The sequence below is a fragment of the Streptococcus peroris ATCC 700780 genome (genome assembly GCF_000187585.1).
GTDB classification, from domain to species: domain Bacteria; phylum Bacillota; class Bacilli; order Lactobacillales; family Streptococcaceae; genus Streptococcus; species Streptococcus peroris.
Genome location: NZ_GL732463.1, coordinates 756904 through 814574, shown reverse-complemented (window position 1 = coordinate 814574; position 57671 = coordinate 756904). Strand labels below are relative to the sequence as shown.

Annotated in this window: 53 protein-coding genes and 1 pseudogene (1 of these 54 running past the window's edge); 36 read left to right on the top strand and 18 right to left on the bottom strand. The window is 37.6% G+C overall.

Features of this window, described 5'->3' with window-relative positions; translation table 11 throughout:
- The 6 genes from glmU to HMPREF9180_RS05890 all read left to right on the top strand — a co-directional run.
- A protein-coding gene (glmU, locus tag HMPREF9180_RS05915) for a bifunctional UDP-N-acetylglucosamine diphosphorylase/glucosamine-1-phosphate N-acetyltransferase GlmU (protein WP_006145588.1) crosses the window boundary here: on the top strand, positions 1-738 show its 3' portion. 642 nt of this gene lie to the left of the window's left edge; 738 of the gene's 1380 nt are visible here — the last part of the coding sequence; its start codon lies beyond the left edge, outside the window; it ends in the stop codon at positions 736-738.
- A gap of 9 nt (positions 739-747) precedes the next feature.
- Positions 748-1293 (top strand): NUDIX hydrolase, encoded by a 546-nt coding sequence (locus HMPREF9180_RS05910; RefSeq protein WP_006145587.1) that lies wholly within the window; start codon positions 748-750, stop codon positions 1291-1293.
- Between the two features lie 10 nt (positions 1294-1303).
- Positions 1304-1615: a cell wall synthase accessory phosphoprotein MacP gene (macP, locus tag HMPREF9180_RS05905; RefSeq protein ID WP_006145586.1), complete on the top strand. Its 312-nt coding sequence runs from the start codon at positions 1304-1306 to the stop codon at positions 1613-1615.
- A gap of 9 nt (positions 1616-1624) precedes the next feature.
- Positions 1625-2320: a 5'-methylthioadenosine/adenosylhomocysteine nucleosidase gene (locus HMPREF9180_RS05900; RefSeq protein WP_006145585.1), complete on the top strand. Its 696-nt coding sequence runs from the start codon at positions 1625-1627 to the stop codon at positions 2318-2320.
- A 121-nt stretch (positions 2321-2441) separates the two neighbouring features.
- Complete coding sequence (gene pcrA, locus HMPREF9180_RS05895; RefSeq protein WP_006145584.1) at positions 2442-4733, top strand: DNA helicase PcrA; 2292 nt, start codon at positions 2442-2444, stop codon at positions 4731-4733.
- Between the two features lie 46 nt (positions 4734-4779).
- Positions 4780-5040 (top strand): SemiSWEET family transporter, encoded by a 261-nt coding sequence (locus HMPREF9180_RS05890; protein WP_006145583.1) that lies wholly within the window; start codon positions 4780-4782, stop codon positions 5038-5040.
- Positions 5041-5087: 47 nt separating this feature from the next.
- Here the strand turns inward: HMPREF9180_RS05890 and HMPREF9180_RS05885 are convergent, their stop codons facing one another.
- On the bottom strand, positions 5088-5897 hold the full coding sequence (locus HMPREF9180_RS05885) for a Cof-type HAD-IIB family hydrolase (RefSeq protein ID WP_006145582.1): 810 nt from the start codon (positions 5895-5897) through the stop codon (positions 5088-5090).
- A gap of 116 nt (positions 5898-6013) precedes the next feature.
- Here HMPREF9180_RS05885 and rexB point away from each other — a divergent pair, with 116 nt between their 5' ends.
- The 8 genes from rexB (at position 6014) to HMPREF9180_RS05845 (ending at position 20321) form a co-directional block, all read left to right on the top strand.
- Positions 6014-9289 (top strand): ATP-dependent nuclease subunit B, encoded by a 3276-nt coding sequence (rexB, locus tag HMPREF9180_RS05880; protein WP_006145581.1) that lies wholly within the window; start codon positions 6014-6016, stop codon positions 9287-9289.
- Positions 9286-12933 carry a helicase-exonuclease AddAB subunit AddA gene (gene addA / locus HMPREF9180_RS05875; RefSeq protein ID WP_006145580.1) on the top strand — a complete coding sequence of 1216 codons (3648 nt, stop codon included), beginning with the start codon at positions 9286-9288 and terminating at the stop codon, positions 12931-12933. Before rexB ends, addA begins: the two co-directional genes overlap by 4 nt.
- 88 nt (positions 12934-13021) lie before the next feature.
- A complete protein-coding gene (locus HMPREF9180_RS05870) occupies positions 13022-13522 on the top strand; it encodes a YkgJ family cysteine cluster protein (protein ID WP_025168680.1) in 501 nt (166 codons plus the stop codon).
- A 154-nt stretch (positions 13523-13676) separates the two neighbouring features.
- A complete protein-coding gene (locus HMPREF9180_RS05865) occupies positions 13677-15428 on the top strand; it encodes an LPXTG cell wall anchor domain-containing protein (RefSeq protein WP_006145578.1) in 1752 nt (583 codons plus the stop codon).
- Positions 15429-15686: 258 nt separating this feature from the next.
- Positions 15687-16727: a bifunctional glycosyltransferase family 2/GtrA family protein gene (locus HMPREF9180_RS05860; protein ID WP_006145577.1), complete on the top strand. Its 1041-nt coding sequence runs from the start codon at positions 15687-15689 to the stop codon at positions 16725-16727.
- Positions 16727-17638, top strand: a complete 912-nt coding sequence (locus HMPREF9180_RS05855; protein WP_025168679.1) for a phosphodiester glycosidase family protein — start codon at positions 16727-16729, stop codon at positions 17636-17638. Before HMPREF9180_RS05860 ends, HMPREF9180_RS05855 begins: the two co-directional genes overlap by 1 nt.
- Positions 17613-18014 carry a hypothetical protein gene (locus HMPREF9180_RS05850; RefSeq protein ID WP_006145575.1) on the top strand — a complete coding sequence of 134 codons (402 nt, stop codon included), beginning with the start codon at positions 17613-17615 and terminating at the stop codon, positions 18012-18014. The genes HMPREF9180_RS05855 and HMPREF9180_RS05850 overlap by 26 nt, the downstream gene beginning before the upstream one ends.
- 267 nt (positions 18015-18281) lie before the next feature.
- On the top strand, positions 18282-20321 hold the full coding sequence (locus HMPREF9180_RS05845; protein WP_046398790.1) for a glucosaminidase domain-containing protein: 2040 nt from the start codon (positions 18282-18284) through the stop codon (positions 20319-20321).
- Between the two features lie 120 nt (positions 20322-20441).
- Here HMPREF9180_RS05845 and HMPREF9180_RS05840 read toward each other — a convergent pair whose 3' ends face one another.
- Positions 20442-22277 carry an Ig-like domain-containing protein gene (locus HMPREF9180_RS05840; RefSeq protein WP_006145573.1) on the bottom strand — a complete coding sequence of 612 codons (1836 nt, stop codon included), beginning with the start codon at positions 22275-22277 and terminating at the stop codon, positions 20442-20444.
- Positions 22278-22800: 523 nt separating this feature from the next.
- On the opposite strand from HMPREF9180_RS05840, the gene pynA reads away from it, so the two are divergent.
- From pynA to HMPREF9180_RS05775, 13 genes are all read left to right on the top strand, one after another.
- Positions 22801-23493 (top strand): pyrimidine 5'-nucleotidase PynA, encoded by a 693-nt coding sequence (pynA, locus tag HMPREF9180_RS05835; protein WP_006145572.1) that lies wholly within the window; start codon positions 22801-22803, stop codon positions 23491-23493.
- A gap of 23 nt (positions 23494-23516) precedes the next feature.
- Positions 23517-23810 (top strand): hypothetical protein, encoded by a 294-nt coding sequence (locus tag HMPREF9180_RS05830; RefSeq protein WP_025168677.1) that lies wholly within the window; start codon positions 23517-23519, stop codon positions 23808-23810.
- Positions 23811-23943: 133 nt separating this feature from the next.
- On the top strand, positions 23944-24699 hold the full coding sequence (locus HMPREF9180_RS05825) for a DUF4336 domain-containing protein (RefSeq protein WP_006145570.1): 756 nt from the start codon (positions 23944-23946) through the stop codon (positions 24697-24699).
- Between the two features lie 11 nt (positions 24700-24710).
- The gene (locus HMPREF9180_RS05820) at positions 24711-25364 is read left to right on the top strand and encodes a uracil-DNA glycosylase (RefSeq protein ID WP_025168676.1); all 654 of its coding nucleotides are present in this window, start codon (positions 24711-24713) and stop codon (positions 25362-25364) included.
- Positions 25365-25373: 9 nt separating this feature from the next.
- Entirely contained in the window at positions 25374-25838 is a 465-nt protein-coding gene (locus HMPREF9180_RS05815; RefSeq protein ID WP_006145568.1) for an NUDIX hydrolase, read from the top strand.
- Between the two features lie 12 nt (positions 25839-25850).
- Complete coding sequence (locus tag HMPREF9180_RS05810; RefSeq protein WP_006145567.1) at positions 25851-27119, top strand: dihydroorotase; 1269 nt, start codon at positions 25851-25853, stop codon at positions 27117-27119.
- A gap of 43 nt (positions 27120-27162) precedes the next feature.
- Positions 27163-28503 carry an MATE family efflux transporter gene (locus HMPREF9180_RS05805; RefSeq protein WP_006145566.1) on the top strand — a complete coding sequence of 447 codons (1341 nt, stop codon included), beginning with the start codon at positions 27163-27165 and terminating at the stop codon, positions 28501-28503.
- A 168-nt stretch (positions 28504-28671) separates the two neighbouring features.
- Positions 28672-29640: a thiamine pyrophosphate-dependent dehydrogenase E1 component subunit alpha gene (locus HMPREF9180_RS05800; protein WP_006145565.1), complete on the top strand. Its 969-nt coding sequence runs from the start codon at positions 28672-28674 to the stop codon at positions 29638-29640.
- 16 nt (positions 29641-29656) lie between these two features.
- Positions 29657-30649, top strand: coding sequence for an alpha-ketoacid dehydrogenase subunit beta (locus tag HMPREF9180_RS05795; RefSeq protein WP_006145564.1), 993 nt, complete (start codon positions 29657-29659; stop codon positions 30647-30649).
- 325 nt (positions 30650-30974) lie between these two features.
- A complete protein-coding gene (locus tag HMPREF9180_RS05790; RefSeq protein ID WP_006145563.1) occupies positions 30975-32018 on the top strand; it encodes a dihydrolipoamide acetyltransferase in 1044 nt (347 codons plus the stop codon).
- 38 nt (positions 32019-32056) lie between these two features.
- On the top strand, positions 32057-33760 hold the full coding sequence (gene lpdA / locus HMPREF9180_RS05785; protein ID WP_006145562.1) for a dihydrolipoyl dehydrogenase: 1704 nt from the start codon (positions 32057-32059) through the stop codon (positions 33758-33760).
- Positions 33761-33818: 58 nt separating this feature from the next.
- Positions 33819-34808, top strand: a complete 990-nt coding sequence (gene lplA, locus HMPREF9180_RS05780; RefSeq protein WP_006145561.1) for a lipoate--protein ligase — start codon at positions 33819-33821, stop codon at positions 34806-34808.
- Positions 34809-34916: 108 nt separating this feature from the next.
- Positions 34917-35558 (top strand): hypothetical protein, encoded by a 642-nt coding sequence (locus tag HMPREF9180_RS05775; protein WP_006145560.1) that lies wholly within the window; start codon positions 34917-34919, stop codon positions 35556-35558.
- An 86-nt stretch (positions 35559-35644) separates the two neighbouring features.
- Here the strand turns inward: HMPREF9180_RS05775 and xerS are convergent, their stop codons facing one another.
- The 9 genes from xerS to yjbM form a co-directional block, all read right to left on the bottom strand.
- Positions 35645-36715 (bottom strand): tyrosine recombinase XerS, encoded by a 1071-nt coding sequence (xerS, locus tag HMPREF9180_RS05770; RefSeq protein ID WP_006145559.1) that lies wholly within the window; start codon positions 36713-36715, stop codon positions 35645-35647.
- Positions 36716-37048: 333 nt separating this feature from the next.
- Positions 37049-37792, bottom strand: a complete 744-nt coding sequence (locus HMPREF9180_RS05765; protein WP_006145558.1) for a CPBP family intramembrane glutamic endopeptidase — start codon at positions 37790-37792, stop codon at positions 37049-37051.
- A 123-nt stretch (positions 37793-37915) separates the two neighbouring features.
- Entirely contained in the window at positions 37916-39469 is a 1554-nt protein-coding gene (locus HMPREF9180_RS05760; RefSeq protein WP_006145557.1) for a ClC family H(+)/Cl(-) exchange transporter, read from the bottom strand.
- The gene (locus tag HMPREF9180_RS05755; RefSeq protein ID WP_006145556.1) at positions 39466-40254 is read right to left on the bottom strand and encodes a ribonuclease HII; all 789 of its coding nucleotides are present in this window, start codon (positions 40252-40254) and stop codon (positions 39466-39468) included. Before HMPREF9180_RS05755 ends, HMPREF9180_RS05760 begins: the two co-directional genes overlap by 4 nt.
- Positions 40241-41092: a ribosome biogenesis GTPase YlqF gene (gene ylqF, locus HMPREF9180_RS05750; RefSeq protein ID WP_006145555.1), complete on the bottom strand. Its 852-nt coding sequence runs from the start codon at positions 41090-41092 to the stop codon at positions 40241-40243. The genes HMPREF9180_RS05755 and ylqF overlap by 14 nt, the downstream gene beginning before the upstream one ends.
- 148 nt (positions 41093-41240) lie before the next feature.
- Complete coding sequence (gene pta / locus HMPREF9180_RS05745; protein ID WP_006145554.1) at positions 41241-42215, bottom strand: phosphate acetyltransferase; 975 nt, start codon at positions 42213-42215, stop codon at positions 41241-41243.
- A 17-nt stretch (positions 42216-42232) separates the two neighbouring features.
- A complete protein-coding gene (locus HMPREF9180_RS05740; protein ID WP_006145553.1) occupies positions 42233-43132 on the bottom strand; it encodes an RluA family pseudouridine synthase in 900 nt (299 codons plus the stop codon).
- Positions 43129-43947 carry an NAD kinase gene (locus HMPREF9180_RS05735; protein WP_006145552.1) on the bottom strand — a complete coding sequence of 273 codons (819 nt, stop codon included), beginning with the start codon at positions 43945-43947 and terminating at the stop codon, positions 43129-43131. The genes HMPREF9180_RS05740 and HMPREF9180_RS05735 overlap by 4 nt, the downstream gene beginning before the upstream one ends.
- Positions 43931-44602 (bottom strand): GTP diphosphokinase, encoded by a 672-nt coding sequence (gene yjbM / locus HMPREF9180_RS05730; protein WP_006145551.1) that lies wholly within the window; start codon positions 44600-44602, stop codon positions 43931-43933. The genes HMPREF9180_RS05735 and yjbM overlap by 17 nt, the downstream gene beginning before the upstream one ends.
- Before the next feature lie 131 nt (positions 44603-44733).
- Here yjbM and HMPREF9180_RS05725 point away from each other — a divergent pair, with 131 nt between their 5' ends.
- From HMPREF9180_RS05725 to HMPREF9180_RS05695, 7 genes are all read left to right on the top strand, one after another.
- A complete protein-coding gene (locus HMPREF9180_RS05725) occupies positions 44734-45303 on the top strand; it encodes a CYTH domain-containing protein (RefSeq protein ID WP_006145548.1) in 570 nt (189 codons plus the stop codon).
- Between the two features lie 122 nt (positions 45304-45425).
- Positions 45426-46376, top strand: a complete 951-nt coding sequence (locus tag HMPREF9180_RS05720) for a ribose-phosphate diphosphokinase (protein ID WP_006145546.1) — start codon at positions 45426-45428, stop codon at positions 46374-46376.
- A 15-nt stretch (positions 46377-46391) separates the two neighbouring features.
- Positions 46392-47507 (top strand): cysteine desulfurase family protein, encoded by a 1116-nt coding sequence (locus HMPREF9180_RS05715; protein WP_006145545.1) that lies wholly within the window; start codon positions 46392-46394, stop codon positions 47505-47507.
- Between the two features lie 4 nt (positions 47508-47511).
- Positions 47512-47859: a DUF1831 domain-containing protein gene (locus HMPREF9180_RS05710; protein WP_006145543.1), complete on the top strand. Its 348-nt coding sequence runs from the start codon at positions 47512-47514 to the stop codon at positions 47857-47859.
- A 9-nt stretch (positions 47860-47868) separates the two neighbouring features.
- The gene (locus tag HMPREF9180_RS05705) at positions 47869-48078 is read left to right on the top strand and encodes a DUF4649 family protein (RefSeq protein WP_006145542.1); all 210 of its coding nucleotides are present in this window, start codon (positions 47869-47871) and stop codon (positions 48076-48078) included.
- 86 nt (positions 48079-48164) lie between these two features.
- Positions 48165-48806: a redox-sensing transcriptional repressor Rex gene (locus tag HMPREF9180_RS05700; RefSeq protein ID WP_006145541.1), complete on the top strand. Its 642-nt coding sequence runs from the start codon at positions 48165-48167 to the stop codon at positions 48804-48806.
- A 15-nt stretch (positions 48807-48821) separates the two neighbouring features.
- On the top strand, positions 48822-49511 hold the full coding sequence (locus tag HMPREF9180_RS05695; protein ID WP_006145540.1) for a gamma-glutamyl-gamma-aminobutyrate hydrolase family protein: 690 nt from the start codon (positions 48822-48824) through the stop codon (positions 49509-49511).
- A 37-nt stretch (positions 49512-49548) separates the two neighbouring features.
- Here HMPREF9180_RS05695 and radC read toward each other — a convergent pair whose 3' ends face one another.
- Entirely contained in the window at positions 49549-50229 is a 681-nt protein-coding gene (radC, locus tag HMPREF9180_RS05690; RefSeq protein WP_006145539.1) for a RadC family protein, read from the bottom strand.
- Between the two features lie 63 nt (positions 50230-50292).
- Positions 50293-50476, bottom strand: a pseudogene (locus HMPREF9180_RS10450) (PLP-dependent transferase); the annotation flags it as partial.
- Between the two features lie 202 nt (positions 50477-50678).
- Here HMPREF9180_RS10450 and HMPREF9180_RS05685 point away from each other — a divergent pair.
- On the top strand, positions 50679-51374 hold the full coding sequence (locus HMPREF9180_RS05685; RefSeq protein WP_025168674.1) for a VIT1/CCC1 transporter family protein: 696 nt from the start codon (positions 50679-50681) through the stop codon (positions 51372-51374).
- A 37-nt stretch (positions 51375-51411) separates the two neighbouring features.
- On the opposite strand, the gene HMPREF9180_RS05680 is transcribed toward HMPREF9180_RS05685, so the two are convergent.
- The 5 genes from HMPREF9180_RS05680 to HMPREF9180_RS05660 all read right to left on the bottom strand — a co-directional run bounded on the left by HMPREF9180_RS05680 (position 51412) and on the right by HMPREF9180_RS05660 (position 57402).
- Positions 51412-53403: an FtsX-like permease family protein gene (locus HMPREF9180_RS05680; protein WP_006145537.1), complete on the bottom strand. Its 1992-nt coding sequence runs from the start codon at positions 53401-53403 to the stop codon at positions 51412-51414.
- Between the two features lies 1 nt (position 53404).
- A complete protein-coding gene (locus HMPREF9180_RS05675; protein ID WP_006145535.1) occupies positions 53405-54163 on the bottom strand; it encodes an ABC transporter ATP-binding protein in 759 nt (252 codons plus the stop codon).
- 341 nt (positions 54164-54504) lie between these two features.
- Complete coding sequence (locus tag HMPREF9180_RS05670) at positions 54505-54777, bottom strand: PspC domain-containing protein (RefSeq protein WP_025168673.1); 273 nt, start codon at positions 54775-54777, stop codon at positions 54505-54507.
- Between the two features lie 59 nt (positions 54778-54836).
- Positions 54837-55286 carry a SprT family protein gene (locus tag HMPREF9180_RS05665; RefSeq protein ID WP_006145533.1) on the bottom strand — a complete coding sequence of 150 codons (450 nt, stop codon included), beginning with the start codon at positions 55284-55286 and terminating at the stop codon, positions 54837-54839.
- Positions 55273-57402, bottom strand: a complete 2130-nt coding sequence (locus tag HMPREF9180_RS05660; RefSeq protein ID WP_006145532.1) for a Tex family protein — start codon at positions 57400-57402, stop codon at positions 55273-55275. Before HMPREF9180_RS05660 ends, HMPREF9180_RS05665 begins: the two co-directional genes overlap by 14 nt.
- Positions 57403-57557: 155 nt before the next feature.
- On the opposite strand from HMPREF9180_RS05660, the gene HMPREF9180_RS10485 reads away from it, so the two are divergent.
- The coding region (locus tag HMPREF9180_RS10485; RefSeq protein WP_154645154.1) for an SPJ_0845 family protein at positions 57558-57671 on the top strand (114 nt) is incomplete at its 3' end.

The following is a 57671-nucleotide window of genomic DNA, read 5'->3' as shown; positions in this document are numbered from 1 at the left end:
TACACCCTCAAAGACTTTGATGAAAGCTTAGGAGTAAATGATCGTGTAGCTCTGGCTACGGCAGAAGGAATTATGCGTCGCCGTATTAATCGTGCTCATATGGTTAATGGTGTTAGTTTTGTCAATCCAGATGCAACATACATTGATGTTGATGTTGAAATAGCTCCTGAAGTGCAGATAGAAGCCAACGTTACCCTAAAAGGCCACACAAAAATCGGTGCTGAAACCATCTTAACTAATGGTACCTATATTGTGGACAGTGAGATTGGCGCAAGTGCTGTCATCACCAATTCCATGATTGAAGAGAGTACAGTAGCCGATGGCGTGACAGTAGGACCATACGCTCATATTCGTCCAGGTTCAAGCCTCGCTAAAGATGTTCATATTGGAAACTTTGTGGAAGTGAAGGGTTCAACCATTGGTGAAGCAACCAAGGCGGGACATTTGACCTATATCGGAAATTGTGAAGTTGGTAGCAAGGTTAATTTTGGTGCGGGAACCATTACTGTCAATTATGACGGTAAAGACAAGTACAAAACTGTTATTGGAAATAATGTTTTTGTTGGTTCAAATTCTACTATTATTGCGCCACTAGAACTTGGTGATAATTGTCTTGTCGGTGCAGGTTCAACGATTACCAAGGATGTTCCCGCTGATGCGATTGCCATTGGTCGTGGACGTCAGGTAAATAAAGAAGAATACGCACTTAGACTACCTCACCATCCGAATAATCAATAGGAGTTTCTTATGGAATTTGAAGAAAAGACAATCAGTCGTAAAGAAATTTATAAAGGTCCTATTTTTCAATTAGTACAAGACCAAGTTGAGCTTCCTGAAGGTAAAGGAAGGGCTCAACGTGATTTGATTTTTCACAATGGTGCAGTCTGCGTGTTAGCTGTAACTTCAACAAACAAGATTGTCTTAGTCAAACAATATCGTAAGGCAATTGAAAAAGTTTCCTACGAAATTCCAGCTGGAAAACTAGAAATTGGTGAAAATGCTGATCCAGAAGCTGCCGCCCTCCGTGAATTGGAAGAAGAAACAGCCTATACTGGGAAATTGAGACTGCTCTATGATTTTTACTCAGCTATTGGTTTTTGCAATGAACGTTTGAGACTTTATGTAGCTAGTAATCTAGAGAAAGTAGAAAATCCTCGTCCTCAAGATGAAGACGAAACCTTGGAGTTACTTGAAGTAACAATGGAAGAGGCTTTATCTCTCATTCAGTCTGGTGATATTTGCGATGCCAAGACTATTATGGCCATTCAGTATTGGCAATTACAAAAAAGATAAAGGAGAATCTATGGGTAAGCCTTTATTAACAGATGAAATTATTGAACGTGCAAATCGCGGAGAAAAAATTTCAGGTCCTCCCTTGATAGATGATGAGGAGACAAAAATTTTACCGACATCCTCTCAAGATTTTGGCTATTCGCGCGTGCGAGATCATGGCTTTAGTCAAGATACGCTGGCTATTGATGTTGAACCAAGCATTCATAAGAGTCGTCGTATTGAAAATACCAAGAGAAATGTTTTTAACTCTAAATTGAACAAGATTTTATTTACAGTTATCTTTCTCTTGATTTTGCTAGTTTTAGCTATGAGATTTATTTAAGGGGATATCATGAAAATTGGAATCATTGCAGCAATGCCGGAAGAACTTGTTTACTTGCTTCAACATTTGGAGGAAGCCAAGGAGGAAAAAGTTCTAGATAATAGCTATCATACTGGAAAAATTGGTACGGTTGAGCTTGTGCTAGTAGAGAGCGGGATTGGGAAAGTCATGTCAGCTATGAGCGTGGCAGTTCTAGCGGACCATTTTCAAGTGGATGCAGTTATCAATACCGGTTCAGCTGGTGCTCTTGCAGAAGGTATTTCAGTAGGTGATGTGGTTATTGCAGAAAAACTCGCCTATCATGATGTGGATGTTACCGCCTTTGGCTATGAATATGGTCAAATGGCACAACAACCGCTCTACTTTGAATCGGACAAAAAGTTTGTCAAATTGATTCAAGAAAGTTTATCGAAGTTAAATCAGAATTGGCATTTGGGCTTAATCGTAACAGGTGATAGTTTTATCGCTGATGAGGGTAAAATTGCAGAAATTAAAGGTCACTTTCCTCAAGTTCTGGCTGTAGAAATGGAGGGAGCAGCTATCGCTCAAGCAGCCCACGCCTTAAACCTACCATTCTTGGTTGTTCGTGCAATGAGTGATAACGCCAATCACGAAGCTTCTATTTCCTTTGATGAATTTATCATAGAAGCTGGACGTCGCTCAGCGAAAGCACTTTTGACTCTCCTAGAGTCTATTCATGATTAAAATAAGAAGAACACTGCTTGGTGTTCTTTTTTTAGTAAAAAACGAGCTTGTCTCAGTTAAAGTTATTTTTCGTCTTTTTTGATATAATAGAAACATTGACTTCAAGAGTAAGGAAGAGAAGATGAACGCATTATTAAATGGAATGAATGACCGTCAGGCTGAGGCGGTGCAAACAACAGAAGGGCCCTTGTTAATCATGGCAGGAGCCGGTTCTGGGAAGACTCGTGTTTTAACTCACAGAATCGCCTACTTGATTGATGAAAAAATGGTTAATCCTTGGAATATCTTGGCCATTACCTTTACCAATAAGGCTGCGCGTGAGATGAAGGAGCGTGCCTATGGGCTCAATCCAGCTACTCAGGACTGTCTGATTGCGACCTTTCACTCCATGTGTGTTCGTATCCTGCGTCGCGATGCAGATCATATTGGCTACAACCGCAATTTTACCATAGTAGATCCCGGAGAACAGCGAACCCTCATGAAACGCATTCTCAAGCAGTTAAACTTGGATCCTAAAAAATGGAATGAACGGACCATTTTGGGAACCATTTCCAATGCTAAGAATGACCTGATTGATGATGTGGCTTATGCTTCTCAATCAGGAGACTTGTATACAAATATTGTTGCTAAGTGTTATACGGCCTATCAGAAAGAACTTCGTCAGTCAGAATCTGTTGACTTTGATGACTTGATTATGTTGACCTTGCGCCTTTTTGATCAAAATCCTGATGTCTTGACTTATTACCAGCAGAAGTTTCAGTACATTCATGTTGATGAGTATCAAGATACCAACCATGCTCAGTATCAACTGGTCAAACTGTTAGCTTCTCGTTTCAAAAATATCTGTGTAGTTGGGGATGCAGACCAGTCTATCTATGGTTGGCGTGGGGCTGATATGCAGAATATCCTTGATTTTGAAAAGGATTATCCAGATGCTAAGGTTGTATTGCTTGAAGAAAATTACCGTTCAACCAAAACTATTCTTCAAGCGGCCAACGATGTCATCAAAAACAATAAAAATCGCCGTCCTAAGAATCTCTGGACTCAAAATGCGGATGGGGAGCAAATTGTCTATTACCGTGCCAATGATGAACAGGATGAAGCCGTCTTTGTAGCTAAAACCATTGATGAACTTGGTCGCGCTCATAACTTCCTTCACAAGGACTTTGCAGTTCTTTACCGTACTAATGCCCAGTCACGTACTATTGAGGAGGCTCTGCTCAAGTCTAACATTCCTTATACTATGGTCGGTGGAACCAAGTTCTACAGCCGTAAGGAAATTCGTGATATCATTGCTTACCTTAATCTTATCGCAAATTTAAGTGACAACATCAGTCTTGAGCGTATTATCAATGAACCCAAGCGTGGTATTGGACCTGGAACTGTTGAAAAGATTCGTGACTTTGCCAATATGCAAGAAATGTCTATGCTGGATGCTTCTGCCAATATCATGTTATCCGGCATCAAAGGAAAAGTGGCTCAGTCTATTTGGGACTTTGCCAATATGATTCTGGATTTGAGGGAGCAATTAGACCAATTAAAAATTACAGAGTTGGTTGAGGCTGTCCTTGAAAAGACTGGTTACGTTGATATTCTAAATGCACAAGCAACATTGGAGAGTAAGGCACGGGTTGAAAATATCGAGGAATTCTTATCGGTTACCAAAAACTTCGATGACAACCCTGAAAGCCAAGAAGGGGAAACAGGACTAGATAAACTTAGTCGTTTCTTGAATGATCTTGCTTTGATTGCAGATACTGACTCTGGTAGTCAGGAGACGTCAGAAGTAACCTTGATGACCTTACACGCTGCCAAAGGACTTGAGTTCCCAGTTGTCTTTATTATTGGGATGGAAGAAAATGTCTTTCCACTTAGTCGTGCAGCAGAAGACATGGATGAATTGGAAGAGGAACGCCGTCTAGCCTATGTCGGTATCACGCGCGCCGAGAAAATTCTCTATCTAACCAACGCCAACTCTCGCTTGCTTTTCGGGCGTACAAGTTACAATCGTCCGACCCGTTTTATCAACGAGATTAGTTCAGATTTGTTGACCTATCAAGGTTTGGCTCGTCCAGCTAATACAAGTTTTAAAGCTTCTTACACAAGTGGAAACACTACATTTGGGCAAGGAATGAGTCTGGCACAGGCTCTTCAAGAACGAAAACGGAATACTGCGCCTACATCTATCCAATCAAGTGGTTTACCATTTGGACAATTTGCATCTACTAGTAAATCGTCTTCCAGTGAAACCAACTGGTCTATCGGTGATATTGCCCTTCATAAAAAATGGGGTCAAGGGACTGTCCTTGAAGTATCAGGTAGTGGAGCTACCCAGGAATTAAAAATCAACTTCCCAGAAGTCGGTCTCAAAAAACTTTTGGCCAGTGTTGCCCCGATTGAGAAAAAATCTTAAGGCAAAAATGAAGACAAAATATTGTTATACAGATAAAGGAGAATAAATGTCTGAAAAACAAATGAAAATTGTGGGTTGGATTGCAACTTTTATGTCCATTATGATGTATGTTTCTTATATTCCACAAATTTTAGATAATCTAGCAGGTCATAAGGGGAATTTTATCCAACCAGCAGTTGCAGCTCTAAACTGTTGCCTCTGGTGTTACTATGGTTTCTTTAAGGAAAAGAGAGATATTCCTATTGTTGCAGCAAATATCCCTGGGATAATTTTAGGAATTATAACTGCATTGACCTCTATATTCTAAAAATAAAAAGCAATTAGCAGAGTTATCTGTTAGTTGCTTTTTTATATTTACAAAATATATTTCTCAATAGCGCGTGCAACACCATCTTCTTCATTGCTAGCAGTTACGGCATCAGCGAGAGATTTTACGTGGTCGCTGGCATTTCCCATGGCAATCCCAAGCCCTGCAAACTCTAACATCTCAATGTCGTTATTGGCATCACCCATGGCCATGATTTCAGAAGTTTGGATATCCAAAATCTCAGCCAAACGAGAAAGAGCAGAAGCTTTGGTCGTGCCAAGTGGCATTGCCTCATAGATAACAGGTTGAGAACGAACACCGCTAAATCTCTGACAAAGTTCATCAGCAAATCGTTGTTCAAAGTCATCTGTCTGTTCTTTTGTCCCTAAAAACATTCCCTGGAACATACGATATTTACCACTGGTAGCCTCCTCAAGTGAGATTTCAGTCAGGTCAGCAAAGACAAGTGTGGCATCATATTGAACGATAGGATTTGGTTTGCCTCCAAGAACGAAGTAGTGGTCCTCATCAAAGAGAGTCAACTGGACTTCACTCTTTTCAGCAAGTTCATTGAGGTATTCGATATCGGATTTGCTAAGTTCCCGCCAGTCAACAAGGCTCCAGTCGCTTGTTTGATGAGTAGAACAACCATTGTTGACGATGACGTATTCATTTTGCAAATCAAGACTGAGTTTCTTGTAGTAGGGAAGAACTCCAAAGAGAGGGCGGCCAGTACAGAGAACCAGTTTGACGCCTTTGTCGATAGCTTTATGAATAGCATCAATATGAGCTAGAGGGATTTCTTTGACTTCGTTGAGAAGAGTACCATCCATATCTAGGGCAAGTAATTTAATCATAGTATTTCCTTTTCTCGTGTTTTGCCTATATTATAGCATATTTTGAGAATCAGAGACAGAATCTTCTGTTAAATCATGGTATAATAAAAGGGAATGAAAAAACAAACGAGGCAGCGATGAAACTACTTTATACCGATATTCGGACTTCTTTGACAGAAATCCTGACCAAGGAGGCTCAGGGACTGGTTGCCCAAGGTAAACGAGTCTTTTACATAGCCCCTAACTCACTTTCTTTTGAAAAGGAACGTGCCGTGCTGGAATGTTTAAGCCAGCAGGCTTCTTTTGCGATTACAGTCACACGCTTCGCTCAAATGGCACGTTATCTTGTTTTAAATGATATTCCTGAGAGGTCAAATCTTGATGATATCGGACTTGGTATGGCTTTCTATAAGTGTCTGTCCGAGATTAATCCTAAGGATTTACGTGTTTACGGGGCTATTAAACAAGATTCGCAATTCATCCAGCAACTGATTGAGATTTATCATGAAATTTCAACTGCAAAGATGAGTTTTTTGGACTTGGAAAGTTTGACAGATGCTGATAAACGTTCTGATTTGCTCTTGATTTTTGAAAAGATAACAGCGTATTTAAATCAAGGTCAAGTTTCACAGGGGAGTCCATTATCCTATCTGATTGATGCTATCGAAAAAAACAATGTAAGTAGTGATTTTAGTAAGATTGCCCTAGTCATTGATGGTTTTACCCGTTTTTCTGCAGAAGAGGAACATCTAGTGGATTTGCTTCATCGTAAGGGTGTTGAGATTATTATAGGCGTATATGCGACTAAGAAAGCCTATAATAGCTCTTTTAGTGAAGGGAACCTCTATCAAGCCAGTGTTGAGTTTTTGCGTCATTTATCCTCTAAATATCAGACCAAGGCAGGAGATGCATGTCAAGAACATAAAAACCTTGATGCTTTTGCCAAAGCCTCAAAATTACTGGAAAGTGCTTATGATTATTCTGAAATTAGCTTAGAAGTGGATGCTAAGGATAGAGAAGATTTGCAAATCTGGTCTTGTCTGACACATAAAGAAGAGCTGGAGCTAGTTGCTCGCAGCATTCGCCAAAAATTGCACCAAGAGTCAGAACTTAGCTATAAGAATTTTCGTATCTTACTTGGAGACGTAGAGTCTTATAAACTGTCCTTGCAAACCATCTTTAATCAATATCAAATTCCTTTTTATCTAGGTAAGAGTGAGTCCATGGCTCATCATCCTTTGACTCAATTTGTAGAATCCATCGGACGTCTCAAACGGTACTATTTCCGTCAAGAAGATTTGATTAATCTCCTACGAACTGGATTGTATACCGATCTTAGCCAAGAGGAAATCGATAGTTTTGAACAATATCTCCGCTATCTAGGCATTGATGGTCTTTCTAGTTTTAAACAAGAATTTACAAAAAACCATCGTGAAAAATTTGACTTAGTCAAATTAAATGAGCTTCGTGTTCGTGTACTAAGTCCTCTAGAAACTTTATTATCCAGCCGTAAACAAAATGCTGAAAATATCCTTGCAAAATGGAATAACTTTTTGAAGGATTCCTTTGTGACTAAGAAACTGCAAAACTTATCTGAAACGATGGAAGTGGCAGATCAAGAAAGACAAGAAGAGGTCTGGAAAGCCTTTTGCCACGTAATGGAACAATTTGCGACCGTATTTGAGGGGACTCAGGTTGCTTTAGATGATTTCTTAGCTCTCCTTCATTCAGGGATGTCATTGTCAAATTACCGTACAATTCCAGCAACAGTGGATACTGTCCTGGTGCAAAGTTATGATTTGATTGCACCTTTAACATCAGATCTCATCTATGCAATTGGTTTGACTCAAGAACACTTGCCAAAAATCGCTCAAAATACAAGTTTATTGAGTGACGAAGAAAGAGAGGTCTTAAACCAAACGACTCAAGATGGTTCGCAATTACTGATTGCTAGTCATGAAAATCTTAAGAAGAATCGCTATACCATGCTTTCTTTGGTAAATTCTGCCAAGAAGCAATTAGTCTTATCAGCGCCAAGTTTACTCAATGAAAATGAGAGCAAAGAGTCAGTTTATCTGAAAGAATTACAGGATTTTGGTTTTACCAAGATTGAAAAGAGAATCAATCGAAAAAACCTATCAAAGGATGATATTGGTTCTTATCACAGTCTTTTGTCTAGTCTTGTTGCTTATCACCAGCAAGGTGAGTCGGAGACAAGTGAGCAGGACTTGACCTTTATTAAGGTTCTAGCTCGTGTTATGGGGAGAAAATTAGAAGATCAAGGTCTTGATAATCCAGTACTACCAACAAGTCCAAAGAGTAAGACCTTAGCTACTGAAACTTTGGAAGTCTTGTATCCTAAAAATCAAGATTTTTATCTATCAACTTCGGGATTGACAGAGTTTTATCGAAACGAATATAGTTATTTCCTTCGTTATGTCTTAGGATTGCAGGAAGAATTACGTTTGCGACCTGATGCTCGAAGCCATGGGAATTTCTTGCATCGCATCTTTGAACGAGCTATGAAACTTCCTGCTGATACATCTTTTGACCGACGTTTAGAACAAGCCATTTCTGAAACTAGTCAGGAACGAGAGTTTCAAGCTATTTATCAAGAAAGTTTAGAAGCTCAATTCACCAAGGAAGTCCTCTTGGATGTTGCACGCGCTACAGGACACATTTTGCGTCACAATTCTGAAATTGAAACTATTCAGGAAGAAGCAGTATTTGGTGGCAAGGAACAAGCTTTTGTTCAGTTAGATAATGGCAGAAATGTCTATGTCCGTGGTAAAGTGGACCGTATCGATCGCTTAAAGAGCAGTGAAGCTATTGGTGTTGTAGATTACAAATCTTCTGTGACTCAGTTTAACTTCCCTCTCTTTTATAACGGCCTGAACTCGCAATTACCGACCTACCTAGCAGCGCTTAAAAAAGAAGGAAATTCAGACTTCTTCGGTGCTATGTATTTAGAGATGGCTGAGCCAGTCCAGTCCTTACAAAAGTTTAAAACTCTTTCAAAGGCTTTAGCGGAAACTTCTAAGAGTATGAAATACCAAGGCCTATTTCTTGAAAAAGAAATGAAAAACCTTGGTGAATTCTATAATAAAAACAAGACCTATCAGTTGTCTGATCAGGAATTCCAGTTACTGCTGGACTATAACGCCCTTATTTATAAGAAAGCAGCAGAGAAGATTTTATCTGGTAGATTTGCTATCAATCCTTACACAGAAGATGGCAGAAGTATTGCTCCTTATGTCCAACAATATCAAGCCATTACAGGATTTGAAGCCAATTACCATTTAGGGCAAGCTCGTTTCTTAGAAAAGATTGAGTCGGAAGATGGTAAACAACCAAGAGGCGAGAAAGTTAAGCATGCGTGGATGAATAAAATTAGAGAGGAGTTGGAGCGATGAAATTTTTAACCCAAGAAGAGATTGCAGCCTTGCAAATAGCAGAAGCTCAGTCTAATAAGAAAACTAAGAGAACCACTGAACAAATTCAAGCAATCTATAGCTCTGGACAAAATATCCTAGTTTCAGCTTCAGCTGGTTCAGGGAAGACCTTTGTTATGGCTGAACGCATTCTTGACCAGTTAGCGCGTGGTGTAGAAATTCGACAACTCTTTATCTCAACCTTTACTGTTAAGGCAGCAACCGAGTTAAAAGAACGCTTGGAAAAGAAAATCAGTCAACAAATCCAAGAAACTCAAGATCTGGAACTAAAAAAACACCTCGGCAGACAACTAGCTGATTTACCCAATGCTGCGATAGGAACTATGGACTCCTTTACGCAAAAATTCCTGACCAAGCATGGCTATCTCCTTAATCTATCTCCAAACTTTCGGATTCTTGAGAATGAAAGTGAGCAACTCCTCTTAAAAAATGAAGTTTTTCGACAAGTTTTTGAAAGTCATTACCAAGGCCAGGATAAAGATAATTTTAGTCGATTGGTTAAGAACTTTGCAGGTAGAAGCAAAGACGCGCGTGGACTGCGTAAACAGGTCTATATGATTTATGATTTCTTACAATCTACAAGTAATCCTCAGTCTTGGCTAGAAGCATCGTTCTTAAAAGGCTTCGAAAAGGCTAATTTTCCAATTGCTAAAGAAAAACTTGCAGAGGCTATAAAGGAAAATCTCTGGGACATAGAAGATTTTTTCCGTCATCATTTGGATAATGATGCCAAGGAATTTGGTAAAGCAGCTTATTTAGAGTCTGTTCAACAAGTACTTGATGAAATCATCTCTTTAACTCACGAATCTACTTTTGAACAATACCAAGAAGTTCTAGAGCGAGTTGTGAGTATTTCTAAAGATAAGGGTGGCCGTGCTCTCACAAATGCTAGTCGCAAGGCTGAACTCCTAGAACTGAAAGAAGCCTACAACCAAGAGAGAAAAGACAAGTTTGAAAAGCTAATTGCACTAAATGACCAAATTACTTTATTGAAATTCCAGGAAAAATATCATCAAGAGTCTTGGGACTTAGCAAAGACTTTTCAAGTTTTCATGAGTGATTTTGTTGATGCATATCGAAAGCGTAAACGCGAAGAGAATACCTTTGAATTTGCGGATATTAGCCACTATACTATTGAGATTCTGGAAAACTTCCCTCAGGTACGTCAAGAGTATCAGGAACGTTTCCACGAAGTCATGGTCGATGAGTACCAAGATACCAACCATATCCAGGAAAGAATGTTGGAACTCCTCTCGAACGGCAATAACCGTTTTATGGTGGGAGATATTAAGCAGTCTATTTATCGTTTTAGACAGGCAGATCCACAAATTTTCAATGAAAAATTTCATAGATTTGCTAAAAATAGTGAAGAAGGTCAGTTAATACTGCTCAAGGAAAATTTCCGTAGTAGTTCAGAAGTACTAAATGCTACCAATGACGTCTTTAAGCATCTCATGGATGAGGAAGTTGGAGAGATATCTTATGACGGTATGCATCAACTTATTTTTGGAAACACTGATCTTCAAGCAAATCCTGAAAACAAGGCAGAAGTTCTCTTATATGATAAGGATGATGACGGAGACTCTGATGAGGAGGAACTTGCAACCAACAAACTGACTGGTGAAATGCGAATGGTCATTAAGGAGATTTTACACCTTCATAATGATAAGGGTGTACCTTTCAAGGACATTGCTCTCTTGACTGCTGCTAGAAGTCGAAATAATCAAGTTCTGCTTGCTCTATCTGAGTATGGTATTCCGGTTAAGACCGACGATGCAGAAAAAAGTTATTTGCAATCTTTAGAAGTGCAGGTGATGTTGGATACTCTTCGTGTCATCCATAATCCTCTTCAAGATTTCGCTTTAGTTGCTTTAATGAAGTCTCCAATGTTTAGCTTTGATGAGGATGAATTAGCACGTCTAGCTCTCCAAAAATCCGAGGATAAGTCTCAAGAAAACTTTTATGAAAAACTAGTCAATGCTCAAGAAAATACTGGTCTTCAAAAGAATTTAATCACAGATGAATTACAAAAGAAACTAAACTTTTTCATGGAAACAGTCCAGACTTGGCGTTTGTTCTCAAAAACGCATTCGCTTTATGACCTTATTTGGAAAATCTATAGCGAACGTTTCTACTATGATTATGTTGGTGCTTTACCAAATGGTCAGGCAAGACAGGCCAACCTCTATGCCCTAGCACTACGAGCTGACCAGTTTGAAAAGAGTAATTTTAAAGGCTTATCACGTTTCATAACTATGATTGATCAAGTCTTGGAAGTCAAGCACGACCTTGCCAGTGTCACTGTAGCTCCACCTAAGGATGCTGTGGAGCTTATGAGTATTCATAAGAGTAAGGGGCTTGAGTTCCCTTATGTCTTTATTCTCAATATTGATCAACAATTTAACAAGCAAGATTCCATGTCTGAAGTTATCCTAAGTCGTAAAAATGGCCTTGGTCTTAAGTACGTAGCTAGAGTAGCTACAAATGCCAAAGAGGAATACGTTCCATCTACCATTAAGCTTTCCATTCCTAGCTTGACATATACCCAAAACGAAGAAGAGCTCCAATTAGCAAGTTATTCTGAACTCATGCGTTTGCTCTATGTGGCTATGACACGTGCAGAGAAAAAAATATATCTAGTCGGAAAAGGTTCACGTGAGAAATCGGAGGCTAAAGAATATCCGACAAACGGAAAAGGGCTTTTGACTCGAGAAACTAGACTAGATGCTAGTAATTTCCAAGCTTGGATTTGGGCGATTTATCAAGCCTTTTCTAAAGAGGATTTGCACTTTAGTGTACGCTTTGAAGGTGAAGAAGAACTAACCAAGGAAGCAATTGGAAAATTGGAAAATAAAAGTCAGCTCCAAGACCTTTCTCAGGCAGATAACCGTCAATCTGATACCATCAGGGAAGCTTTACAAATGCTGAAAGAGGTGGAAGTCTATAATCAAATTCACCGTGCAGCAATTAATCTTCCGAGTGTTCAGACACCGAGTCAGCTTAAAAAGTTCTATGAACCAGTCATGGATATGGAAGGTGTAGTAGTAGCTGGTCAATCTAAACCAAAAGAAACTATTATTCAGTTTGATCTTCCAGACTTCTCTAAAACAGAAAAAGTTACTGGAGCCGAGATTGGTAGTGCCACCCATGAACTCATGCAACGAATCAATCTCGCTAAGCAACCTACTTTGGAAACCTTGACAGAAGCCTTGGAGCAAGTTCAGGCAACTTCAGCTGTTAAAGATAAAGTTAATCTAGAAAAAATCTTGTCCTTCTTTGATACAGCTCTTGGTCAAGAGATTCTTGCAAATCAAGATAAACTTTATCGAGAACACCCCTTCTCTATGTTAAAAAGAGATTCTAAGAGTCAGGAAGACTTTGTTGTCCGTGGAATTTTAGATGGTTATCTAGTTTATAAGGATAAAATTGTTCTCTTTGACTACAAGACAGATCATTATGAATATCCAAGTCAACTGATTGAACGTTATAGAGGCCAATTATCTCTATATGCAGAAGCCTTATCCCGTTCTTATGAGATAGATAAGATTGAAAAATATCTGATTTTACTTGGTAAAGATGCTGTAGAAGTAGTAGAAGTTACCTAATCTTTTAAAACTATTGCCTTATTGGCAGTAGTTTTTATTTATGTTCAGTTGTGGTATACTAGTTTCAGAAAAGGATGAAACAGAATCTATGTCAAAAGAAATCGATATCGAATATTATCACCAATTAGCATTGCAAAAGCAAAAGGAACACCGTAAGTTCCTAGGAAATTTGAAGAAAAAAGCACCAAAAAATTTAGATAAAATTGCCCTTGAGATTCACCAAGAGGTTTTTGAAGAGATTGATTGTACAGCCTGTGCTAATTGTTGTAAAACCCTTGGTCCTGACTTTAAAGAAGCTGATATCACAAGGATTGCCAAATATTTTAAGATGAAACTTCCTGCCTTTGAAGCTGAATTTTTACAAGTCGATGAAGATGGTGATAAGGTTTTTAAATCTATGCCTTGTCCTTTCTTAGGTGGCGATAACCTCTGCTCTATTTACGAGGTCCGACCCAAAGCTTGTAGAGAATTTCCGCATACCGACCGTAAAAAGATTTATCAAATCAATAATTTGACTATCAAAAATACTTTAACTTGTCCAGCTGCCTATCTATTTGTTGAAAGATTAAGAGAGAAAATTTATAGATAACTATTATTTATTTTCGTATATAGTTTGTAAATAAAAGAGTTATGTAAAAGTTGGTAACAAAATTGATTTTAGTTTATACTAGAATCAAAACTTTAGATAAAATATCTGCTCTAAACCAAACAAATACAGTATTTATTTTAGGAGATTTTATTAAATGAAAAAGTTAACGAAATTAGGTGTTGCATCCTTTTCTATTTTTGTGTTAAATGTTTACTCACAGACTATTGTGAAGGCTGATGAAAATGTAAATACAAGTACTCCTGTAGCACTAGCATCATCAGCAGGTCAAGCAAACTCATCTAGTAGTAGTACCTCGTCAGTGAACGCACAACAGGATGGAAATTCTACAGTTGCTAGTAATGTTACTCCTACTACTGAGGAGGCAACGTCTACTAGCAATACTGCAAATACTTCAGTTTCTGAAAATGGTAGAGAAAGTAATACAAGAGCAGTTACTCCAAAAAATGGAAACATCATTGATGAAGGTGGTTATGTTAATGTGGAAGGACAACCAGCATTCTCAAGTGAAGACGGTAAAAATGTTACTTACTCTTATACAGTTGCTTACCAAGCAATGCATTCGAGCGACCATGGGCAGTCAGTAAGTGATCTTGCAATCCGAATTCCAAATTTACCAAATGCAAAAGTAGATTTTACATTGGTAGGAACGAGGGATGCCAAAGAAAGTCCTATCTCTGTAAATGTTCCAATGAAATTAATCAATTTTGACGATGAGAATAGGCTATATCCAACTGTGATTCCGAGAGCCGAGGAACTGGAAGCAGGGAAAATACCTTTTATCGTAGGATTTAAGGGTTATGGTGCCTATGGTGGAGTTGACGAATCAAAAATCACTTCTTATTCCATTTTTACAGTTTTTTCTAAAAGTCAAGCAGTTCGGGTAAATGTCACTCTCCCTTTAGAAGAAGCAAAGAAAATTAAATACTTACCTATTGACACTCGCATGGATTGGAAATCTAGTCAAGAAGGTGGTGGTTCCTACGAAGAAGGCTCTCAAAACCTTCAAGACTATAAGAATCACCAAGTAGGTGTTTATAATGAAAACGGAGAATTCTCATATGGTGGTTTAGAAAATCCTTCCTTAATCGACGATAGTTATGTACAAAACGGTCATTTGATTAGGTCGGTCTCAAACCCTAGTACTTATATCACACCGAATAATGGTGATTGGACCAGGATTCCACATGATATCAATATCAATCCAGAAACTTTCTTCAATTATGTAAAAACATTTAATTTAAAATATAATCCAGTTGTTTCTTATTATGCTTCAGAGTTTGAAGATATGGCTGACCAAGATGTATCCGCGTTTTATCAAGGAAATGTTCTTGTTGATTATGTTATCAAAGATTCTAGTCAATCGATAAAATCTACTTATACAGATACTCCTCTAACATCTATTTATGGAATGGATGGAGCTCTTAAAACATATGATATTTCAAAAAATAATAAGGAACGTCCAGAGTTTATTATTTTTAATGGTCAAACATATCATCTAGTTGGTGTTTCAACAACATCTGCACCTGAATACGGTTTGATGAAAGAAGGAACAACTCAAGTTGTTTATGAATATGTGAAGGAAGAACTTAGCACAGTAACTCCAGCCCCAACGTTTATCCCACCAGTTATTCCAGCTCAAAAACCAGTTCAATCAAGTCAAAATGAAGATATAAAAGTAAATTCGATTGAAGAACAATCTTCCAATCATAAAGAAATTTCAAAACCTCAACTGGATCAGGATTTAGCGAATCAATCAGAAGTGTCTCCAGAACAAGGACAATTACCTAATACAGGGAATTCAAACACTCCATTCTTTAGTTTCTTAGGATCTTTAGTGGGTATTTTCGGATTTGCTCTTCTTAAAAAAAGAAAAAGTGAAAGATAATTTTTTAATGCTAACGAGTATTGATGTAGTCATCCCAGATGGGATGGCTTTTTTACGAAAAAATAATTTTCTCTATTTCTTTTTTGTATATTTATAATTAATTTTAAAATTTCTTTTGAAATCTTATATCAAAGAAATCAAATAATAAGCTTAAAGTTTCTTAAACTTTCTTAAACTTTTTCTTAAAGAAAACTGATATAAGGTATCTTTAAGCGATGTTCTGTATAGTTATACCATCACTAAGAAAGGAGTGCCGGTATGAACTATATAGTAATTCCAGCTTATCAACCTGATAATAAACTGATCACACTCATCGAAAAAATTCACGAAAAGAGTGATTTTCGTATTCTAGTTATCGACGACGGTAGTTCATCAAAGTGTCAAAATATCTTTGATAAAGCAGAACAATATGCTACGGTACTCCGTCACCAAGTGAACCAAGGTAAAGGCCAAGCACTTAAAACGGCCTTTACTTATATCCAACAACAAAATAGCTATGGAACGGTTGTAACGGCAGACGCTGATGGTCAGCATAAGATTTGGGATATTCTCCGTACGGCTAACAAAGCTTCTGAAAATCCTAATAAGCTAATCCTGGGTGTGCGGGCTTTCACAGGTAAAGTACCCCTTCGTAGCCGTTTCGGAAATAGCTTAACAAAAGAACTTTTTAAGATTCAAACTGGGATAGAAGTAGCAGATACTCAGACAGGACTTCGATCCTTTACAACAAATCTTATTCCTTTTATGCTAGAAATCGAAGGACAACGTTATGAATATGAAATGAATATGCTACTTGAAGCTACTAAAGAATATCAAATTTTAGAAGTTCCCATTGAAACTGTCTATATTAATGATAATGAGGCTTCACACTTCCGTCCTATTCAAGATGGGCTTATGATTTATAAAAATATTTTCAAATTTGCCTTATCATCTCTCAGTAGCTTTGTTGTAGACTATGTCGTTTACGCCCTAGCAATCTTGTTTTTACCAACAGTGCCAACAAATTTCCGGATTTTCCTATCTAACGGACTAGCTCGTGTGACAAGCTCCGTTTTTAACTACTCTACAAATAAGAAACTTGTCTTTAAAAATGAAGATAGTCTTGCTAAGACAGGAATGGAATACTTTGGTCTAGCAGTCGGACTCTTTGTTTTAGATACTCTGCTTATTCGTCTATTCTTTACTGTATTTGGAATTAGTCTCCTAATTTCTAAGATTATCGTAGGAATTCTTCTCTTTGCAGTTTCATGGTTGGTACAGAAGAAATTTATTTTTAAGGAAAGGGCTGAAATCGTATGATGAAATTTCTGAAAAAATACTATGCTTACGCCTCAGTTTTTGGCCTATTACTAACAGGTTCTTTTACTTATTCCATGTTGAAGACTTTTGTTCTTGCTGAGACTATTTCGACAGTAGCAACAACTAGCACTAGTCCAAATACTGCGACGGCAAATCAAGCAGCAAAAACAGCAACAGTAACAGACTCAAGTTATAAGGATGATAATATCTCCATCAATTTGTCTGAATCGACAGTTAATAGTACGCAAGTCTACGTTGCAGATGTTACAGTAAGCTCATCAGATTATCTAAAAACAGCCTTCGCTCAAAATGCGTTTGGGACCAACGTAACTGCAAAAACTTCTGAAACAGCTAAAAACAACAATGCTATTTTAGCGGTTAACGGAGATTACTACGGTGCAAACTCAACTGGTTATGTTATCCGTAATGGTGTCGTCTATCGTGATACTGTACGAGAAGATTCAAGCAATGGTGATTTAGCTATCTATAAAGATGGTAGCTTCAAGATTATCTACGAAGATCAAATTTCAGCTGACCAACTAGTTAAAGATGGTGTTGTCAATCTCTTAGCTTTTGGACCAGCCTTGGTTGAAAATGGTGAGATTGCAGTAGGAACAAATGAAGAAGTTGGCCAAGCTATGGCTTCGAATCCTCGTACTGCTATTGGAATTATTGATGCAAACCACTATATTATCGTAGTTTCTGACGGACGGACATCTGAAAGCAAAGGCCTATCCCTGTACCAAATGGCTGAAGTCATGAAATCATACGGTGTAAAAACCGCCTATAACCTTGATGGTGGTGGATCATCTACGCTTTACTTTAACAGTCAGGTTATCAATAAACCAACGACTGGAGGAAATAAAATTTCAGAAAGGGCGGTGAGTGATATTGTATACATCGGTTATTAATCCTAACAAAAAACGTTTTAAAAAAACTGTCATCTCTTATACACTAATTACGATTTTCTTCTTTGCTTTTTCCAGAATTTATGAAGCATTTAGTTTTGGAGAGACATCAGTTCATATGCATTACTTGTTCGCCGTACCTTTGGTAGGTGGGATAATACTAGCAATCTTGCTCAAAGCCTTTGCGTATTTTTCAAGATTAAGCCTTAATTTATGGAATTCGGCAGTAGCTATTATTACAACAGGGACACTATTCCGAGGAATTGTCAATTTATCCGGCCGTTCTACAACTTTGGATCAGCCTTACTGGTATGTGGGAATAGGATTTACGATACTCGCTATTCTTTCCATTTTCCTAAGACCGTCAACAAGAAGTTAACTTAGTTTAAATTAGCAACATGGTATAAAAAGTAGTCATTCAGTCTCTGTTTGACTACTTTTTTGAACTTTTATTTCTGAAATGTTTTAAAAATATTACATCTTTCTTTCTTCTTGAGATAGTGCTTTTATATTTAAAATTATATTGTATAATATAAAAGATAAATACCTATTTAGACATAATTTAGGGAAAAATTAAATAAAAGTTTAGGATTTGAAAGGAATTGGTCATGAAAAAATATTGCTGGCAAGTACAATTGCTCTCTCTATGGCTGGGATAGCAAAATCACCGGCATTTGCTGAGGAAAACAAGGCTACAAATAGAACTCAAACTTCAGAACAAACTGTATCTAATAGCGTTGGAAAAGAAGAACAAAAGCAATCAAGCAGTCGCGATAAAGATCCTAACCAAAGTGCTAACGAAGGTTTAAATAAAACAGAAAAAGAATCTTCTCAAGACGGATCAAAGAAAGAGTCGTCTGAGAACAAAGAAAAAGCTTCAACTAAAGCAAATGTTGAAGAAGTTAACAAAGAAGGTTGGCAAAAAGAAAACGACCAATGGCGCTATTATGAAAATAACAAGGCAATCACAAATTGGAAAAAAATAGCTGGCCACTGGTACTATTTTAACAAGAACGGTGTGATGCTCAGTGATACTATCTATGATGGCTACCTCTTAAATAAAAGTGGAGCTGTGGTTGAGGATTCATGGTTAAAGATTGGTGAGAAGTGGTATTATGCTTCTGATTCCGGAAAAATGATCCGCAATCAATGGGAAAGAATTAACGGTTCCTGGTATTATTTCGACGATACTGGTGCTATGTTAAGTAAAGCCATTCATAATGATTACCTGCTTCAAAGTAGCGGTGCTATGCATGAAAAAGGATGGGTTAAAATGGATGAGAAGTGGTATTATGCTTCTGATTCTGGGAAAATTATTCGTAATAAATGGGAAAAGATTAACGGTTCCTGGTATCGTTTTGATGAAAATGGGAGCATGTTAAATGAGACTATTTATAATGACTACCTTCTTAAAACTAGCGGGGCCATGGCTGAGAAGGATTGGGCTAAAATAAACGAGAAATGGTATTATGCTTCTGATTCTGGGAAAGTCATCCGTAATAAATGGGAAAAAATCAACGGCTCTTGGTATGTATTTGACAAAGATGGGGTCATGTTGAGTAGTCAATGGAAGGATAAATACTACTTAAAAGATAGTGGCGCCATGGCTCAAAGCGAATGGTTCTTTGATAAAAAGTATAATAGTTGGTTCTATTTGAAATCTGATGGCTCTTATGCTGAAAATCAGTGGCAAGGCTCCTATTATCTTAAATCATATGGATACATGGCTAAGAATGAATGGATTTTCGATCCGCACTATAATGCTTGGTATTACCTCAAAGAAGATGGGGTTTATGTAACAGGTACCTATACCATTAACGGAAAAGAATATTCTTTCCTAAGTAATGGAAAATGGATTTCCGATTCATCAGCCTACTATAAAGTAAAACCAATAACAGCCAATGTATATAATGCTTCTGGTGAAAAACTCAGTTATATTTCTCAAGGAAGTATAGTATCAATTGACGGATCCGAAGAAATCGATGGTCGCCTACCAGTTAAAATTTCAGGTCTTTCAGGTTATATGAACAAAAGTGATTTAGTTGCCGTCAGCTCTGATAGCGACTTTATTCCTCATTATGTGACAGATGGTAAATATCTCTATCACGAGTTGTCACCATCTACAAGTATTCGTGTTGCTCCGTATAATTCATCAATGGAAATCGGTAAAAAATATTATTCAGCTGATGGTATTAACTTTGAAGACTTTACACTTGAAAATCCTTTTCTATTTAGAGACTTAAGAAAACCCACTAATTATTCAGCTGAGGAATTAGATAAAGTATATTCGTTAATGAATATTCAAGGAAGTCGTCTAGCTGGTAAGGGTGCTATTTTTAAAGAAGCAGAAGATCTCTATCAGATAAATGCACTCTACCTAATGGCTCATAGTGCTCTAGAAAGTGCATGGGGACGTAGTCAGATAGCCAAGGATAAAAATAATTTCTTTGGTATTGCTGCCTATGATACAACCCCATATGATTCAGCAAAGAGTTTCGACGATGTCGATAAGGGAATTTTAGGGGCAGCTAAGTGGATTCGAGATAATTATATTGGCTATGGAAGAACCTATCTTGGGAATAAATCATCTGGTATGAACGTTCTTTACGCTTCAGATCCATACTGGGGTGAAAAGATAGCAAGTATTATGATGACTATCAACAGTGAACTTGGTGAAAAAGACTAAAGTACTTTAAAATCGATAACTTTTTATAGTTATCGATTTTTTAATTAGGAATGTTAAAAGAATAGCTTTAAAAAAGGATTTACTCTCTTATGGTAAATCCTTTTTATACATTATTTTGCTTTAATCTTTTTTTGATTTATGTAAAATCACTAATAGTACAATTGAAGCAATTAAAATCACAAAACCAATAATTGTAACCAAAGTTCCTTTACCTTCACCAGTATCTGGAAGTCCTGGTTTATCATCCGTTGTTGTATTTTCAGTTGATGATGGAGGAGTTGTAACTTCAGTTGTAATTGTTGTAGTAGTAGGTGCTTCTGTAGTAGTAGTCGTTGTTGTTGGTGCCTCAGTCGTTGTTGTGGTTGTCGTAGGCGTTTCTGTTGTAGTTGTTGTAGTCGTAGGTGCCTCAGTCGTCGTAGTTGTCGTTGTTGCAGGCGCTTCAGTTGTCGTAGTTGTTGTAGTTGCAGGCGCCTCAGTTGTAGTTGTTGTTGTAGTAGGCGCTTTTGTTGTAGTTGTTGTCGTTGTTGCAGGAGCTTCTGTTGTTGTGGTGGTTGTAGTAGGAGCTTCTGTTGTTGTTGTGGTAGTCGTAGGAGCTTCCGTCGTTGTTGTAGTTGTAGTTGTAGTAGTAGTTGTTGTAGTCGTAGTAGTTGTTGTAGTTGTTTGTTCTTTTGGATTTACAATTGTCTTAGTCACTGAACGATTCGTTCCACTAAAGTCTTCAGCATTTACAACTGTATCTGCAGCAGTAATGGTATAACCTGCAGGTGCTTGTAACTCAGTTAAGATATATTTATCTTTCAAAAGAGCGTTAACTGTAATATTACCATTGGCATCTGTAACATATTCACCAATCACTTGATTGTTTGCTTGACGAACAATTTTGAATTTTGCTCCAGCAAGAGGTTGATTAGCGTCATCTACTTTATGGATATTAATGGTAAAGACATAACCGACACCAGAACCACCTGCAATTTGAACTGCAGCTGCATTCACAGCATCTTTGATAACAATTCCTTTACCTTTTAATGTAGCTTCATTTCTTAAAACTTCTCCATCAACAGGTGAATAATTTAACTGAACATCATAAGTAATACGGTACTGATCCGTTTCAGCAACATCTCCAAGACTAACAGAGAATGATTGTCCATCAGCGCTAACAGTAACCGGATGTTCATTGGTTACATCAGAAGTGTTATTAAATTGCCATTCGCCATCGACAAAAGACATTTCTCCTTTTGTCACACGGAAGCTATCTTTTACATAGGACGCATTCGTGAATTTCAAGTGGTCTTCAATTGTTACTTCTTTGATGTTTTGTTTCTTTTGGTTAATTGAGATTCCATAGGTAATTATTCTAGGATTATCTGAATGAACCCAACTAGTTTTCTTTAATTCATTAGGATTACCATCACCAACCCCTTTAAAATCAACCTTACCACCAATTGTTGTTTTCCCATTAACTGTTATTTCAACAGGAACCTCCCCTTTTTGTGGATGTTTCTTAAAGTCGATACGGGCATAGAAGTAGAATTTTCCGTTTGTATCAGAATGATTTTCCACATAATCCGTATAAGTTAATGAAAGTTTCTTGTTATCTTTATCAACAGTAGCATGTGCTATCACTTGATTGGTATTAATATCTCTAATATCAAAACTATCCGAAGTGATAATCAATGCATCAGGAACAGTGATTTCTGTTGTATCTCCTGCCTTTACATTTTTTCCAGCTAAATCATAGTCTGCATTAATTCGGAATGTTGCCCATTGTCCTAATTCCCAATCGAGGTTTCCGCCCTCATTATTGCTAACTTTGACATTTTTGATTGTATCCACAAATTTACCTGTAACAGATACACCAGGAGTTTCCGCAAAAGTTTTATTTAAACTAAATACGAAAATAGTTGTTAGCACACAAATCAAAAACGAGAAAATACTAAACTTCTTCTTTTTGTTCATAATATACTTCTTTCTAATAGAATTAAAATAATTTCTATGTATATTTTAAATTAGAATCTACCATTATATTAAATGGGAGAAAAATTAGAAATATAGGTTAATTTATAGACAAATCTTACCCAAGCCTCTTTCTAGTCTTAGACTTAAATTACCTATACTGTGAATTGTATCACAAATATTTTTAAATAACAAATAAAAATATATCAAATTACTGTTATAATATAAATTTTTGAAATATTTTAACAGTAGTGTTTTATCAATATATACGAACTAAATAGATGAGATGATTTATGAAAGAAAAACACGATATTTCCTGAAAATTTTCAATATAATTACAAGATATACCCTAGTTGTTTTAATGAAAACAAGTTTTGATTTTAATGGAATATTTATTTATCTTTTATGTATTTTATAAGTTTTTAGCTGAAAATTTTATATTCTTTCAATTAGTCTATTTGGGGATTTTTCTTCTTTATGCTATACTTTTATTGAATAGATTTATCGACAGAAGGATAAAAAGCTAATGAGATATAAATTTTTACTCTTTGACCTAGACCATACATTATTTGATTTCGATACAGCAGAGGATGTAGCCTTGACACAACTTCTGAAAGAAGAAGGAGTTGATAATATTCAGGCTTATAAGGATTACTATGTACCCATGAACATAGCTCTCTGGAAGGACTTAGAGCAGAAGAAAATTACAAAACATGAATTAGTCAATACGCGTTTTTCTAGATTGTTTGAGCACTTTGGTGTTGAAAAAGATGGTTCTTATTTAGCAAATCGCTATCAGTTTTATTTATCGCAACAGGGTCAAATATTTTCAGGTGCTATGGAGCTTTTAGATACTCTAATCGATCGCGGCTATGAAGTTTACGCAGCTACAAATGGAATCATTTCAATTCAGACGGGGCGTTTGACAAAATCTGGCCTAGCTCCTTATTTTAATCATGTTTTTATTTCAGAACAACTTGGAACACAGAAACCTGACGCTCTTTTCTACGAAAGAATTGGTCAACAAATACCTGGATTTTCCAAAGAAAATACCTTTATGATTGGTGATTCACTGACAGCAGATATCCAGGGTGGCAATAATGCAGGGATTGACACAATCTGGTACAATCCACATCATCTAGAAAATAAAACAGGCGCTCAACCGACTTACGAAGTCCATTCTTACCAAGACTTACTAAATTGTTTAGATGCTATGTAGTGATTTTCCTAAGAGGTGATGATATGGAAACTAAAGTGATTGAAGCGATTGACAACTTGCTAATCCTCGTTGAGGAGTATCAGTTAAAAGGTGTGATTGCTCAAGTAAATTCGTTAAAAGAGTTAAAGTACTTCATAAGCAATCATATAGAATTAAGTACTCGAGAGAAGATGAACATCCATCATTCACTCTTTCTTCCTAGGGGTGGCTTGTCTGAACTTTATTATATGGATGTAAATGAGGAGCGGATGAAGTCTGTTAATGAAAAACTTTCGCTTGCGATTGATACAATCGGAAAGTTTTTAATGGCTGACTAATCCTCTATCTTTTATATAAATACTGATGTCCAATATTCGAATAAATAACAGTATATATGTGAACTGTAAAAAGTGGTTTAGATAGCCACTTTTTGCTATAATAGAGGCAGTAAAAACGAAGGAATAGATAACAATGTTAAGGCCAGAACTTTCTCTTTATGAACCATTGTATACACTAAAGGAAGTTGATCAAAATATCTGGATAGTAGATGGTGATTTGATTCAAATGGACATGAAGATCTTCAAACTTCCTTTTCAGACACGTATGACGGTGATTAAGTTAAATGATGGCAAACTTTGGATTCATTCTCCTATTGCGCCAAATGAGGAACTCTTTACTGAACTGGATGCTTTGGGCAGAGTCGCTTACCTGGTTTCACCAAATAAGATTCACTACGCCTATATTGCAGATTGGAAAAAAAGATATCCTCATGCACAAGCATGGTCTAGTCCAGGAGTTGAAGAGAGAGCGAAAAGTCAGAATGTCAAGGTAGTATTTGATATTGACTTAACTGATAAGGCTCCTGATTTATGGTCTGATGAGATTGATCAACTTATTTTTAAGGGAAGTTCTGTCATCGAAGAGGTGGTCTTTTTTCATAAATCAACTAAAACACTCATAGTAACAGACCTTATAGAGAATTTTGAACCGGAAAAGATAGCTAGTCCAATCCGAAGAAGATTCTATCGTTTAGCTCGTGTAACAGCCCCTGATGGTCAAACTCCTATTGATTATCGGATGACTTTTTTAGGAAGACAAGGGGAAGCAAAAATGTCTTTTTTCCGTATGCTAAACTGGAAACCGGATAAGATTATACTTGCACATGGATTATGCTTTTTTAAAAATGGTACGGATGAATTAAGACGTGCTTTTAGATGGATACGATAAAGGGGAGAAAGATGCAACACTCATCTTGGCATGCTTTGATTAAGGAGCAATTACCTGAAGGTTATTTTGGGAAAATCAATCAATTTATGGAGAATGTCTACTCACAAGGAATTGTTTATCCACCTAGAGAAAAGGTTTTTCAGGCTCTTTTGTCAACTCCTCTAGAAGAGGTTAAAGTGGTGATTCTGGGGCAAGATCCTTATCATGGGCCTGGTCAGGCTCAGGGGTTGAGTTTTTCTGTTCCAGATAGTATTCCAGCTCCTCCTTCCTTGCAAAATATATTGAAAGAACTTTCTGATGACATTGGTATTAAAAAGTCCCATGATTTGACTTCATGGGCTCAGCAAGGTGTTTTGCTTCTAAATGCTTGTCTAACAGTTCCAGCTGGTCAAGCAAATGGGCACGCTGGTCAAATTTGGGAACCTTTTACGGATGCTGTTATAAAGGTTGTCAATAATTTGGATAGACCAATAGTCTTTGTACTGTGGGGTTCTTATGCTCGCAGGAAAAAAGCGCTGGTAACCAACCCTCAACATTTAATTTTAGAATCTGCTCACCCTAGTCCTTTATCTGTTTACAGAGGATTTTGGGGTTCAAAACCATTTTCCAAAGCCAATTCATTCTTAGAAAAAACTGGACAAGAGCCAATTGATTGGCTTAGATAAGGAGATATTATGCCTCAGTTAGCGACGATTTGTTACATTGATAATGGAAAAGAATATCTGATGCTTTATCGAAATAAAAAGCCCAATGATGTCCATGAAGGGAAGTGGATAGGAGTAGGAGGTAAACTTGAAAAGGGTGAAACTCCTCAAGAGTGTGCGACCCGTGAGATTTTCGAAGAAACGGGGTTAAAAGCAAAGCCTGTACTCAAAGGTATTATTACTTTCCCTGAATTTACACCAGACTTGGACTGGTATACTTATGTTTTTAAAGTAACTGAGTTTGAGGGTGAATTGATAGAGTGCGATGAGGGAACTCTGGAATGGGTTCCTTATGATGAAGTTCTCAGCAAGCCGACCTGGGAAGGGGACCATACCTTTGTCGAGTGGCTTTTAGAAGATAAGCCCTTCTTTTCAGCAAAGTTTGTTTATGATGGTGATAAGTTATTGGATACCCAAGTGGATTTCTACGAATAAAGGAGAAAGCAGATGTTACTAATTAAAAATGGTCGAGTAATGGATCCTAAGTCTGGTTTGGATCAAGTGTGTGATATCTTGGTTGAAGACAGTAAAATTGTCAAAATTGCACCACAAATTAGTGAAAAAGATGCAGAGGTCATTGATGCAACTGGTCTTGTCGTTGCACCCGGTTTGGTGGATATCCATGTTCATTTCCGTGAACCTGGTCAGACTCATAAAGAAGATATTCATACAGGTGCACTAGCAGCTGCTGCGGGTGGCTTTACGACGGTTGTTATGATGGCGAATACCAATCCAACCATCTCAGATGTTGAGACTTTAGAGGAAGTTCTTCAGTCTGCGGCCAAGGAAAAGATTAACGTTAAATCTGTAGCAACGATTACCAAAAACTTTAATGGACAAGATTTAACTGATTTTAAAGCACTTTTAGAAGCAGGTGCTGTTGGATTTTCTGATGATGGGATTCCTCTCGAAAGTAGCAAAGTTGTCAAGGAAGCCATGGAAGCGGCTAAAAAGTTGAATACCTTTATCAGTCTTCACGAAGAGGATCCTGGATTGAATGGTACGCTAGGTTTTAATGAAAACATTGCTAAAGAGCACTTCCATATTTGCGGAGCTACTGGTGTCGCAGAGTATGCGATGATTGCTCGAGATGTCATGATTGCCTATGCGACTAAGGCTCACGTTCATATCCAGCATTTGTCAAAAGAAGAAAGTGTCAAAGTTGTGGAGTTCGCTCAAGGCTTGGGAGCAAACGTAACTGCAGAAGTAGCACCGCAACATTTCTCTAAGACTGAAGCGCTTCTCTTGACTAAAGGAAGTAACGCTAAGATGAATCCACCTCTTCGTCTGGAGTCTGACCGTCGTGCAGTTATTGAAGGGCTTAAATCTGGAGTCATTTCTGTAATTGCAACTGACCACGCGCCACACCACGCTGATGAAAAGAATGTCGAAGATATTACCAAGGCACCATCAGGTATGACTGGATTGGAAACTTCCTTGTCACTAGGTTTAACTTATTTGGTTGAAACTGGTGAGTTAAGTTTGATGCAATTGCTTGAAAAAATGACAGTAAATCCAGCCAAATTGTATAAACTTGAAGCAGGTTATTTGGCTGAAAATGGTCCAGCTGATATTACCATTTTTGATGATAAGGCGGACCGAATCGTAGACACACATTTCGCATCAAAAGCATCTAATTCACCATTTATCGGTGAGCAATTAAAAGGGCAGGTAAAATTTACTATCTGTAGTGGACAAATTGTTTACAAAAACTAGGTGAAAAGCTACTCTATAAAAACAAAATTTAGAGAGGGTCTGTATGTACCCAACACATCAATCTAAAGATAAGTTTGTCTTGTTTCTCAAGATTTTCTTTCCCATTTTGATTTATCAATTAGCAAATTACTCTGCTTCCTTTGTAGATACGACCATGACCGGCCAGTACAATACTATTGATTTGGCTGGAGTAACAATGGCTACTAGTTTGTGGAATCCATTTTTTACCTTCTTAACTGGTATTGTTTCAGCTCTAGTTCCTATCATTGGACATCATTTGGGTCGAGGAAAACAGAAGAAAGTAGCTTCTGACTTCTATCAATTTCTTTATCTTTCGCTTGGTTTATCCATCTTTCTATTTGTTTTAGTTTTCTTTGTGGCACCACTTATTCTAAACAACATGGGGCTAGAAGCAGCCGTAACAGATATAGCAATTCGTTACCTATGGCTTTTAGCAATTGGAATTATTCCTCTCTTACTCTTTAGCGTTATTCGTTCATTACTGGATGCACTGGGATTAACCAAGCTATCCATGTATTTGATGCTCCTTTTATTACCTTTAAACAGTAGCTTCAACTATCTCTTGATCTACGGGGCTCTTGGCTTTCCTGAGTTAGGAGGAGCTGGAGCTGGACTTGGGACTTCCTTGGCTTATTGGGCTTTGTTACTAATTTCAATACTAGTCCTTCTTAAACAAGAAAAACTAAAAGAATTTCATTTAGAGAATCGTTTACCTTTAGACAAGAATCAGATAAAAGAAGCAATCAGATTAGGATTACCCATTGGCGGAACAGTATTTGCAGAGGTTGCTATTTTTTCAGCAGTTGGATTGATTATGGCAAAATTCTCATCATTGATCATTGCTAGTCATCAATCAGCTATGAATTTTTCGTCACTTATGTATGCTGTTCCTATGAGTATTTCAACGACTATGGCTATAGTTGTTTCTTATGAAGTAGGTGCAAAGCGTTTAGAAGATGCTAAGAAATTTATTAAAATTGGTCGACTATCCGCTATGGTGTTCGCAATGTTAACTCTCAGTTTTTTGTATATTTTTCGAGAAAATGTTGCCAAACTATATGGATACGATTCCGATTTCATTCACTTAACTGCTAGTTTTATGACCTATAGCTTGTTTTTCCAGTTAGCTGATACATTTGCAGCACCCTTACAAGGCATTTTGCGAGGTTACAAGGACACGGTTATACCCTTTTATCTTGGCCTCATTGGATACTGGGGCGTAGCTATTCCTCTTGGATTGCTCTTGGATTATACGACAAGTTTAGGACCTTACTCATATTGGATTGGTCTCATTATAAGTTTAGTAGTCAGTGGTCTCCTCTATCAGTGGCGTTTACAAGTTATTATAAATAAAATGAAATAATACTTAAACGAATTAGTTTGTGAAATATTTATTCTATGTATAGAAAAGTCTTGATTTTATTGACTTTTCTTTTTTTATATTGTGAAAAATATAGACATTTTTTTTGACTCTGATGTACTAATAAAGTAAAATAGAATTACAAGAATTTAAACTTAGAAAGGCAAAATTATGTCAACTCTAGATAAAAATCTTCTACTTGAGATGTTCCGTAAGATGGAAGAAATCCGTCGTATGGATTTGAAGATTGCTCAATTGGTAAAAAAAGGGAAAGTGCCAGGAATGACGCACTTCTCTGTTGGTGAGGAAGCGGCAAACGTTGGGGCTATGTTGGCTCTAAACAAAGATGACTTAATTACCTCGAATCACCGTGGTCACGGTCAAGCCATTGCCAAAGGTATCGACCTCAATGGAATGATGGCTGAAATCCTAGGTAAATACACTGGAACTTGTAAAGGTAAAGGTGGGTCAATGCATATCGCCGACCTTGACGCTGGTAACCTTGGTGCTAATGGTATTGTAGGTGGTGGTATGGGAATTGCAGTAGGTGCTGCCCTCACTCAACAAATGAAAAATACCGGTAAGATTGTCGTCTGCTTATTCGGTGATGGTGCAACAAACGAAGGTGTATTCCACGAAGCGGTGAATATGGCTTCAATCTGGAATCTTCCTGTTATTTTCTACTGCATCAATAACGGATACGGAATTTCAGCAGATATTAAGAAAATGACAAATGTTCAACATATCCATGAACGTAGCGCTGCATACGGTATTCCTGGTATGTTTATCCCTGATGGAAACAATGTTATCGATGTCTACGAAGGATTTAAGAAAGCAGTCGATCATGTCCGCTCTGGTAAAGGTCCTGTCTTGATTGAAAGTGTAACCTACCGCTGGCTTGGTCACTCATCTTCAGACCCAGGTAAATATCGTACACGTGAAGAAGTCGATGAGTGGAAACAAAAAGATCCAATTGAAAATCTTCGTAAGTACCTTGTTGAAAATAATATTGCTAGTGCAGAAGAACTCGAAGAAATTCAAGCGCAAGTTAAGGAAGCAGTGGAAGCATCTGTTAAATTTGCTGAAGAAAGTCCATTCCCTCCGCTTGAATCAGCATTTGAAGATATTTACGCAGACTAAGGAGAAGTAGAGAAATATGGAAACAAAATTAATGTCTTTCCGCGATACCATTATCCTTGCAATGTCTGAGGAAATGCGTCGTGATGAAAATGTGCTTTTGATGGGTGAAGATGTCGGAGTTTTTGGTGGAGACTTCGGAACTTCTGTAGGTATGTTAGAGGAGTTTGGGCCAGAACGTGTACGTGACTGTCCGATTTCCGAAGCTGCAATCTCTGGTGCAGCTGCTGGTGCTGCTATGACTGGACTTCGCCCAATCGTTGATATGACGTTCATGGACTTTTCTGTTATTGCCATGGATAATATCGTCAACCAAGCAGCTAAAACTCGTTACATGTTTGGCGGTAAAGGTCAAGTGCCGATTACAATCCGTTGTGCCGCTGGTAACGGAGTAGGTTCTGCAGCTCAGCACTCACAATCATTGGAATCTTGGTTCACTCATATCCCAGGATTGAAGGTTGTAGCTCCAGGTACACCAGCTGATATGAAGGGACTTCTTAAGTCTTCTATCCGTGACAACAACCCTGTTATCATTCTTGAATACAAATCAGAATTTAACCAAAAAGGTGAAGTTCCTGTTGATCCAGACTATACTATCCCACTTGGTGTCGGGGAAATCAAACGCGAAGGAACTGATGTAACTGTCGTAACATACGGTAAAATGCTTCGTCGTGTTATGCAAGCTGCTGAAGAATTGGCTGAAGAAGGCATCTCAGTAGAAGTAGTAGACCCACGTACTTTGGTTCCACTTGATAAAGACATCATCATTAATTCAGTTAAGAAGACTGGAAAAGTAGTTCTAGTCAATGATGCCCACAAGACAAGCGGATTTATCGGAGAAATCTCAGCTATTATCTCAGAATCAGAAGCATTTGATTACTTGGATGCACCAATCCGTCGCTGTGCAGGTGAGGATGTACCAATGCCTTATGCACAAAATCTTGAAAATGCAATGATTCCGACGGTCGAAAGCATCAAAGATGCAATCCGTAAAACATATAACAAACAATAGAACATAAAATAAATTATGTAAAAAATAATCAGACGAGAAGCTTGTATCTATAGATGCAAAGTTCTCTACGTCCTTGATATCTTAGATTAGAGCTCGGGCTAAAGTCTGTGTGAAAAAGATAAACTTTCCTAGAGACTAAAGTTTCTTCGTCAAGTTTCCTATTTTCACTTTGTCTTTTAACGCCCTTAGTATCATGTAATTGAATTCGGACGGAGGTCTGTGAAAAAAAGATAGATTTCCTTGTGTTCATCGAACACATCGTCAATCTCCTATTTTTTCATTGCCCTCTTCGTCCTTAATATCTTAGTATAGAATAGGAGAGGTCATGGCTGATGATAAGCTAAGAGCGACTCCTGCAGCTAGAAAATTAGCGGATGATTTAGGGATTAATCTCTACGACATTTCTGGCTCAGGCGCAAACGGTCGTGTCCACAAAGAAGACGTGGAAACATATAAAGACACTAACGTGGTTCGCATTTCACCACTCGCAAAACGAATTGCACTAGAGCATAATATTGCTTGGCAGGAAATCCAAGGAACTGGTCACCGTGGTAAAATCATGAAGAAGGACGTTTTGGCCTATCTTCCTGAAAATATCGAAAATGACACCATTAAATCACCTGCTCAAATTGAGAAAGTGGAAGAAGTTCCAGACAACGTAACGCCTTATGGAGAAATCGAACGCATTCCGATGACTCCTATGCGTAAGGTTATTGCTCAACGTATGGTTGAATCATATTTAACTGCACCAACCTTCACGCTTAACTACGATGTAGATATGTCTGAAATGCTTGCGCTTCGTAAGAAAGTTCTTGATCCAATTATGGAAGCAACTGGTAAGAAAATCACTGTGACAGACTTGCTTTCACTCGCAGTTGTTAAGACGCTTATGAAACACCCTTACATCAACGCTTCATTGACAGAAGATGGTAAGACTATTATCACTCACAACTATGTCAACCTTGCGATGGCAGTTGGTATGGATAACGGTCTTATGACACCAGTTGTCTACAATGCTGAAAAGATGACCTTGTCTGAATTGGTTGTTGCATTTAAAGATGTCATTGGACGTACTTTAGATGGTAAACTAGCTCCTAGCGAATTGCAAAATTCAACTTTCACCATCAGTAACTTGGGAATGTTTGGGGTTCAATCATTTGGTCCTATCATTAACCAACCAAACTCAGCAATTCTTGGGGTTAGCTCAACAGTTGAGAAACCAGTTGTAGTAAATGGTGAAATCGTAATTCGTCCAATTATGAGTCTTGGATTGACAATTGACCACCGTGTCGTAGATGGCATGGCTGGTGCTAAGTTTATGAAAGACTTAAAAGCTTTGATTGAAAACCCAATCTCAATGTTGGTTTAAAATATTTGTTTTAGAAATATAGATAGAGGAAGTAAGATATGGCCTTAGAAGTAATTATGCCAAAAGCCGGCGTGGATATGACAGAAGGACAAATCGTCCAATGGAATAAGAAAGTCGGAGAATTTGTAAAAGAAGGAGAAATCCTTTTGGAAATCATGACTGACAAAGTCAGCATGGAATTGGAAGCAGAAGAAGACGGTTACTTGATCGCTATCCTTAAAGGTGATGGAGAAACTGTCCCTGTTACTGAAGTTATCGGTTATCTTGGTGAAGAAGGGGAAAATATCCCAACAGCTGGAGCAGCTGCACCAGAAGCTAGCCCAGCACCTGCAGCAAGTGCCTCAAACGACGATGGTAAGAGCAATGATGCTTATGATGTTGTTGTAATCGGTGGTGGACCTGCTGGCTATGTATCTGCTATTAAAGCAGCTCAGTTAGGTGGTAAGGTTGCTCTTGTTGAGAAATCTGAACTTGGTGGAACTTGTTTGAACCGTGGATGTATCCCAACTAAGACTTACCTTCACAACGCCGAAATTATTGAAAATATCGGTCATGCAGCTAATCGTGGTATCGTAATTGAAAATCCTAATTTTACAGTTGATATGGAGAAACTTTTAGAAACAAAATCTAAAGTTGTCAATACCCTTGTTGGTGGTGTTGCAGGACTTCTTCGTAGCTATGGAGTTGATGTTCATAAAGGTATCGGTACTATTACTAAAGATAAGAATGTCTTGGTAAATGGTTCTGAATTGCTTGAAACCAAGAAAATCATCCTTGCTGGTGGTTCTAAAGTCAGCAAGATTAATGTTCCAGGTATGGAATCACCACTTGTGATGACTAGTGACGATATTCTTGAAATGAATGAAGTTCCAGAAAGCCTTGTGATTATTGGTGGTGGTGTCGTTGGTATCGAACTTGGTCAAGCCTTTATGACATTTGGTTCAAAAGTTACTGTTATCGAAATGATGGACCGCATTGTACCAGCTATGGATGCTGAAGTATCTAAGAACCTACGTCTAATCCTAGAACGTAAAGGTATGACTATCTTGACAGGTACTAAACTCCAAGAAATCATTGAAGAAGATGGCAAACTCCGTATCAAGGTTGAAGGAAAAGATGATATTATCGCGAATAAAGCCCTTCTTTCAATCGGTCGTGTTCCAGATCTTGAAGGTATCGGAGATGTTGAGTTTGAATTAGACCGTGGTCGTATTAAGGTTAATGAATACATGGAAACTTCTGTTCCAGGTATCTATGCGCCAGGTGATATCAACGGTACTAAGATGTTGGCTCACGCTGCCTTCCGTATGGGTGAAGTAGCAGCTGAAAATGCTCTTAAAGGAAACCACGTTGTTGCTAAATTGAACTTGACTCCTGCAGCTATCTACACACTTCCAGAAGTAGCAGCAGTTGGTTTAACAGAAGAACAAGCTCGTGAGAAATACGATGTCCAAATCGGTAAATTCAACTTTGCTGCAAACGGACGTGCCATTGCATCAGATGCAGCTCAAGGATTCGTTAAGGTTATTGCCGATAAGAAATATGGCGAAATCCTTGGAGTTCACATCATTGGTCCTGCAGCAGCAGAATTGATCAACGAAGCGTCAAGCATCATCGAAATGGAAATCACTGTTGAAGAAATGCTTAAGACAATCCACGGACACCCAACATACTCTGAAGTTATGTACGAAGCGTTTGCGGATGTTCTTGGAATGGCCATCCATTCACCTAAGAAAAAATAAAAATAGATAGACTAGACTGGAATTATTTTCCAGTCTCTATCGTATTAGAAGGTATCTTATGAAATACATTATCAATCATTCAAATGACACTGCCTTTAATATTGCTTTAGAGGAATATGCTTTTAAACATCTTTTGGACGAGGATCAAATCTTCCTTCTTTGGATTAACAAACCATCTATTATTGTAGGACGTCACCAAAATACGATTGAAGAAATTAACCGTGACTATGTTCGTGAAAATGGAATTGAAGTAGTCCGTCGAATCAGTGGTGGTGGAGCTGTTTACCATGATTTGAACAACCTTAACTATACAATCATTTCAAAAGAAGATGAAAACAAGGCCTTTGACTTCAAGAGCTTCTCTACTCCAGTTATCAATACTTTAGCTGAACTTGGTGTTAAAGCTGAATTTACAGGCCGTAACGATTTAGAAATCGACGGTAAGAAATTCTGTGGAAATGCACAAGCCTATATCAATGGCCGTATCATGCACCATGGTTGTCTTCTCTTTGACGTGGATTTGTCAGTCCTAGCTAATGCACTTAAAGTGTCTAAAGATAAGTTTGAATCAAAAGGTGTTAAATCAGTCCGTGCTCGAGTAACTAATATTATCGATGAGTTACCAGAAAAGATCACTGTTGAAGAGTTCCGTGACTTGCTTTTGGAATACATGAAAAAAGAATACCCTGAAATGACAGAGTATGTGTTCTCAGATGAAGAATTGGCTGAAATCAATCGAATCAAAGAAACTAAGTTTGGAACTTGGGACTGGAATTATGGGAAATCACCTGAATACAATGTCCGTCGTGGAACTAAATTCCCAAGCGGTAAGGTTGAAATCTTCGCTAACGTCATTGAATCAAAAATCCAAGACATCAAGATTTATGGTGACTTCTTCGGTATCGAAGACGTTGCAGCAGTAGAAGATGTTCTTCGTGGTGTCAAATACGAACGTGAGGATGTCCTCAAAGCCCTTCAAACCATTAACCTAGGTCGTTACTTCGCAGGAATCACTGCAGAAGAAATTGCTGAAGCAGTTGTAGAATAAAATCAAAAGAGATCCATGTAATATGGATTTCTTTTTTTAAACTTGATAATCATCCATGATGAGAGTATAATGTAGTTGAATTTTTAAATAAGGAAGGAAAAATTAAAAATGATAGAGGTTCCAATTGAAAATCTCGGTCTATTTGAACAGTTAGATCGTATTGTGGTAGCATTTTTTAAGAATCAAGAAACTACAAATCCTTATGATTTAAACATTAGTATCACACAAGAGCATTTCGATAAGAAAAAACAAGAGTTAGAGCCATTAGGTTATCAAGCTGTCCAACTACCATTAGGAATGGCTTTAGATAATGTTATTCAGCAAGCACATTTTAAAGCATTGATTATTGGTGGTCTTGCTCCTGAGGAAATCATCGTAAGCAAAGAAGCGTTAATGCCTCTAAAAGACATTGTTGATAGTTTTTGCATTATGTACGCTGCAGCTAATAACCGTCTTGAAAATAGTAAGGCTTATGAATTAATGAAAGATAAAACGGTCTACTTTATTGGTAAACTTCTGACTGATAACCCACAGAAAGGTGATGAAATTGCTTATATGGGTATCGATCGTACAGCTAGTGACGGTACTCCTTATGAAGCTGTTAAATGCTTTCTAACAAAAGATAGCGCAGAGAAGTTCAATGGTGAAAAAAGACCTGTCACCCCTGCAAACTTGGCCTATCTAAAATCATTCTGGAGGAAACCAGTCATTATTGAACCTCACAGAAATTATTGGATTGAATTTTTATAGAAAGAATAAAAGAGCGTAAGATTCGATAAAAAAACCTACGCTCTTTTTCTAACACTAAAATATTACATAATTTATATTATGTAATATTATAAACTATCCAAGGCATTTTTCTGTTCGTCATTAACGATATGCGTATACAAGTCCGTTACCTGTGTGCTAGCATGTCCCAGCTGGTGGCTGACCAAAACTTGGGATTTGGTTGCATCATAGAGACGGGTTGCAAGAGTATGGCGCAGTTTATGGGGAGTTACGCGGACTTTAAAATCTTCTGAATACTTGGCGACCATTTTTTCAACACTAGAAGCATCGATACGGTTTGGAACACCTCGATATAAGGTTAGAAAGAGGGCTGTATCGGTCTTTTCTGTCTTATAACGTTTGTCTCGAATAGCAAGATATTGCTCTAAATAGGGTTTAGCAAAGGCAGCCACATTGACTGAGTCTCTTTTTCCACCTTTTCGAGTAACATCAATCACCATCATTTTAAGGTTAAGATCTCGAAGATCTAAGTTAACTGCCTCAGAAAGACGGACACCAGAGGCAAGAAGGAGTGCGATAATGGCTAAATCTCGCTCCTTATTCTTGTTAAAGGACGATAAGGCTCGATTTGAGAGTGTTTGAGGGTATTCCTCATCTATATAATTCAAAAATCCCTCTGTTTCATCACCTAAAAAGAGCTTTTGCTTGATATTTTCAGCTCGGGCCGCCAAGGTTTCTTTCTTTTTCTTGGTTGCAACCTTCTTCATGACGTTACGGTAGAAATAAGGTTCCCCTTGCTCATTTTCAACCTCCTCAGTCAAGTACTTATAGAGACTAGAAAGTGCCGAAAGAGTACGGTTAATGGTTGTTTGAGAAACCCCATTTTTCGTCGTATTGGCATTGAGCAGAGGACGTTCACGTAAGTAAAGAATAAAGGACTCCATGTCTTTCTTGGTCATGTGCTCCAGAACGTCTAAAGGAATCTTGGCCATGGTGTCAGCATTCGATATTCCAGATTCCATAACCCAGGTGAAAAATCGATCGTATTCCTTTAAATATTCGTACAAGGTCGTAAAACTGTAAGGAACAGCCAGTTTCGATTGATAGTATTCCAGAACGTACCAGGGCATGACTTGTTTGAGTTTATCAATCCGTTCTAATAAGATCTCGCGTTTCATATTTTTCTCCAAATCTTTCTATACTAGTAGTATAGCATAGCAAGATATATTTTTCAAGAAAATTATAGTTTTTCGGAAAGATGTTATAGGGGATATATAGGAATGGATAAAAAAACCAAAAAATTTTTAAGCCAATTATACTCAATTATGTACTTTATTTAAGTGAAAACTAAAAATCGTTCAAATGTACATTAACTTTTATTTTTTCTATCAATGTTTAAATAACTTTTACATAAACTTATAATTTTCTCTAAAATCAATAAAATCCAAATCAACAAAGTGATTTGGATTTTTAACACTCTATTAAATGTTCAAAATTATTCTAAATACTATTTAATATGTTTTATACTTTACTTTGCTAGACATTACTAGATAACACGATGCAACAATAACAATAATTCTGATTAGATACATTCCGTAATGGTCGTCACTGATAGTCAATTGAGAAAACATATTAATCATTGAATGTGTCATTACACAAATCCAGAGATTCTTTGTTTTTAAATAAAGAGCTGAAAGAATAAAGGAATTTGTTAGTAATCCAAATAAAAAAGGTACTATTTGAAGGTTGGCTAGAGAACCATCTATATAAAAGAACAATAAATGCCAAATTGACCACATGATAAATGTTAAAATTGTCGCTTGAAAATAGTGAAACTTTTCTTGTAAAATTGGCTGAAATACGTATCTCCAACCAATTTCTTCCAAACCTCCAAATATAATAAATTTAAAAAACATCAGAATAGGAAGATACCAGATAAATTGTACGATTTTCCCCCCAAAAAATAGAAAAGAGAAATCAAGAATAATAAGAAAAAATGCTAATAAATAATGTTTGTAACTGGTCTGAATGTTAAAAAAATCTTTTATTATCTTCTTTAAGTCAATCTCATAATACCAAATAGCAACAATACTTCCCCATAAGGCTGTAGAAATACCACCTATCATTACTCCGAAAACATTTATTAGATCAGAATGAACAGCATAATAATTGCAGAAAAATACAACTAAACAAACTAATAATAATTGGCTAAAAGTCCCCAGTAAATAAACTGCAAGAGCTTTATTTCTACTCATATCATCTCCCTTTAATTATTTTAAATATCCTAAAAAATAAATACTTAACATAAATTAAATTATGTAACAAATACATTCTCTAATCTTTTTGTTCTTAAAAATTACATAACTTAAATTATGTTTTTATAGTAGCAAATCTTTAACTTTTCCAATTTCATTTTTTGGGATGACAAGGTGAATCGTATCTCCTACGTATAATTTGCTCGTTCCGTTAACTGTTTGCGTTTTACCGTTATGTACTTGCGTTGTAATTAAGGTATTGTGTGGGAGGTTTAATTCATGGACTTGTTTTCCTGAAATTTTTTCTGAAACTGGAATTTCGATTAAGGTTACTTCTCCTTGATCTGCAGCTACTTCTTCTGGTAGCAATCTTTCAAGCATAGCTTCGTATACTGGAGCGCCTTTAAGCAAATCCATGACAATATAAGCTACAAGTGTCACAAGACCGAGCGGCATGAGGTTACGAATGTCTCCTACCATCTCAGTAACAAGAATCATAGCTGTCAGTGGAGCCTTTGATATTGCACCAAAATAACCACTCATACCTAAAATCACGAAAATAGGAAATTGTTCAGGGCTAATAAGATCAAAGTTCACGCAGATTACTCCAACAAGAGCTCCTAATAGAGAACCTAAAGCAAGGATAGGTAGGAAAATTCCTCCAGGAAGTCCGCTACCATAACTAATCATACTCCAAGCAAATCGGATGATGAAGTATAGCAATAATATTTTAAACGGATAATCTTGACTCGTTAAAGAAAGGACTAGTTGATTGCCTCCTCCGAGAACATTTGGAAAATAAACCCCAACCGGAATAATCAAAAGAAAAGCTATAATGGGATAATAGGCTCGGTCTAAGTGGATTTTTTCTCCGATCCACTCATAAACAAGTGGAATATTCAAAACTGCCTTTTCGTAAAGAAAACCAGATAATCCAAGGAAAATACCCATCACCAGATAAATCCAGTATTGATCAAGAGTCATCAGAGGAATATTATCAGGCATATCCAATACAGGCGTTAATCCAAAAATCAAGAGTGAGATAAAGTTAGCAACGATACTGGCTGCTAAAGCAGATACCCAAAAGACTCTTGAAAAATGATGATAAACCTCCTCAACGACAAACAATAATGCGGCTATAGGGGCGTTGAATGCAGCAGCTAGTCCAGCAGCTGCACCACTTGCAATGAGAGAACGTTCTTCTAATGGACTTGATTTTAGCCATTTTGCAATTCCTTTTCCCCCCATGGCGCCTAGTTGGATACTGGGACCTTCACGTCCGAGCATGAGTCCTCCACCAATTGCTAAAATCCCAAGGATGTATTTTTTCCAGAGGATACTCCACCAGTTAAGAGACATGAGTCCTTTTAATTCAGCCTCTACTTGAGGAATTCCAGAACCTTTTATATTTTTTTCTGAACGAGTTAGTTTTGCTCCTAACCAAATAATAAAAACATACAGGAGAACAATCATGCCAATATTCTGCAAAAGATGCTGTTTATCTTGGTATAGTCCTTGAATAACATGAAATCCTTTTTCAATTGAAAAGCGAAACGAACCAACTATAGCTCCTACCACAAGCCCTACTAATATTCCACGTACGACTTGTGACAATATTGAACTAGAAGCAAATTCAAATTCTTTTTTAGGGCGTAGTATTTCTGATTTAATCTTCATAACAAGTCACTTTTCCCTTCTTCTGAGATGAATGATTTGATTGGTTCAAAACTTCGTCTATGAATGGATGTTATACCGTATTGTTTTATTCCTTCTAGGTGTTTTGCAGTACCGTAGCCAGCATTGTGTTCAAAATCATAACCTGGAAATTGCTGTCCGTAGGTAACCATAAGATCATCTCTGGTAACCTTAGCAACTATAGAAGCCGCAGCAATGGATAGGGAGTTGGCATCTCCTTTGATGATGGATGTCTGAGAAATCGGTAAATCTAATTTCATAGCATCAATCAAAAGGTGTTCTGGTTGAGATTCAAGTTGAGAAATAGCCTCTTTCATGGCTAATTTAGTCGCTTCATAGATATTAACTTGGTCAATGATATGATTATCCATAATTCCAATACCGATTGCTAGGGCATTGTCTTTAACAGCTTGAAAAACTTCTCTATGCTTTTTCTTGGGTATTTGTTTGCTATCGTTTAGACCTTTAATTTTACATTTTTTCGGCAGAATAACTGCTGCAGCAACGACAGGTCCAGCCAAAGGGCCACGTCCAACCTCATCGACACCTGCAATTAGGTTAAGGCCTTGTGCGTAAAGCTCTTTTTCATAAGATAACATACCTTCTAAGCGAAGATTTTCATCAATTTCAGCTTGAATGACTTTCTTACGCTTTTGAATTTCCTTTTGTACTCCTGAACGAGAATCTTTTTCAAATTCCTTAAATAAGGGACTTTCAAGTTCAGTTATCTTTGCTAATGATTCTTTTATTTCTTTAATCGTTGCCATTGAGATCATCCAACGTATCTAATGTGTAATTACCAAGTTTTCCATCACGAACTTCTTTGACAAAGAGATTGTAAAAACGATCGTAATCATCACGGAAACCAAGGATACGCGTCATATCCATGATAATTTCTGGAGCTTCATCGTCCAGATTCATTTGTTTGAAACGTTCTTGAAGCTTTTCAGGATAATTCGTTTTAAAGTAATTGAGACCGAAAATCGTTACCTCATCCATTGGAAGCAACTGATCCTTGATTGCTCCAGTGAGTGCAAGTTTAAGAGCAACAGTTTCATCTTCAAATTTTGGCCAAAGAATCCCTGGAGTGTCCAGAATTTCTAAATCCTTATTTGTTTTGAACCATTGTTGACCTTTTGTCACACCAGGCTTGTTACCAACTACAGCAATCTTCTTACCAGCCAAACGGTTCATCAGTGTTGATTTTCCAGCGTTTGGAATCCCGATAATCATGGTACGCAAGGTTTCAATTTGAATTCCTCGTTCCTTTTGACGAGCAATCTTCTCTACCATGAGTTTCTTAGCAGCATCCGTTACGACTTTTACAGTGATTTGTTCCTTAGAATTGATTGCAAGTGTTTGAATGCCTTGTGATTCAAAGTGCTGGCGCCATTCTTTTGTTAATACTGGATCTGCAAGATCTGCCTTGTTTAGAATCAATAGTCTTGGTTTGTCTCCGATGATTTTAGTCAGCATTGGATTTTGACTGGACAAGGGCAAACGTGCATCCACTAAAACTGTCACAAAATCAACAAATTTTAAATTTTCCTGGACCTGACGACGCGCCTTGGACATATGCCCAGGAAACCATTGAATAGTTGCCATTCTATTTCCTTTTCTTCATACAAACTTATTCTATAAAACATAGATGATTACTGACTATTTTACCATATTTTAGCTGTTTTTGCAGATGATTTGTGTCTTTTAAAAAGAGAAATCCCCCTTTATCGATAGGAAAAGAGGGATAACATTTTTATTGATGAACAGCTTGTGCTGCTGTGATAAGAGTTAATTTGTAAACATCGTCAGAGTTACATCCGCGAGAAAGGTCATTTACCGGTTTGTTAAGTCCTTGTAGAACAGGTCCAACAGCAGCAAATCCACCAAGACGTTCTGCCATCTTGTAACCAATGTTACCAGCTTCGATACCAGGGAAGATGAAGACATTAGCTTGTCCAGCTACATTACTTCCTGGAGCTTTAAGAGCGGCAGTTTCTGGAACAAAGGCAGCATCAAATTGCAATTCACCATCAATTTCAAGGTCTGGACGCAAGTCGTGTGCGATTTTAGTTGCTTCAACAACCTTATCAACACTTTCGCCAAAACCTGAGCCTTTAGTTGAATAGCTAAGCATAGCAATCTTAGGTTCAATACCAAACATCTTAGCTGTGATTGCTGAGTTAATCGCAATTTCAGCAAGTGCATCAGCATCCGGGTTAATGTTGATAGCACAGTCACCGAAGAGGTAACGCTCTGTTCCACGAACCATAAGAAAGGCACCTGATGTACGGCTCACATTTGGACGAGTCTTGATGATTTGAAGAGCTGGACGAACGGTCGAAGCTGTTGAGTGAATAGCCCCTGAAACCATACCATCCACCAAGTCCATATAAACTAACATAACACCAAAGTAGTTAACATCATTGACGAGAACTTCTCTCGCTTCTTCTTCTGTCATTTTTCCTTTACGACGTTCAACAAGTGAAGCGACCATTTCTTCAAATCGTGGGTAATGTTCTGGATCGATAACTTCGTAACCATCCGTAACACCTTCAATTTCAAGATAAATTCTAATCTTGTCAGGGTTTCCTAGGAGGACAGGAATAACTTCTGTTTCTTTTACCAAACGCTTTGTTGCTTGAAGGATACGTGGTTCTTCACCTTCAGGTAGAACAATGCGTGCGTTTTTACCAACTAGGTTGGCTTTCAAACTTTCAAAAACTTCCATGAGTTTTGACTCCTTTTTTAAAATAAATTATTATTTGATAACTGTGTAATAAGTGTGTCGAAATCATCCGGCAGTGGGCATTCTAGCTCCAACTGCTCTTCTAAGAAAGGATGATAGAACGATAAGTAATGGCAATGTAGAGCCTGGCGTTCGATGCCATGTTCTAAGCTTCCCCCATAAAGATCATCTCCAAGTAACGGAAAACCAATATGCGAGAAATGAACCCGAATCTGGTGGGTTCTTCCGGTGTGGAGACGAATATCAACTAAGTGAATATTCCCATAAGATGCCACGATTTGATAGGACGTATGGGCATATTTACCTCCCTTTGCTACCCGCCTAGTGATGATAGAGTCTTCATCACGGGCTATGGGTGCAATGATTTCTCCCTGAGGTTCCAGATGACCATCTCCCTTGAATAGGGCGTAATAATGCTTTTCAATAGCCTTTTTTTGCAACTGTTTATCTAATCTGGCATGCGCATAGCCGTGTTTAGCAAAAAGCATCAAGCCCGATGTATCTCTATCAAGTCTCGTCACGATGTGGACTTGTTGATTCTCATAGTTTTGTTTGACATAGTAACCCTTTATAAAGTTGGCAATCGTATTAGAATGATTGACACTGGGAATTGATGCAACACCAAAGGGTTTGTTGATAATCAAGAAATGATCATCTTCAAATAAAATGTCTAAAGGATAATCAATTGCTTCCAGAGTCTCAAAACCTTCCTCCGGCGGAATATCAATGACGACTTCATCTCCAACATCAAGGAGATAAGTTGCATTCTGCGGACGTCCATTGACTCGAATATCACCGCCTCGAAACTTAATCTTAGCAAGTAAACCTTTGGAAACTTCATGTTTTTTCAGAAAGGTTTTGACCTTGACATGTTCGTCAGCAATAAACTGAAACCTCATTCATCCACCTCGCCAATAAAGGCGTCTTTTACACGATTCCAAAAACTGGTGTGGCTCGGTGTAGCTACAAAATGAATCTTGTGGTGGTCAATCTGATACTCTATTTTCTCAATATTTCGGAAAGAATAGATACTATTGTCGACCGAAATCGTGTGATAGTCATTTCGAGTTGGTATCAATTCTATCTTGTCTTTTTTAGGTACAATAATTGATGAACCAAGCGTTCGGTAAATACGATTATTTAGACTAGCAATTTCAGCCAATTGCAAAGCTTCTATGGTCGGATGTAGGACTGCTCCACCAAGTGATTTATTATAGGCTGTACTTCCTGTTGGTGTTGAAACTGTAAGACCGTCTCCACGAAAACGTTCAAAGGGAACATTGTTAATAATAACATCTGCAACCATAGTGCGATCAGACCGACGAATACTAGCTTCATTTAGGGCTCTAAAAGACTTGACCTCACCATTTTCGAGAAAGACTTTGACATTTAAAAGTGGATAAGAAACACGAGCCCCATTATCTAACTGTAAATTTGTGACCAATTGGTCCAATTCAAAATCTCGATAGTCCGTATAAAAACCTAAGTGACCTGTGTGAACTCCAATAAACCTGACCTTATCTAGTTGGTTTTCGTACTTGTGAAAGGCAGATAACAACATGCCATCTCCACCAATAGAGATGACAATATCTGGATTTTTATCATTGAGGATAAAATTATTCTTTTTTAGACGTTCTTTTAATTCGAAAAGAACTTTTTGACTCTGAGGTTTACGGTTGGCAATTAGGTCAATTCGTTTACCTGTATTCTTCATCGGTATCGTCACTGTTTCCTACCCCGTCATTTAACTTTCTATACAAGGGATCAAAAAGCGCTTGTGCTTCTTGGATATCCGCACGTATTTTACTCATTTCTTCATCCAGTTGATGAGAAATTCTCGCCGTAATTTCTAGCCTTTCTTTGATTTCCTTCGGGAAATCTCCTTGGTATTTATAGTTGAGTGAATGTTCGATCGTAGCCCAAAAGTTCATAGCCAAGGTACGAATCTGAATTTCAACAAGAATTGTTTTTGCGCCATTAATCGTATCAACCGTGTACTCTATAATCAAATGATAAGAGCGATAGCCAGAGGCCTTACGGTGAGTGATATAATCACGTTCTTGAACAACTCGCATATCCTGTCTTTTACGAAGGATAGAAACCACTTCATGTACATCATCTACAAATTGAACCATCACACGTAAACCTGCAATATCTTGCAAATCTTGTTCCAACGTATCATAGCCAATCCCACGACGCGCCATTTTTTCTTTAATACTTTCAATCGGTTTAACACGACCTGTGACAAACTCGATTGGAGAATGTTTATTTTGTTTGCGGTATTGTTTTCGAATACCTCGGAGTTTTATCTTCAGCTCTCCGACAGCCTGAATGTAAGGATCTAAAAATTCTTCCCATTCTGTAATCATATAACTATAAGGTCCAACTCTCTACACTTTAATTGATCTAATTTTTGATTTTCCATTGAAAATCTTATACAATAAATACAATACTTATTATACCATAAATCGCTTTCAAATATAAAGAAAAGGTTATAAAAATGAAACATTTAGAAATTGAAATGAAAACACTTCTGACCGAGGAAGAATATCAAAAATTGAAAGATCACTTTTCAGAAGTTAAGCCCGTCACACAAAGAAATTACTACCTAGATACGCCTGATTTTTACCTTCGTCAACATAAAATCGCCATGCGTATTCGTACTTTTGCTACAAGTGCAGAATTAACCATAAAAATCCCTCAAGAAGTTGGTAATATGGAATACAATCAAGCCCTCACTCTTGACGAAGCCAATGCTTGTCTTGAAGAATGTAAACTTCCTCAAGGAATGATTCTTGATGAGTTATCAAATCGAGGTGTTTCAACAAGTGGCTGGATTGTTTTAGGTTGTTTAACAACTTTACGTTATGAGAAAGAAACAGCCATAGGACTCATGGCTCTCGATCAAAGTAGCTACTTTGATGTTATTGATTATGAGTTAGAATTGGAAGTTGAAGATGGAGAGCAAGGAAGTCGTGATTTTCAAGAGTTTTTAAAGGCAAATGATATCCAATACAAGAAAGCACCTTCTAAATTAGTACGATTTATCAAAAATATGAAAAAATACTGAAATTATCTCCTTTTTTTGATAAAATAGAGTAGACAAAAAATGATAAAATCTGTGAAAGAAAACACTTCCTTTGAAATTGTTTTTTTCGCTGATTTACTTAGTTTATAGAGGACGGTTTATCGATGTCAGATACAAAAAATATGAAGCTTTTTTCACTTTCATCCAATCATGAAATAGCTCAAAAAATTGCAGATGCTTCAGGTGTTCCACTTGGAAAACTATCATCCCGTCAATTCTCCGATGGTGAAATCCAGGTTAATATCGAAGAAAGTGTTCGTGGATATGATGTTTATATCATCCAATCAACGAGCTTCCCAGTGAATAACCATTTAATGGAACTTTTAATTATGGTAGATGCCTGCGTCCGTGCTAGTGCAAATACCATTAATGTTGTACTTCCATACTTTGGATATGCCCGTCAAGACCGTATCGCTTCTTCTCGTGAACCTCTAACAGCTAAGTTAGTTGCAAATATGTTGGTAAAAGCTGGAGTTAGCCGTGTATTGACTCTAGACCTTCACGCTGTTCAGGTTCAAGGATTCTTTGATATTCCAGTTGACAACCTCTATACAATTCCACTTTTTGCAAAACATTACTGTGATAAAGGGTTGACAGGTTCAGATGTTGTTGTCGTAAGTCCTAAAAACTCAGGTGTAAAACGGGCTCGTAGCCTTGCTGAATACCTCGATGCACCGATTGCAATCATTGACTATGCTCAAGACGATTCCGAACGCAGCCAAGGTTACATCATCGGTGAAGTTGAAGGTAAGAAAGCAATCTTAATCGATGATATTCTTAATACTGGCCGTACATTCTCTGAAGCAGCTAAAATCGTTGAACGAGATGGAGCAACTGAAATCTATGCGGTCTCAAGTCACGGACTTTTTGTTGACGGTGCTGCAGAGTTACTGGATGCAACTAGCATCAAAGAAATCTTGGTTACAGATTCTGTTGTGACAGAAAGCAAAAAACCTAAAAACGTACAATACATTACTGCAAGCGAATTGATTGGTGATGCCATGGTTCGTATTCATGAAAGAAAACCAGTTAGTCCCCTATTTAAATTTAAATAGAAATTAGGTGAGTTTTTGATTTATTTGGATAATGCTGCTACGACACCCATGTCATCTGCAACTATCTCAGCGATGACTCAAGTCATGCAAGAAACATATGGGAACCCTTCTAGTATCCATGGTCATGGACGCCAAGCAGGTAAATTATTACGTGAAGCACGTCAAGAGTTGGCAAATATATTAGGAACAAAGCCACAACGGATCTTCTTCACCTCCGGTGGGACAGAAAGTAATAACACTGCTATCATCGGTTATTGTCTTCGTCACCAAAATCGTGGCAAACACATTGTTACTACTGCTATTGAGCATCATGCTGTCCTTGAACCAATCCAATATCTTGTTGAAAATTTCGGGTTTGAAGTAACTATTTTAAAACCTGAGAATCATGAAATCACAGCAGAACAGGTCAAAAAAGCGCTTCGTCAAGATACCATCTTAGTTTCAACTATGTTTGCAAACAATGAAACAGGAACTCTATTACCTATTGCTGAAATTGGTGAAGTTCTAAAAAATCATCCAGCTGTTTATCATGTAGATGCGGTTCAGGCAATTGGTAAATTAGAAATTCAACCAGAAGAATTAGGGATTGATTTTCTCAGTGCTTCGGCTCATAAATTTCACGGTCCAAAAGGTATCGGCTTTCTCTACGCTGCTTCTACAGATTTTGATTCCTATCTTCATGGTGGAGATCAAGAGCAGAAAAAAAGAGCAGGAACAGAAAATCTTCCTGCAATTCTGGGAATGGTAGCAGCTCTAAAGGATGATCTTGAAAACCAAGAACAAAATTTTAAAAAGGTTCAAAAACTAAAAGACACATTCTTAAATGAAATTGCTGAGATTGACTATTATCTCAATCAAGGGAAAGACCAACTCCCTTATGTCCTCAATATCGGATTTCCAGGTCAACGAAATGATCTACTACTACTCCGCCTAGACCTTGAAGGTATTTCTATTTCAACTGGTTCTGCTTGTACTGCAGGTGTCGTTCAGGTCAGTCATGTCCTTAAGGCACTCTACGGAGAAAACTCTCCTCGCTTATACGAATCCGTTCGCGTCAGTATCTCACCTCAAAACACAGAGCAAGAAATGATAACTCTTGCTAAAATTCTTAAAAATATCATCGGAGGATAACTCAATGGCATTCGAACAAACCATTAAACTAAAAAATTGCCGTTACGATTATACACTTAGCCCAACTGTGAAAAAGTTTACTCTAAAAGATAATACCTTTTTTGAAACTAAAGTCGGTAACTATGAATTAACACGTCTTCTTGAAAAAGTTCCAAATAGTGGAGAAGGTTTCCAACTGAAAATTATTATCAACAAAGACTTAACAGGCGCTAAAATAAATATTACAGATAAATTTGGCCTACGTTTAGTTGATATCTTCAAATCAGAAGAAACTCATATCCACCAAGAGAAATTCTACTTCTTGATGGATAGTCTTGTTGAACGTGGAATATTTACCAAAAGTGAAAGATAGAAGGTCATTATGTTTCGATTAACTTACAAGGACGCCTATCGTGTAGAGCGTGTCCAAGAATTTGAAAACCTTGAATCCCTTATGCTATCCCTTTCAGGCTGTGTGACGCTTCCAGATACAACTGTTATAACATCTCTAACGCATAATGGAGCTGAAATCTATCAAGGACTTCTTGGTGACCTATACCATTTTTTAACAAAGTACCAAAATAATATCTAAACTAAGATTTTTCTTAGTTTTTTTTCGTTATTGTTGATTTTTTCACAAGCTTTCTATAAAATAGTAAATAGAAAGGTTGTGATAATGTGAAAGAAAAAGACTCTACTATTCCTAAAGCAACAGCGAAGAGACTTTCTCTCTACTATCGTATCTTTAAAAGATTTAATGCTGAAAAAATCGAAAGAGCTAATTCCAAACAAATCGCAGAGGCGATTGGTATCGATTCTGCAACTGTTCGTCGCGACTTCTCTTACTTTGGCGAACTTGGACGACGTGGCTTTGGTTATGATGTCAAGAAGCTCATGAACTTTTTTGCCGATCTCTTAAATGATAATTCTATTACCAATGTTATGCTGGTTGGTATTGGTAATATGGGACATGCCCTCCTCCACTACCGTTTTCACGAGCGTAATAAGATGAAAATTGTTATGGCTTTTGACCTAGATGATCATCCAGAGGTTGGCACTCAGACTCCTGACGGTGTTCCAATCTATGGAATATCTCAAATAAACGAAAAAATAAAGAATGCTAATATCAAGACAGCAATTCTTACCGTTCCTAGTGTTAAATCTCAAGAAGTTGCTGAATTATTAGTTAATGCTGGTATCAAAGGTATTCTCAGTTTTTCACCTGTTCACCTACATCTTCCTAAAGATGTGGTTGTTCAATATGTCGATCTTACAAGCGAACTTCAAACTCTCCTCTATTTCATGAGGAAAGAAGATTAGAAAGTGTAAATATTTATGAACAAACCAATTATTGGGATTACAGGAAACGAAAAAGCCCATCCAGATGATGAGCTTATGATGAGTTATGCGGCCAAAGGCTTTGTTGAAGGAGTTAAGGAAGCTGGAGGTATCCCCATTATCCTACCAATTGGTGATGAAGAAATGGCTAGTTATTACATCCGCTTGATTGATAAACTTATCCTAACAGGTGGTCAAAATGTTGACCCAAAGTACTATGGCGAATCAAAAACTATTGATAGCGATGATTACCACCTTCAAAGGGATATTTTTGAGCTAGCACTTATAAAAGAAGCTATTAGACAGAATAAACCAATTTTTTCTGTCTGTCGAGGTACTCAACTCTTTAACGTTGCTATGGGTGGAACCCTTTATCAAGATATCGAAGACCATTGGCAAGACACTTCTGCTGAATATACAACTCAGCGACTTACCACCGAACCAGATACCATTCTTCGAGAAATCTATGGGGAAATTTCTCATATCAATTCTTTCCACCATCAAAGTATTAAGGATCTAGCTCCGAATCTAAAGGTTGTAGCACATGATCCTAAAGACGGTATTATTGAGGCTGTTACAACTACAGATGGTTTTCCTTATCTCGGTGTTCAATGGCATCCAGAATTTCTCTTTGAAAATCGCCCCAAAGACAAAAAACTTTTCGACTATGTCGTCAATGAACTGTAAAGCAGTTAGAATAATGATACTATTACAATGAACAATTTTATATTAGATCCGTCTTTTCACGATAACTAAAATAATCGGAATGTGAGACGATTAGATGGTCCAATAAGACCAGACCCATTAACTCACAGGCTTCTTTTACAAGTTTCGTAACATGGTCATCATTGGGACTAGGAGATACTGCACCTGATGGGTGATTATGAACCAGAATCACGGATGTTGCCATATGCTTTAGGGCATAGTGTAGAATTTCTCTCGGTTCAGCAATGCTTCTCGTGGCAGACCCGATAAAAATAGTCTGCTGATGAATGATTTGGTTTTGAGTATTCAGATAGAGCGCCACTAGGTGCTCTTGTTTTTTATCTCCGAGCTCATCTTGCATCTTCTTAGCCAATCTCTGACTACTGAGAATGCTCTCCATTTCTACTGTTTCTCTCTTATGGATACGGCATCCTAGTTCAATCATGGCTTGTAGTTCAATTGCCTTAACACGTCCAATACCTGATAAAGTCTGTAATTCCTGTAGGCTCATTTTTTTTAAATCTGTTAAACATGTCAGCTGATTTAAGACCTTCTGTGCTATCTCAAAGACATTGGCCTGCTTTGTGCCTGTCCTTAGTAATATTGCCAGTAATTCTTGGTTGCTGAGCGCTTCTACTCCTTCTTTTACTAGTCTCTCTCTTGGTAAAAGCGAATCTTCTTGAAATGAAATACTATACATAAAAATCCTCCTCACTTTATTATTCGTGAGAAGGATGCTTAATTTAATAAAAACTAGTTATTTTTAGATTTTTTCAAGTGCTAGTCGCAAATCTTCAATCAAATCGTCGACATTTTCAAGACCGATTGAAAGACGGATTTGTTTTTTACTCCTGCTGCTTCTAAATCTAAATTAAAAACTTTGCATGGATCGTTGTAGCTGAACGGACTACCAATGATTTTATATCTGCAATATTGGTAGTTTGAGAAGATTCATTTATGTTCCTTGTATTGCCAAATGAACTGGGTTTCAAATATAAATTTGTTACATCTTGACATAAGAAATGGTTATGGAGCTTTTTATTAATTTGATAATTAGAATTGTGCAACTTTTCTAAGATAGTTCAAAATAATTGTTTTCGACTTTTTACTCCTTTATAATAGAGTTATTGAATGATAAAGGAGAGTAGAATGTCAGAAATTACACATGAAATTGATTCAAACTTCGCTGGTCGTTTAAATATTTTACGTGCTGGTGTGCTCGGAGCTAATGATGGAATTATTTCTATAGCTGGTGTTGTTATCGGAGTTGCCAGTGCTACTAATAATATCTTGATTATCTTCCTCTCGGGATTGGCTGCTATTCTTGCTGGCGCCTTTTCTATGGCTGGAGGTGAATATGTTTCAGTATCTACTCAAAAAGACACTGAAGAAGCCGCTGTAGCTCGTGAGCAATTACTTTTGGATAAGGATATCGAGGCTGCAAAGAAATCTCTCTATGCTGCTTATCTACAAAATGGTGAATGTGAAACTTCAGCTCAATTATTAGTTAACAAAGCTTTTTTGAAAGATCCACTAAAAGCTTTAGTTGAGGAAAAATACGGAATCGAGTATGAAGAGTTTACCAATCCTTGGCATGCTGCAGCATCTAGCTTCGTCGCTTTTGTACTTGGTAGCCTGCCTCCTGTGCTTTCGATAACCATCTTCCCAAGCGACTATCGAATCTCTGCTACTGTTGTTATTGTAGCGGTTTCTCTATTAGTTACCGGCTACACCAGTGCCAAACTTGGAAAAGCCCCAACTAAAACAGCCATGATTCGTAACCTTTGTATCGGTCTTTTAACCATGGGAGTGACCTATCTATTGGGTCAGTTATTTAGTATTTAAAACATAAAAATACCTCGATGATATCGAGGCATTTTTATTATAGCTGTATAATTTTGCGATAACTTCTTGAAGTTATCATAAAGATTAGTACGTAGATAAGGGCAAAGATACCACAAATAGAAAGTGTTACACTTAACATCATGACTGAATCAACAACACCAACGACCTTGAGAATCAGGCTCAACATGTGATAAGCAAAGGCCAGATGAAGAAAGGCAAAGGCCAGAGGTAGGAAGAAAACAGTCAAAACTTGTTTATTAATGGTTTGCTTGATTTGTTTTTGATCCAAACCAACCTTTTGCAGAATGACAAAACGTTCACGGTCTTCATAACCTTCTGAAATTTGTTTATAGTAGATAACGAGTACAGTACCTACCATAAAGATGATAGTGAGGAAAATACCGATAAAGAGAACTCCTCCAAAGAGAGCGTTCATTTCGACAGTTGACTCACTCGCAATGGTTGCACCGTAAATCATACCATTCTCGTTCTTGAGATTGTGACTGAAATTATCAGAGTAGTTTTCAAAATCATCGGCAAGTTTGAGTTGTTCCTCTTTACTTGCCGTCACATCCACACCACCGTAGAGCTGAGTGTAGATAGCAGAATCATGGTATTTGTCCAAAAAGTTCTGTAGATTTGAGACAACAAGGTAGTTATAATCTGAAATCAATAGTACATACTGGTTTGCAACATGGTCTCTGAGGAAATCTTGCTGGATTTCTTGCTTGATCGTATAGTTCTGATTGTTAAGACTGAATGATTTTTGACCTTTGAGATTTTCATTCTTAGCGAATAGTCCCACCTCACCATTTGTAAGGTTCAGCTTTTGTCCAGTCATATTTTCATAGTCTTTTTGATCAAAAACTAGGAAAATTGTTTTGGGAATAACATTGTTTTGACCTTTTTCAAAGGTGGTTAAATTGGTCCCATTTTGACTAGAAAGGCCGAAACTTGCATAGCTAAGAACATCCTTATTGCTGATGGTTAGCTTCTTTTCCTTGGTATACTGAGTTAAAAGTTGGTCTAAATCCTCAACTTCGACATTTTGTCCTGAAATTGACATATCGTGAGGATACAGGAGTTTTTTAATATTTTCAGAACCATTGTAGATACTGGTTGCTGCTGACATGGTGATCAAAACCATGGTTGAAAGGATGGCAATGGTTGCTAAACCGACAGCATTTTTCTTCATACGAAAAATGAGGTTAGAAACAGAGATGAGATTGTTAGGTTTGTAGTAATATTTCTTGTTTTTCTTGAGCATTTTCAAGAAAACTGTAATCCCAGCATTGAACAAGAGGTAGGTTCCTACAATAACTAACATAACCGCAATAAAGAAAGTAGCAATAGCTTTGAAAACATCTGTTACGCTTAGTGCTAAGTAGTAGCCACCACCTAGTGTAATTAGCCCCACTAAAGTTTGAAGGACTAGGAAGCGCCCTTTCTTTTCACCTTTTGATTTCTCGCGAGAGAGTTGGAGGGCATCCATACGGATAATTCGGATAGCGTTTAGGAAGACAATGACTAAAAAGATAAGACCAAATACCAGAAGGATCGAAAGCACTACGGACCATTGGAAGGTGGCAGTCAGCTCTACCTTCATCTTTGAAAGTTTGAGCAGTAAAGCGAAAATCAGATTGTCAAAGAGGGCACCTAACCCAATCCCAGCAGTGACCGTTGCTAAACCAAATATCAGAAGCTCCTTAAAGGTCATACCAATTAAATGGCGCTTTTCTAGGCCTAACATACCATATACACCCAGTTCTTTGGAACGGTTTTTCATGACAAAACTATTGGCATAAAGTACGATAATGGCAGATGCAAGTGTCACTACGATGAGACCTAGTTGAAGGGTAAATTGAATAGAAGATCCACCTCGCATTTCTACCATTTTAGGATTAAAAGTTAATGAATAAAATAGATAGCTGATGGTAACTGCAAGGAGAACTGCTAGTGCAAAAGGGTAATAGATTTTGCGGTTTTTGATTAAGTTGGAGATGGCCAACTTATTGGTTAATCGAAACATACTAGTTCACCTCACTTGCCATAACAGTCAAGGTGTCAGAGATTTCTTGGAACATCTGACGATCAGTCTTTTCACCACGGTAAATTTGATTATAGAGGATGCCGTCCTTGATGAAAAGGACACGTTTTGCACGGCTGGCTGCAGCTGTTGAGTGGGTCACCATGAGAATAGTTTGCCCTTGCTCGTTGATCTGATCAAAGATATCAAGGAGGGCTGCAGAAGATTTAGAGTCTAGGGCTCCTGTTGGCTCGTCAGCGAGGAGAATTTCTGGATCCGTGATGATAGCCCGTGCAACTGCAACCCGTTGTTTTTGTCCTCCAGAGATTTCATAAGGGTACTTCTCCTGCAATTGATTGATACCTAGATTTTCAGCTGTTACTACCAATTTTTTCATCATTTCTGTAATAGGCTTTCTAGACAATACCAAAGGGAGTAAGATATTGTCTTTAACAGAAAGCGTATCTAACAAATTAAAGTCTTGGAAGACAAAGCCTAACTTTTCTCGACGGAAGCTTGATGCTTCTGAATTTTTAATGGTCGCTGTGTCAGTTCCGTTAAGAAAGACTTGACCACGAGTTGGTTTGTCAAGCATGGCAAGAATATTGAGTAGGGTTGATTTCCCAGAACCTGATTCACCCATGATGGCAACGTAGTCGCCTTTTTCTACGGTAAAGTGAATATCTTTCAGGGCTTCTACTTGGTTACCTTGGAAACGAGTTTTATAAATCTTTTGAACGTGTTTTACATCTAGTAGTGTCATGATAATCTCCTTTTTAATATCCCATTAATTGAAACTGAGCCTGCATCATTTGAATGCCGAGCTCAACTCGCTCGATATCCTTTGGACTCGGTTTACTTGCTTGTTTCTTTTGTAAAATATTTTTCATAGTTTTGCTCCTTTATCTTTATGATATAAGTGTACTCTAAAAAAAGAGTTGGTTCCATAACATAACCTTACATTTGGAGCTTTAATCTTACATTTTTGTAAGATTGGATTATTTTTTTGAAATGAACTACTATTAGTTTACCATAAATTTTCAAGCAAAAGAAAAACCCCTGTAATTACAAGGGTTTAAAACTTTAATTAAATAGAAAAGGTGATTACCAAAACCAACCTTTGTCATCATCGATTGGTTCAGCTTCTTTCATTTTGCGAGGGCCAGTTCCGTACATATCAGCTTCGATATCTTCCTTGGTAGGTAAGATATAGTCTAGGATGATGTAGATGATGATTCCGAGTCCAAAATTTGCTACAGTGAAGATTGCAAATAGAAAACGAACTAGGGTTACATCAAAATTAAACTTATCTGATAAGCCTGCCAAAACTCCTGACACCATACGATTTCGCCTCATTTTATAAAATTTTGTATTCATGATTTGTACCTCTTTCGGTATTATTGATATGAGTATAACATGAACCAAAACAGCTTGCATCAGTCCTTAGTCGGATTTTGTAGGATAAGTCTACCATGACAAAGACCGCATCGATAGCGTCTCGTGTCGATTCGGCGTTTTCGCTGATAGGTCTGACTACACGCTTGACAAATATAGACTAGAGTTGGTTTTTGACTAGCATTCGGTAAAGGAGGTACAAAGCGAAGCCCATCTACTTCTTTTAACAATTCCTTAAAGGCTAAATCCTTATGTTTATAACCCTTACCCTCGTAGTATAGATGATAATGACAGAGTTCGTGACGAACAATTTTTCGGAAAACATCCAACCCAAGTTCTTGATAAACCTTAGGATTAAAATCCAAATGGCCATCCTGAGGGAAAAATCGTCCACCTGTCGAACGTAGGCGAGTATTCCATTGAGCCTGGTGTTTGAAAGGTTTTCCAAAGTCTTCTAAAGAAACTTGCCTAACGTAATCAGTTAGATTCATCTGGTGCAAGGAGCGACAGATTTACTTTTTCACGTTGAACATCGATTTTCTTCACCCAAACAGTTACCAAATCGCCGACCGATACTACTTGACTTGGATGTTTGATAAATTTCTTGCTCATGTGAGAGATATGAATCAGACCATCCTCATGGATACCAATGTCAACAAAGGCACCGAAGTCAACGACGTTCCGAACCACTCCCTCAAGTTTTTGTCCAACTTTCAAGTCTTTGATATCCAAAACATCCTGACGAAGGACTGGAGCATCAAAAGAATCACGAAAATCACGACCTGGTTTGAGAAGATCAGCAATAATATCTTTAAGGGTTTCCTGACCGAGGTCTAATTCTTGAGCCATTTCCTTGATTGAAATAGATTTAAGTTTGGCTTGTCCTTCTTCATTTAGGTCTTTAATGTCCAAACGTTTGAAGAGTTCCTTAACAGCAGCATAGTTTTCTGGGTGAACACCTGTATTGTCAAGGATATTGCTACTTTCAGGGATACGGAGGAAACCTGCAGCCTGTTCAAAGGCTTTAGCACCTAAACGAGGGACTTTCTTGATTTGGGCGCGTGAAGTGATTTTGCCTTCTTCTTCACGATACTTGACGATATTTTCAGAGATTGTTTTGTTAAGTCCAGCTACGTGTGAAAGTAAGGCTGGACTAGCTGTGTTGACATTGACACCAACTTGGTTAACGACTGTATCAACAACAAAGTCAAGACTTTCAGACAATTTTTTCTGACTAACATCGTGCTGGTATTGACCGACACCGATGGATTTGGGATCAATTTTAACCAACTCAGCAAGCGGGTCTTGCAAACGACGAGCGATAGAAATGGCTGAACGTTTTTCAACGGTTAACTCAGGAAACTCTTGACGAGCAAGTTCACTAGCTGAGTAGACAGATGCCCCACTCTCATTGACAATGACATAGCTTACTTCTGGAAAATCCTTAAGAACTTCAGAGACGAAGGCTTCGCTCTCACGGCTGGCAGTTCCATTTCCGATAGCAATAATTTCAACACCGTATTGGCCAATCAAATCAGCCAAATAACGCTTAGCTTCTTCAATCTGACGAGCTGAAGCTGGTTTGACTGGATAAATGACTTGCGTTGTTAGCATCTTCCCAGTCACATCAACGACTGCAAGCTTGGCACCTGTACGAAATGCTGGGTCAAAACCAAGGACCACGCGCCCTTTAAGAGGAGCAACAAGGAGAAGATTGCGAAGGTTCTCGGAGAAGAGTTGAATAGCTCCTTCTTCTGCCTTCTCTGTTAGTTCAGTGCGAATACGACGCTCAATAGCTGGTAAAACTTTTTTCTTAACAGATTGCTGAATAACTTCGTCAATATATACGTTTTTAACCTTGAAACGAGCAGCAAAGAAGGCTTGGATACGATCAACTGCATGCTCAAATCCAATCTTCAAAACATCTAGCTTCTCACCACGATTAAGGGCAAGTGTACGGTAACCCTGCATATTGGCAACTGTTTCTGAGAAATCGTAATAAATCTGAAAGACTTGCTTTTCATCCAAACTTTCGTCCTTGACTTTTGAAGTAATTTTAGAATGTCTAAGAACCTCTTGATAAGTCATTGAACGTAAGTTGACATCTTCAGATAGAGCTTCAACTAAGATATCAACTGCACCCGCTAAAGTATCTTGTGGAGTCTCAAAACCTTCACAGACAAATGTTTCTGCTTCTTTTTCTAGGTCAGATACATTTTGTAAGATTAAGCGAGCAAGAGGAAATAGTCCCGCCTCACGCGCAATGGTTGCCTTAGTGCGACGTTTTTCCTTATAGGGAAGGTAGAGTTCTTCTACATCTGCTAGTTTTTCGGCGGAAAGAATAGCTTCTTCCAACTCCTTAGTCAACTTACCTTGTTCTTTGATTTTGGCTAAAACTGCTTCTTTTCGATCATTGAGAGCAGTCAGGCTTTTATCAAGGTCGATAATAGCTTTAATAGCCACCTCATCCAAACTACCAGTCATGTCTTTCCGATAACGAGCGATAAAGGGGATAGTTGCTCCTTCTGCTGTCAAAGACAATACAGTATCAATCTGCTTTAAAGTTACACCCAAATCTTGGGAAATTTTTTCATATTTTTTATCCATGAAACTATTATACCATAAGCAGGAAAGCTTGTTTTCATTAATTTGTTGCTTTCATTCAACTTTATAAAGAGAAGAGCCATGTTTGTTTTAAATTTCAACCATTTCCCAGAAATAATAGTATAATAGAGATAACACAAAGAATCGAGGTATGCCGTATGGCTGTTAAATTTACAAAAACTGATGACTTAGATAAGATGTTCGAAGAATTCGCTAAACTTCCTGATTTGAAACAAGTAACATTTCCAGACGACAAAAAAAGAAAGATAAGG

What these genes read in the sequence shown, in the direction of transcription:
- HMPREF9180_RS05910 (WP_006145587.1), top strand. Translation starts at nt 748, where the DNA reads ATGGAATTTGAAGAAAAGACAATCAGTCGTAAAGAAATTTATAAAGGT.
- macP (WP_006145586.1), top strand. Translation starts at nt 1,304, where the DNA reads ATGGGTAAGCCTTTATTAACAGATGAAATTATTGAACGTGCAAATCGC.
- HMPREF9180_RS05900 (WP_006145585.1), top strand. Translation starts at nt 1,625, where the DNA reads ATGAAAATTGGAATCATTGCAGCAATGCCGGAAGAACTTGTTTACTTG.
- pcrA (WP_006145584.1), top strand. Translation starts at nt 2,442, where the DNA reads ATGAACGCATTATTAAATGGAATGAATGACCGTCAGGCTGAGGCGGTG.
- HMPREF9180_RS05890 (WP_006145583.1), top strand. Translation starts at nt 4,780, where the DNA reads ATGTCTGAAAAACAAATGAAAATTGTGGGTTGGATTGCAACTTTTATG.
- HMPREF9180_RS05885 (WP_006145582.1), bottom strand. Translation starts at nt 5,897, where the DNA reads ATGATTAAATTACTTGCCCTAGATATGGATGGTACTCTTCTCAACGAA.
- rexB (WP_006145581.1), top strand. Translation starts at nt 6,014, where the DNA reads ATGAAACTACTTTATACCGATATTCGGACTTCTTTGACAGAAATCCTG.
- addA (WP_006145580.1), top strand. Translation starts at nt 9,286, where the DNA reads ATGAAATTTTTAACCCAAGAAGAGATTGCAGCCTTGCAAATAGCAGAA.
- HMPREF9180_RS05870 (WP_025168680.1), top strand. Translation starts at nt 13,022, where the DNA reads ATGTCAAAAGAAATCGATATCGAATATTATCACCAATTAGCATTGCAA.
- HMPREF9180_RS05865 (WP_006145578.1), top strand. Translation starts at nt 13,677, where the DNA reads ATGAAAAAGTTAACGAAATTAGGTGTTGCATCCTTTTCTATTTTTGTG.
- HMPREF9180_RS05860 (WP_006145577.1), top strand. Translation starts at nt 15,687, where the DNA reads ATGAACTATATAGTAATTCCAGCTTATCAACCTGATAATAAACTGATC.
- HMPREF9180_RS05855 (WP_025168679.1), top strand. Translation starts at nt 16,727, where the DNA reads ATGAAATTTCTGAAAAAATACTATGCTTACGCCTCAGTTTTTGGCCTA.
- HMPREF9180_RS05845 (WP_046398790.1), top strand. Translation starts at nt 18,282, where the DNA reads ATGGCTGGGATAGCAAAATCACCGGCATTTGCTGAGGAAAACAAGGCT.
- HMPREF9180_RS05840 (WP_006145573.1), bottom strand. Translation starts at nt 22,277, where the DNA reads ATGAACAAAAAGAAGAAGTTTAGTATTTTCTCGTTTTTGATTTGTGTG.
- pynA (WP_006145572.1), top strand. Translation starts at nt 22,801, where the DNA reads ATGAGATATAAATTTTTACTCTTTGACCTAGACCATACATTATTTGAT.
- HMPREF9180_RS05830 (WP_025168677.1), top strand. Translation starts at nt 23,517, where the DNA reads ATGGAAACTAAAGTGATTGAAGCGATTGACAACTTGCTAATCCTCGTT.
- HMPREF9180_RS05825 (WP_006145570.1), top strand. Translation starts at nt 23,944, where the DNA reads ATGTTAAGGCCAGAACTTTCTCTTTATGAACCATTGTATACACTAAAG.
- HMPREF9180_RS05820 (WP_025168676.1), top strand. Translation starts at nt 24,711, where the DNA reads ATGCAACACTCATCTTGGCATGCTTTGATTAAGGAGCAATTACCTGAA.
- HMPREF9180_RS05815 (WP_006145568.1), top strand. Translation starts at nt 25,374, where the DNA reads ATGCCTCAGTTAGCGACGATTTGTTACATTGATAATGGAAAAGAATAT.
- HMPREF9180_RS05810 (WP_006145567.1), top strand. Translation starts at nt 25,851, where the DNA reads ATGTTACTAATTAAAAATGGTCGAGTAATGGATCCTAAGTCTGGTTTG.
- HMPREF9180_RS05805 (WP_006145566.1), top strand. Translation starts at nt 27,163, where the DNA reads ATGTACCCAACACATCAATCTAAAGATAAGTTTGTCTTGTTTCTCAAG.
- HMPREF9180_RS05800 (WP_006145565.1), top strand. Translation starts at nt 28,672, where the DNA reads ATGTCAACTCTAGATAAAAATCTTCTACTTGAGATGTTCCGTAAGATG.
- HMPREF9180_RS05795 (WP_006145564.1), top strand. Translation starts at nt 29,657, where the DNA reads ATGGAAACAAAATTAATGTCTTTCCGCGATACCATTATCCTTGCAATG.
- HMPREF9180_RS05790 (WP_006145563.1), top strand. Translation starts at nt 30,975, where the DNA reads ATGGCTGATGATAAGCTAAGAGCGACTCCTGCAGCTAGAAAATTAGCG.
- lpdA (WP_006145562.1), top strand. Translation starts at nt 32,057, where the DNA reads ATGGCCTTAGAAGTAATTATGCCAAAAGCCGGCGTGGATATGACAGAA.
- lplA (WP_006145561.1), top strand. Translation starts at nt 33,819, where the DNA reads ATGAAATACATTATCAATCATTCAAATGACACTGCCTTTAATATTGCT.
- HMPREF9180_RS05775 (WP_006145560.1), top strand. Translation starts at nt 34,917, where the DNA reads ATGATAGAGGTTCCAATTGAAAATCTCGGTCTATTTGAACAGTTAGAT.
- xerS (WP_006145559.1), bottom strand. Translation starts at nt 36,715, where the DNA reads ATGAAACGCGAGATCTTATTAGAACGGATTGATAAACTCAAACAAGTC.
- HMPREF9180_RS05765 (WP_006145558.1), bottom strand. Translation starts at nt 37,792, where the DNA reads ATGAGTAGAAATAAAGCTCTTGCAGTTTATTTACTGGGGACTTTTAGC.
- HMPREF9180_RS05760 (WP_006145557.1), bottom strand. Translation starts at nt 39,469, where the DNA reads ATGAAGATTAAATCAGAAATACTACGCCCTAAAAAAGAATTTGAATTT.
- HMPREF9180_RS05755 (WP_006145556.1), bottom strand. Translation starts at nt 40,254, where the DNA reads ATGGCAACGATTAAAGAAATAAAAGAATCATTAGCAAAGATAACTGAA.
- ylqF (WP_006145555.1), bottom strand. Translation starts at nt 41,092, where the DNA reads ATGGCAACTATTCAATGGTTTCCTGGGCATATGTCCAAGGCGCGTCGT.
- pta (WP_006145554.1), bottom strand. Translation starts at nt 42,215, where the DNA reads ATGGAAGTTTTTGAAAGTTTGAAAGCCAACCTAGTTGGTAAAAACGCA.
- HMPREF9180_RS05740 (WP_006145553.1), bottom strand. Translation starts at nt 43,132, where the DNA reads ATGAGGTTTCAGTTTATTGCTGACGAACATGTCAAGGTCAAAACCTTT.
- HMPREF9180_RS05735 (WP_006145552.1), bottom strand. Translation starts at nt 43,947, where the DNA reads ATGAAGAATACAGGTAAACGAATTGACCTAATTGCCAACCGTAAACCT.
- yjbM (WP_006145551.1), bottom strand. Translation starts at nt 44,602, where the DNA reads ATGATTACAGAATGGGAAGAATTTTTAGATCCTTACATTCAGGCTGTC.
- HMPREF9180_RS05725 (WP_006145548.1), top strand. Translation starts at nt 44,734, where the DNA reads ATGAAACATTTAGAAATTGAAATGAAAACACTTCTGACCGAGGAAGAA.
- HMPREF9180_RS05720 (WP_006145546.1), top strand. Translation starts at nt 45,426, where the DNA reads ATGTCAGATACAAAAAATATGAAGCTTTTTTCACTTTCATCCAATCAT.
- HMPREF9180_RS05710 (WP_006145543.1), top strand. Translation starts at nt 47,512, where the DNA reads ATGGCATTCGAACAAACCATTAAACTAAAAAATTGCCGTTACGATTAT.
- HMPREF9180_RS05705 (WP_006145542.1), top strand. Translation starts at nt 47,869, where the DNA reads ATGTTTCGATTAACTTACAAGGACGCCTATCGTGTAGAGCGTGTCCAA.
- HMPREF9180_RS05695 (WP_006145540.1), top strand. Translation starts at nt 48,822, where the DNA reads ATGAACAAACCAATTATTGGGATTACAGGAAACGAAAAAGCCCATCCA.
- radC (WP_006145539.1), bottom strand. Translation starts at nt 50,229, where the DNA reads ATGTATAGTATTTCATTTCAAGAAGATTCGCTTTTACCAAGAGAGAGA.
- HMPREF9180_RS05685 (WP_025168674.1), top strand. Translation starts at nt 50,679, where the DNA reads ATGTCAGAAATTACACATGAAATTGATTCAAACTTCGCTGGTCGTTTA.
- HMPREF9180_RS05680 (WP_006145537.1), bottom strand. Translation starts at nt 53,403, where the DNA reads ATGTTTCGATTAACCAATAAGTTGGCCATCTCCAACTTAATCAAAAAC.
- HMPREF9180_RS05675 (WP_006145535.1), bottom strand. Translation starts at nt 54,163, where the DNA reads ATGACACTACTAGATGTAAAACACGTTCAAAAGATTTATAAAACTCGT.
- HMPREF9180_RS05670 (WP_025168673.1), bottom strand. Translation starts at nt 54,777, where the DNA reads ATGAATACAAAATTTTATAAAATGAGGCGAAATCGTATGGTGTCAGGA.
- HMPREF9180_RS05665 (WP_006145533.1), bottom strand. Translation starts at nt 55,286, where the DNA reads ATGAATCTAACTGATTACGTTAGGCAAGTTTCTTTAGAAGACTTTGGA.
- HMPREF9180_RS05660 (WP_006145532.1), bottom strand. Translation starts at nt 57,402, where the DNA reads ATGGATAAAAAATATGAAAAAATTTCCCAAGATTTGGGTGTAACTTTA.